This window comes from Acidimicrobiales bacterium, from assembly GCA_035533595.1.
Lineage (GTDB): Bacteria > Actinomycetota > Acidimicrobiia > Acidimicrobiales > Bog-793 > DATLTN01.
In genome coordinates this window covers 1-57,671 of the sequence record DATLTN010000032.1, presented here as the reverse complement: position 1 = coordinate 57,671, position 57,671 = coordinate 1, and the positions used below count along the sequence as shown (strand labels likewise).

40 protein-coding genes, 2 tRNA genes and 1 pseudogene (1 of these 43 running past the window's edge) are annotated in these 57,671 nt (G+C 71.3%); 32 read left to right on the top strand and 11 right to left on the bottom strand.

Features of this window, described 5'->3' with window-relative positions:
* Positions 1-591, top strand: the 3' end of a protein-coding gene (locus tag VNF07_06715; GenBank protein HVB05918.1) for an FAD-dependent monooxygenase. It extends 993 nt beyond the left edge of the window; only the last 591 of its 1,584 coding nucleotides appear in the window; the start codon falls outside the window, past its left edge; its stop codon occupies positions 589-591.
* A 211-nt stretch (positions 592-802) separates the two neighbouring features.
* On the opposite strand, the gene VNF07_06710 is transcribed toward VNF07_06715, so the two are convergent.
* A complete protein-coding gene (locus tag VNF07_06710; GenBank protein HVB05917.1) occupies positions 803-1,675 on the bottom strand; it encodes a hypothetical protein in 873 nt (290 codons plus the stop codon).
* 160 nt (positions 1,676-1,835) lie between these two features.
* Positions 1,836-2,765 carry an amidohydrolase family protein gene (locus VNF07_06705; GenBank protein ID HVB05916.1) on the bottom strand — a complete coding sequence of 310 codons (930 nt, stop codon included), beginning with the start codon at positions 2,763-2,765 and terminating at the stop codon, positions 1,836-1,838.
* Positions 2,766-2,938: 173 nt separating this feature from the next.
* Between VNF07_06705 and VNF07_06700 the strand changes: the two genes are divergently transcribed.
* The 4 genes from VNF07_06700 (at position 2,939) to VNF07_06685 (ending at position 7,620) form a co-directional block, all read left to right on the top strand.
* A complete protein-coding gene (locus tag VNF07_06700) occupies positions 2,939-3,616 on the top strand; it encodes a class II aldolase/adducin family protein (GenBank protein HVB05915.1) in 678 nt (225 codons plus the stop codon).
* Positions 3,617-3,721: 105 nt separating this feature from the next.
* Positions 3,722-4,282, top strand: a complete 561-nt coding sequence (locus VNF07_06695; GenBank protein HVB05914.1) for a redoxin domain-containing protein — start codon at positions 3,722-3,724, stop codon at positions 4,280-4,282.
* Positions 4,283-4,883: 601 nt separating this feature from the next.
* A complete protein-coding gene (locus tag VNF07_06690) occupies positions 4,884-5,480 on the top strand; it encodes a hypothetical protein (protein ID HVB05913.1) in 597 nt (198 codons plus the stop codon).
* 667 nt (positions 5,481-6,147) lie between these two features.
* Positions 6,148-7,620, top strand: a complete 1,473-nt coding sequence (locus tag VNF07_06685) for a DUF4157 domain-containing protein (protein HVB05912.1) — start codon at positions 6,148-6,150, stop codon at positions 7,618-7,620.
* Between the two features lie 1,056 nt (positions 7,621-8,676).
* Here the strand turns inward: VNF07_06685 and VNF07_06680 are convergent.
* On the bottom strand, positions 8,677-9,036 hold the full coding sequence (locus tag VNF07_06680; protein HVB05911.1) for a DUF6788 family protein: 360 nt from the start codon (positions 9,034-9,036) through the stop codon (positions 8,677-8,679).
* A 51-nt stretch (positions 9,037-9,087) separates the two neighbouring features.
* On the opposite strand from VNF07_06680, the gene VNF07_06675 reads away from it, so the two are divergent.
* Together VNF07_06675 and VNF07_06670 are read left to right on the top strand one after the other, a co-directional pair.
* Positions 9,088-9,858, top strand: a complete 771-nt coding sequence (locus tag VNF07_06675; GenBank protein HVB05910.1) for a hypothetical protein — start codon at positions 9,088-9,090, stop codon at positions 9,856-9,858.
* Positions 9,855-11,486: a hypothetical protein gene (locus VNF07_06670; protein ID HVB05909.1), complete on the top strand. Its 1,632-nt coding sequence runs from the start codon at positions 9,855-9,857 to the stop codon at positions 11,484-11,486. The genes VNF07_06675 and VNF07_06670 overlap by 4 nt, the downstream gene beginning before the upstream one ends.
* 161 nt (positions 11,487-11,647) lie before the next feature.
* Here VNF07_06670 and VNF07_06665 read toward each other — a convergent pair.
* A tRNA-Leu gene (locus tag VNF07_06665) sits at positions 11,648-11,730 on the bottom strand.
* A gap of 76 nt (positions 11,731-11,806) precedes the next feature.
* Here VNF07_06665 and menC point away from each other — a divergent pair.
* The 3 genes from menC (at position 11,807) to VNF07_06650 (ending at position 13,920) form a co-directional block, all read left to right on the top strand.
* Positions 11,807-12,922, top strand: a complete 1,116-nt coding sequence (gene menC / locus VNF07_06660) for an o-succinylbenzoate synthase (GenBank protein HVB05908.1) — start codon at positions 11,807-11,809, stop codon at positions 12,920-12,922.
* 9 nt (positions 12,923-12,931) lie between these two features.
* Complete coding sequence (locus VNF07_06655) at positions 12,932-13,231, top strand: hypothetical protein (protein HVB05907.1); 300 nt, start codon at positions 12,932-12,934, stop codon at positions 13,229-13,231.
* Between the two features lie 104 nt (positions 13,232-13,335).
* Positions 13,336-13,920, top strand: a complete 585-nt coding sequence (locus tag VNF07_06650) for a response regulator (GenBank protein ID HVB05906.1) — start codon at positions 13,336-13,338, stop codon at positions 13,918-13,920.
* Between the two features lie 15 nt (positions 13,921-13,935).
* Here VNF07_06650 and VNF07_06645 read toward each other — a convergent pair whose 3' ends face one another.
* Both VNF07_06645 and VNF07_06640 read right to left on the bottom strand, forming a co-directional pair.
* The gene (locus VNF07_06645; protein ID HVB05905.1) at positions 13,936-14,598 is read right to left on the bottom strand and encodes a metal-dependent transcriptional regulator; all 663 of its coding nucleotides are present in this window, start codon (positions 14,596-14,598) and stop codon (positions 13,936-13,938) included.
* A gap of 44 nt (positions 14,599-14,642) precedes the next feature.
* Positions 14,643-15,992: a Rieske 2Fe-2S domain-containing protein gene (locus VNF07_06640; GenBank protein HVB05904.1), complete on the bottom strand. Its 1,350-nt coding sequence runs from the start codon at positions 15,990-15,992 to the stop codon at positions 14,643-14,645.
* A gap of 99 nt (positions 15,993-16,091) precedes the next feature.
* On the opposite strand from VNF07_06640, the gene VNF07_06635 reads away from it, so the two are divergent.
* The 11 genes from VNF07_06635 (at position 16,092) to VNF07_06585 (ending at position 41,036) form a co-directional block, all read left to right on the top strand.
* Complete coding sequence (locus VNF07_06635; GenBank protein HVB05903.1) at positions 16,092-17,063, top strand: hypothetical protein; 972 nt, start codon at positions 16,092-16,094, stop codon at positions 17,061-17,063.
* Between the two features lie 50 nt (positions 17,064-17,113).
* Positions 17,114-19,831 carry a DNA polymerase I gene (polA, locus tag VNF07_06630; protein ID HVB05902.1) on the top strand — a complete coding sequence of 906 codons (2,718 nt, stop codon included), beginning with the start codon at positions 17,114-17,116 and terminating at the stop codon, positions 19,829-19,831.
* 312 nt (positions 19,832-20,143) lie between these two features.
* A complete protein-coding gene (gene rpsA, locus VNF07_06625) occupies positions 20,144-21,769 on the top strand; it encodes a 30S ribosomal protein S1 (protein HVB05901.1) in 1,626 nt (541 codons plus the stop codon).
* Positions 21,770-21,787: 18 nt separating this feature from the next.
* Positions 21,788-22,408: a dephospho-CoA kinase gene (gene coaE / locus VNF07_06620; protein ID HVB05900.1), complete on the top strand. Its 621-nt coding sequence runs from the start codon at positions 21,788-21,790 to the stop codon at positions 22,406-22,408.
* A 13-nt stretch (positions 22,409-22,421) separates the two neighbouring features.
* Positions 22,422-23,150 (top strand): peptidase E, encoded by a 729-nt coding sequence (locus VNF07_06615; GenBank protein HVB05899.1) that lies wholly within the window; start codon positions 22,422-22,424, stop codon positions 23,148-23,150.
* Positions 23,151-23,652: 502 nt separating this feature from the next.
* On the top strand, positions 23,653-32,868 hold the full coding sequence (locus VNF07_06610) for an MBG domain-containing protein (protein ID HVB05898.1): 9,216 nt from the start codon (positions 23,653-23,655) through the stop codon (positions 32,866-32,868).
* 67 nt (positions 32,869-32,935) lie between these two features.
* Positions 32,936-35,008, top strand: coding sequence for an excinuclease ABC subunit UvrB (uvrB, locus tag VNF07_06605; GenBank protein ID HVB05897.1), 2,073 nt, complete (start codon positions 32,936-32,938; stop codon positions 35,006-35,008).
* Positions 35,009-35,075: 67 nt separating this feature from the next.
* The gene (uvrA, locus tag VNF07_06600; protein HVB05896.1) at positions 35,076-37,961 is read left to right on the top strand and encodes an excinuclease ABC subunit UvrA; all 2,886 of its coding nucleotides are present in this window, start codon (positions 35,076-35,078) and stop codon (positions 37,959-37,961) included.
* Positions 37,962-38,042: 81 nt separating this feature from the next.
* Positions 38,043-38,798: an SDR family NAD(P)-dependent oxidoreductase gene (locus tag VNF07_06595; protein ID HVB05895.1), complete on the top strand. Its 756-nt coding sequence runs from the start codon at positions 38,043-38,045 to the stop codon at positions 38,796-38,798.
* A gap of 55 nt (positions 38,799-38,853) precedes the next feature.
* Positions 38,854-40,245 carry an MmgE/PrpD family protein gene (locus VNF07_06590; protein ID HVB05894.1) on the top strand — a complete coding sequence of 464 codons (1,392 nt, stop codon included), beginning with the start codon at positions 38,854-38,856 and terminating at the stop codon, positions 40,243-40,245.
* Complete coding sequence (locus VNF07_06585; GenBank protein ID HVB05893.1) at positions 40,242-41,036, top strand: SDR family NAD(P)-dependent oxidoreductase; 795 nt, start codon at positions 40,242-40,244, stop codon at positions 41,034-41,036. Before VNF07_06590 ends, VNF07_06585 begins: the two co-directional genes overlap by 4 nt.
* A gap of 7 nt (positions 41,037-41,043) precedes the next feature.
* Here the strand turns inward: VNF07_06585 and VNF07_06580 are convergent, their stop codons facing one another.
* Positions 41,044-41,973 carry an aminoglycoside phosphotransferase family protein gene (locus tag VNF07_06580; protein HVB05892.1) on the bottom strand — a complete coding sequence of 310 codons (930 nt, stop codon included), beginning with the start codon at positions 41,971-41,973 and terminating at the stop codon, positions 41,044-41,046.
* A 100-nt stretch (positions 41,974-42,073) separates the two neighbouring features.
* On the opposite strand from VNF07_06580, the gene uvrC reads away from it, so the two are divergent.
* The 9 genes from uvrC (at position 42,074) to VNF07_06535 (ending at position 51,834) form a co-directional block, all read left to right on the top strand.
* A complete protein-coding gene (gene uvrC, locus VNF07_06575) occupies positions 42,074-43,945 on the top strand; it encodes an excinuclease ABC subunit UvrC (GenBank protein ID HVB05891.1) in 1,872 nt (623 codons plus the stop codon).
* Complete coding sequence (locus VNF07_06570) at positions 43,942-44,688, top strand: class I SAM-dependent methyltransferase (protein ID HVB05890.1); 747 nt, start codon at positions 43,942-43,944, stop codon at positions 44,686-44,688. The genes uvrC and VNF07_06570 overlap by 4 nt, the downstream gene beginning before the upstream one ends.
* A gap of 97 nt (positions 44,689-44,785) precedes the next feature.
* Positions 44,786-45,640 carry an RNase adapter RapZ gene (gene rapZ / locus VNF07_06565; protein ID HVB05889.1) on the top strand — a complete coding sequence of 285 codons (855 nt, stop codon included), beginning with the start codon at positions 44,786-44,788 and terminating at the stop codon, positions 45,638-45,640.
* On the top strand, positions 45,637-46,524 hold the full coding sequence (gene yvcK, locus VNF07_06560) for a uridine diphosphate-N-acetylglucosamine-binding protein YvcK (protein HVB05888.1): 888 nt from the start codon (positions 45,637-45,639) through the stop codon (positions 46,522-46,524). Before rapZ ends, yvcK begins: the two co-directional genes overlap by 4 nt.
* Before the next feature lie 111 nt (positions 46,525-46,635).
* Positions 46,636-47,655: a type I glyceraldehyde-3-phosphate dehydrogenase gene (gap, locus tag VNF07_06555; protein HVB05887.1), complete on the top strand. Its 1,020-nt coding sequence runs from the start codon at positions 46,636-46,638 to the stop codon at positions 47,653-47,655.
* A gap of 45 nt (positions 47,656-47,700) precedes the next feature.
* Positions 47,701-48,810 (top strand): phosphoglycerate kinase, encoded by a 1,110-nt coding sequence (locus VNF07_06550; protein ID HVB05886.1) that lies wholly within the window; start codon positions 47,701-47,703, stop codon positions 48,808-48,810.
* Positions 48,811-48,817: 7 nt separating this feature from the next.
* Entirely contained in the window at positions 48,818-49,591 is a 774-nt protein-coding gene (tpiA, locus tag VNF07_06545; protein ID HVB05885.1) for a triose-phosphate isomerase, read from the top strand.
* A gap of 90 nt (positions 49,592-49,681) precedes the next feature.
* Complete coding sequence (secG, locus tag VNF07_06540; protein ID HVB05884.1) at positions 49,682-49,912, top strand: preprotein translocase subunit SecG; 231 nt, start codon at positions 49,682-49,684, stop codon at positions 49,910-49,912.
* Positions 49,903-51,834: an ABC transporter substrate-binding protein gene (locus VNF07_06535; protein ID HVB05883.1), complete on the top strand. Its 1,932-nt coding sequence runs from the start codon at positions 49,903-49,905 to the stop codon at positions 51,832-51,834. Before secG ends, VNF07_06535 begins: the two co-directional genes overlap by 10 nt.
* Positions 51,835-51,869: 35 nt before the next feature.
* Here the strand turns inward: VNF07_06535 and VNF07_06530 are convergent, their stop codons facing one another.
* The 3 genes from VNF07_06530 to VNF07_06520 form a co-directional block, all read right to left on the bottom strand.
* Entirely contained in the window at positions 51,870-52,568 is a 699-nt protein-coding gene (locus tag VNF07_06530) for a class II aldolase/adducin family protein (GenBank protein ID HVB05882.1), read from the bottom strand.
* A gap of 70 nt (positions 52,569-52,638) precedes the next feature.
* Entirely contained in the window at positions 52,639-53,793 is a 1,155-nt protein-coding gene (locus tag VNF07_06525) for an FAD-dependent monooxygenase (GenBank protein HVB05881.1), read from the bottom strand.
* Positions 53,794-53,803: 10 nt separating this feature from the next.
* The gene (locus tag VNF07_06520; GenBank protein HVB05880.1) at positions 53,804-54,514 is read right to left on the bottom strand and encodes a maleylpyruvate isomerase family mycothiol-dependent enzyme; all 711 of its coding nucleotides are present in this window, start codon (positions 54,512-54,514) and stop codon (positions 53,804-53,806) included.
* A 163-nt stretch (positions 54,515-54,677) separates the two neighbouring features.
* Between VNF07_06520 and VNF07_06515 the strand changes: the two genes are divergently transcribed.
* Positions 54,678-54,764 (top strand) — tRNA-Leu (locus VNF07_06515).
* Positions 54,765-54,895: 131 nt separating this feature from the next.
* Entirely contained in the window at positions 54,896-56,035 is a 1,140-nt protein-coding gene (locus VNF07_06510; protein ID HVB05879.1) for a tyrosine-type recombinase/integrase, read from the top strand.
* Positions 56,036-56,267: 232 nt separating this feature from the next.
* Here VNF07_06510 and VNF07_06505 read toward each other — a convergent pair.
* A pseudogene (locus tag VNF07_06505) lies at positions 56,268-57,312 on the bottom strand (IS110 family transposase).
* Between the last annotated feature and the right edge of the window lie 359 nt (positions 57,313-57,671).

Genomic DNA, 57,671 nt, shown 5'->3' with positions numbered 1-57,671 from the left:
GCCCTCGAAGGCTGGGGCGGGGATCAACTTCTCGAGTCCTACAGTCTCGAGCGGCAGCCGGTCTTCAAGGAGACCGGCGAGGAGGTGATCGCGGGCTGGATCGCGACCGAGCGGGACTTCCTCGAGCGCTATTCACCCGAGCGGAATCGCGCCGAGTTCGAGGCCGAGTGGGACAAGCGCACGCAGGGCGACACGGCGGCACCGACCTACGAGCCGAATTATGAGGGCTCGCCGGTCGTCTTCGGCCCCCCGGGTGCCAAGGTGGGCGCCGAGGGTCGACACTCCTTCGAGGCGAGGGCGGGCCACCATCTCGCGCCCGTGGTGCTCTCGTCGGGCCGGAACGTATTCGAAGAGCTCAGCACCGGCTTTACGCTCCTCGATCTTGCCGGCGGCGCGCACGACGCGTTCTCCGAGGACGCGAAGGCGCTCGGCGTGCCGCTCTCCGTGGTGACCGATACCTATGAGGGCTCCCGCGCCGAGCTCGGAGCGCGCCTCGTTCTCATTCGCCCCGACCAGTACGTGGCGTGGTGTGGCGACGAATCTCCGTCCGACCCCGCAGCCGTTCTCCGCCGGGCGGCCGGCCAGGATTGAGACACCAGCCGCTCGGTGCCCACGCCTCCTCGAAGAGCACATCTCGAGCCAGAAGGACTGCGGGCTCTTGCGCTTTCCCTTCGATCGCGAGGCGAACAAGAACTGACGCTTCTGCCTGCTCGCCGCGGCCGACCTCGTGCGGTCGTTGCAGTTCCTCTGTGTCGAGGCGACCTCGAGAGTCGATCAACTGCTCTGTGTCCTCAGCTCGGTCTCATCCCTCGAGCGCGACGAGCTGTTCGGGGAGTACTTCGCCCCCGGCGAGGCCCCAAGAGCGCATCCAGCTGTAGGTCTCGGTGAGCCGCTCGCGCGGATACGGCGTGACGTGGATGTAGTGGAGGAAGTGGCCGGACAGCTCCTCGGGGCGAAGCTCGCCGTTGGTGGGTTCCACCAACAGGTGCGCGTAGTCAGTCGGTGCTGCATTGATCCGATCGACCGCCTCGTTGATCGAATCTAAGTAGGCGCTTCGCGCGTCGGAGGAGAGGTTGGCACCGACGACCTCAGCGCCCCGGTAGAAGGTCGAGGCGATGATGTGCGCCCCGAGCTTGAGGGCCAAACTGATGAACGGCTCCATGAGCGCAACGACTCTGGAGCCCCCCGAGCGGAGCTGCTCCATCCGGTAGTCCGGGCCGCCGACGTGTTCGATGCGGACGCGCTCGCGCGGAAGCGCGCCCTCGAGGAGCTGCAACGTCGTGTAGTGGGATCCGGTGAACTCGTTCACCCCGACGGGAATGTCACCGAGATCGTGCGGCTCGTTCAGCGTCGGGTCAAAGGTGAGCAGCGCCTGCGAGGCGACGGCCGCCCGCAGGATCGCGACCTGCCCCGGTCGGCTGCCACGCTCGAGTCGGTCGATGCTCGCCCATTCGCACACGTTGTAGACGTCAGCGATTCCTGCCTCGAATTGTGATTCCTTCAGGCGGGCAAAGACGTCGCGCTCCGCGAGCGGGCGATCCTCGTAGCGGCCAGAGAGCTCAACACTCAGGCCGCGACTCTCGAAGATCCCCTCCTCGATCCCAACCAGCACCGGGAGGTCAAAGGCCCGACCATTCGGGGCGACCTTCAAATGTCCGTCCACGTTGCTGCTCATGAGGAACCCCATCTCTTGCTGGCATCAGGACAACTGGCGACCATACGTGGGCGTCGGTGTCAGATACACCTCGACTCATCATCGCGGACGCACGGCCATCGCCGACGAAATCTGATGCCGGCCGTAGGTAGGCAATTGCGCCATTGCTGGCCCAATCGCGTCAGCGTCCCAACAATTCAAGCGCGTTCGCTGAGCTGACTCGCTCCTGGTCGGCTGGGTCGAGACCGGCGGCAGCGAGCGTTGCAGCCACCCGCGCGCGCGTCGCTGCGGTCAGACCGATCGGCCAGTCGCTCCCGACGAGAACGTGATCGCTTCCGAGGAGATCGACGGCGTAGCGCACCGCGCTCGGCTCGAAGCCCATCGTGTCGAAGTAAATATGCCAACGCTCGGCCTCGGGCGTCGTGCGCCTCAGGCGCTCGGCACCTTGCAGGGTTCCCGCTACGACAAGACCGCCGCCACCGAGCCAGGCGAACACGATCCGCAGCCCATGCACCTCGTCCAGCACGCCGGAGTTCACAAGAGCAAGCAAGCTTGCCGCGCTCGAAGTGCCGCGGGCGAGCATCCGTCCCCAGTTCCCCAGCGGTGCAAGTTCCGCGCTGAGCTCAGCCAGGCTGACGGGGTGAGCGAAGACCGGCACCCCAAGATCGGCAGCGGCCTGCAGCGTCGCACGTGCTTCGGGGGCATCGAGAAAGCGGTCACCGTGCGCACAGTCGACCACGATTCCCGAAAGGCCGAGCTCGCGGCTCGCCCGCTCAACCTCAAGGGCTGCATCATCGCCCTGAAACGCATCGATCGTGGCGAGCCCTGCAAGGTGGTCGCGATGGTCGAGGACCTCGGCGAGATGGTCGTTCATCGCCCGCATGACAGGAATCCCAAGACGCTCGCCATCCGGTGTGACAAGCGCTGGGGGTGCACTCAGCACTCGGAGGTCCATCCCGACTTCTGCTTGCTCGCGGAGCAGGCCATCAAGGTCAGCAATGCGCTGCGCGAGTCCCATCCAGCGCGCAACATGCTCCGGGAGGGAGTTGACAGGTGGCAAGGCTGGCCACTCGGGGCCCGCGTAGTGACAGTGGAAGTCGACGATGGTCATCACGGCTGCCTCAGTCATGGGTGCCCTCCTCCCGGTTGGCGCGACGCTATTCGATTCCGGGGAGGTGACCAGGGTCGAGGCGGGCGATCAGCATGAGTCCGACAGGCTCACCACGACCTCCGAACTACGCTCGGCCTCTCGCCACTCCGAGTGAGCGCCGGAAGGAGAAGGCGATGACCACGACCTCACATGGCCCGTCTCACCTCGACGAGCGGATTGCTGTCGTCAACGCATCGTCAGGATTCTTTCGGGCTGGCATCATGTCGCACTCAGGCCACGCCAACTTCTCGGCGCGGGTCAATTCTGAGGAGATAGTCCTCACGTCAACCGGTCAGGTGCGGGAGCTCACGGTCGAAGACTTCGCGGTGGTCCGCCTCGATGGAGGCCTCGTCGAAGGCGATCTCGCTCCGACCAATGCCGAGATCATCACCATGCACACCAAGGTCTACCTCGCACGCCCTGAGGTCGGTGCCGTCGTCCACACCCACTCGCCGAACCTCCTTGCCTTCGCGATGGCGAACCTTCCTGTTCCCGCCCGCTACGAGGCGCTGCTCCGCTTCGGGCAAGCAGAGGAGGTGCCAGTCGCTGCGTGGGCGCCGCGCGGATCGGAGCGTTCCGTCGAGGCGATCGTCGAACTTGTCCGGGAACGCCCTGGCACAAACGCCGTCCTCCTCGGCAATCACGGCGTGCTCGTGTTCGGAGCAAGCGTGGAAGCGACCGCGGCACTGCTCACTGTCCTCGAGGAAGCAGCCGAGGCGGAATTGGGGGCGATGGCCCTCGGTGGCGCGAAAAGTCTGCCTGACGGCGCACTTGAGGCCGTTCGCGTCTCGATGGCGAGGGTCGCGCCGTAGCCACGTAACGACGTTGCGCGTGCCCCATCGGTGCCAGGCGACTCGTCGGCAGCCAGACTCGTGGCACGACGGAGTTGTCTGGTCGAAGAGTTACGACTACCGAAGGTGCAGGTACCCCGACGGTCGTCAATCGACGAGAGCGCGTTTCACGAGATACTTGGTCGCGCGTTCGCCACAGAGGGAGTGGACAAGATGGAAGGTCTCAACAACGGCGACGCTTTCCCGAAATTCGAGCTTCCGGTCGTCGGCGGCGGAAGGCTCGTATTGCCAGACGATCTCGCTGGTTCGTATGCCGCGGTGCTCGCGTACCGCGGGTCGTGGTGCGGCTTCTGCAATGCGCACCTGGCGAGCTTCCAGGAGGCGATGCCGCGTCTTACCGAGGCGGGGATTGCGGTCGTGGCCTTCTCGGTCGACGACGGGGCGCACGCGAAGGAGACGGTGGACCGGCACGGCCTCACCTTCCCGATCGGTTACGGCGTCGATCTCGAGGAGATGGCCATGCTGCTCAGGGGTTACATAAACCGTGACCGCGGGGTGCTCGAGGCGTCGAACTTCCTCCTGACACCTGACGGACGAATCGAGGTCGCGGTGTACTCGTCGAAGACGATCGGACGCCTCGTCCCCGACGACGTAATCACCTACGTCAACCGTCAACGTTCTCGCTGACGGAGGATAAGGAGCGGACCCGGGGGCCACTTGCTCCCGGGTCCGCTCGCGACAACATTCAGCTCTTCTCGACGTAGCCGCGGCATCGGGTCATGGCCGGATCGCACTTCGGCGGGGCACCAGCGAAGGCGAATGCCACATCACTGGGGATAGGCACGGTTGGTTGGAATGCTTAGGTAGGCGTGTTCCTGCGAAGCGCGGATTGACAGGCGCCCGCGACTATCAGCAGGGCCGCAACCATCGCAATGTCACCGTTCTCGAACCGAGCCCGGATCGCAGCTCGTCGTTCGCGGCGTCCGCCGAGGATCTCTCCTCGAACGGGCGGGGGTGCGGGGGGCGGAGCCCCGGTGCTCTTCTTCGTGGCTCTCTCGGACCAGGCGTAGCGGGACGACACATGCGGCGAGATCTGATCTGCGCTGCCGTCTCTTGACACTCGACTGTCATTCGGGCGTGCAATCTGTGTTCGCGACCGGCACGAGCGGGGCACCCTTCGGTCTCCCACAACGCCTCTTCACGGACGGTCGTCCGTCCAAGAGCGTTGCTTGACACGAGGTTGGATCAAGACAAGGGTCCGCTTGTGCGTCCCATCAGGATCATCGGAGTGGCGGTCGTGCTCGCGCTGTCGGCGGCGGGTACTGCCGCGGCTACCACGACACCGTTATCGCTCAGCGCTCGCCTGATCGAATCGAGTGAGTTTCCCGGTTTCGTGTCCGTGTCTGGACAGTCGACGACACTGGACAAGACTTCTCAGCAGTGGGAGAGCGGCTCGGGCGATACCGCGGCTCAATCTGCGACAGATATCGCCCGACTTCGCAAGGAGGGCTTCGTTGCCGTGGTCATCCGCCAGCTCGGCACGCCCATACAAGAGCCCTGGAGCGGACTTTCGTGGGTCATGCAGTTGGGCGCGCCGAAGGATGCCCTAAGTGAGCTCGCCGCCGACGTCCAGAAGGAGAAGTCGACGACCAAGTCGCCAGACACCTACCAGTCGTTCCGAGTCAGCGGAATACCCAACGCTCGTGGCTACCGACTGAGCGGAAGTTCAGGTACTGGCTACAACGTCGTCTTTGCAGACGGGGCATTCCTGTACCTGCTTGGGTTTGGGTGGTCCGGCAATCCCAAGAAGCCGCCTACTCAGGCACAGCTCATCGCCGCCGCGACAAAGCAGTACAAGCGAGTACACGGACACCCTGCCACGTAGGGCATTGCTTCGGAGATGCCGCATCGTCGTCCCAACCGGATCGGCAGTCAGTTAGCCCTTAACGCGTGCCGGGAGCTGGGTTGAGACCTGTGTCAGCTACCACCGGGTAGGGCGCGCACAGATCAGCGCCCGGAGGCCGGTCCAGCGCGAGCGCCGAATCGGCCTCGCGCCCGCAACCCCCACCAGGGTCCGGCAGAACTCGAACGTCCCTGGCTCGGTCCGAGCTGCGCCTCGCAGCTCCTCGTTCGTGGCGTCCGCCCCGAGGGCTCTCCCTGAAAGGGCCGGGGGGCGGGGGGCGGAGCCCCGGTGCTCTTCTTCGTGGCTCTCTCGGACCAGGGGCAGCGGGACGACAGATGCGGCGCGAACCGTGGATCGGGTCGGCTATTGCCGCGGCGTCGAGCGTCGTTCGGTACGAAGTTCTGTTCCCGCACACCCTCAAGGCGCATCAGGGACGGACCAACACGTGGTCAGCCCGCTACCACCGCGTATGCCCTGGTGGGGAGGTCGAGACCGATTTCGGAGGCGATGAACGTCTGACTTCCAACTCCACGGCGGACGGAACAACTCTCCTTACCGCTGACCGACCTTCCGCGATACCATCCGCGTCAGTGCGGTGCCCTGTGCCGCGCTGAACATTTTTTAGACTCATGCGCCGAGGTGGGAGACGTTGGGCGTCTTGCGGCAGCAGCGGTGGATGGCGAATCGACGTGACAATGCTCCGACGAGCGCGCGACGTTTCCCGGCCGCGGGCCCGCTCGACCAGATCGCTTCAGGCGAGCGGTCCGTGCTCATGCTCCAACGAACTGTCGGCAACCGCGCCGTTACCGCGCTACTCCAGAATCGACACGATCCCGGATCATCCAACATCCTCGTCGGGGACGCTGGCAGCGACCATGAGCGCAACGCAGATGATGTTGCACGTGCTGTCGTCGCCGATCTCGAGGGCCCAAGAGCGCGGGGTGCAAGCAGTTCCGGCCGGCCGGGCGTCATGCACAGGGGGGAGGAAACTACCGTCCGGCGCGCAACGACCGAGGCGACCCCCGCCCTGAGGCTCAGCGGAGGCGAGTCTGGCGCTCCGTTGCCGGTCCAGCTTGAGCGTCGCTTGCACTCCGCAATCAGGGGCGGGCGCTCCCTGGACGGTGGAATCCGTCCCGCGGTGGAGCGGGCGACGGGAGCCGATCTCTCTGATGTCCGGGTGCACGACGGTACCGATTCGCACGAACTGAGCGGCAAACTCGGTGCCCGGGCGTTTACATATGGAAATAACGTCTTCTTTGGTAGCGGCGAGTTTGACCTGTCGTCTCCCAGGGGTAAGGAGCTCGTCGCGCACGAGCTCACCCACGTCGCACAGGGGAGCAGCACAATCGGACGGACGGTCATTCACCGCGCTGTCCAGACGAGCGGTGGCGACTGGCAGACGAACAACTACGGCCCGGTCAAAGACGGCGCAGAGATCGAGCTCGAGTTCATCCCGAACAGCAAAGTCAATGCGACGAAGATCGGACTGATCCAGAAAGCGAAGAAGATCGAGAGGGGCACCAACTACGACATCAGTGCCCGGAAGGATTACGAATCCGGTAGTACAACCCAGATGCCTGCACAGAAGCGCAAAGCGCAACGCTCCGAAGGGGAGAGCCATATCGACCGGGATATTAAGATGAACAACCCGATTTACGGGGCTCCCAACCTCGGCGACAAGCAAGGCATCACCGCAACGCCTATGAGCAAGCTCGACATGAGCCCAGAGGCCCAGAAACAGGGCACGGCGAGCAACTATCAGCTTGGCTACCGCTACAAGAAGGGCCTCATCTTCAAGAAGACCGCCGAAAGGAGCGCGAAGCTCTACGACAAGCCCAACATGCCCGGTGCGACAAACGCGGCGGGCGACAAAAAGAACCCCCAGAAGTCCGAGATGACCTTCGAGACCACCGCACACGCGATCGACGGTGTCCAAAAGGGCCAGTACTACGGCTCGGTCTCCTGGGGATTCAAGATCGACGACGGCAACGGCGCGGTACTGGAACCACTCGCCGTCGCCTCAGCGGGCAATACGACGGCTGCGATGAAACAGGTGATGACCAACTGGAACCAGGGTGAGTTCGACACCGGGAAGAAGAACCCGCAGATCCCGATCTGGTAGCGACAAGTACGCCAGGACTCGCTGGCTCGCTCCGACGTAACAATGCTGCTTCGGGCCAGCGTGCAGACACCTGGGCGACCCAGCGAACTTGGCTCCCATGCTCAGGAGCCGGACGTGAGTACTGGGCACCACACGATCTGCAAGGGTCGCACGGAGCGCCAGAGCATCGGCCAGATCGCACAGCCGAGCACCGAGACGGTGACAAATATTCGGCAGGCGCCCACAACCCTCCGCCAGGGTCCGGCAGAACTCGAACGTCCCCGCTCGGCCCGAGTTGCGCGGCGCAGCTCGTCGTTCGCGGCGTCCGCCCCGATGACCTGAGCGGGGCGTCGCCGTTCCGGGGAGCACGCCGCCCGACGATCAGGAGATGACGGATCTCCCGAGACAGGCGGCGAGCCGCCCGATGGCCAGAGCGTCGCCAGGTTCATCGGGCAAGCAAAAGTCATAGACAGGATCCAAGCAGCGACACACCATGGAAATCGGCCATCGTGAGGGGATTCACGGGGGTCCGAAGGTGATCTAGGTCGTCCCCTTTCGAGGGCATCTCGCGCGGCACGTCAGCGAGGCCCTGTGGGACACGACGTCGGCGCAGCTCGCCGACCCGCGCGCTCGTTGAGTGCGGGTCGATCAGTGCGCAGCTCGACGGCGAGCGCCGGCCGTTCGGAAGAACGGATCGCTCAGGTGAAGCTTCCGAACCACGCCTCCGCACGTTCTGGCTCCGGTCGCACTGGTCCCAATGCCCGGCTGTTGCTTGGGCGCGGACTCTCGAGGCCGCACGATGCGCCGGTTTCGTGCCAGCGACCAAGCGCCCCGCGACGCGCCCGGTGCGAACGCGTCGACGCGGCCGAGCAGCCCGTCGCGTCTCGGCGCTCGACAAGTGCGCCCGCGAGGACCGCGGCGGCCACCTCGAGCGGATGTTCCCCTGCCCGGCGTGCTCCGACCACGAAGCGGACCGGAGGCCCGTCGCTGTCGGTCCTCGCCAGCGCGGGTCGTGCGGAGCGCGCACCAGAGAGGGTCAGCGACGAAAGTCTCTGGCCAGGCAATCTGATGGCCTGCTCAACGCTTCGCCCCGGCTTCCTCGGGCTGTGACCCCACGACGACTCGGCGGTTACGCGCGACGGTCTCGTCTGCGCCGAGGGTCTCGAGCTGGTGGAGAAGCTCATGCAGGCGGCGGTCCGCGGCGATGAGCGGGCGAAGTCGCTCGGCCTCCTCGGCGGAGACGTTCGTCGTGACCTGGCGGCCCCCGCGTCGATGGGACCACGTCCAGTAGGGGCCGTGCAGTTCGGGCGGATCGGCGTTGCAGTGACAACCGGGGTTCTGGCAGCGGGTCATACGCGCGACGAGCGATCCCGGCACGACCGGGCCGATCTCGGCGATCTCGGCGAGGATCGCCCCCCGGCGGTCAAGTTCTTCCACCCACCCAGCATCCATCATCTTCTAGCTTGATATTACTAACGTGCAAGCGAGATGGAGACGCGGGCCGGACTGACCGAGCGCTTCTTCGGCTTCGCCCTCGCGCACGGGCTCGAGACGGCGCTCAGCGACCCCGACGTCGTCGAGTCCTTCGTCGTGCGCGGCCTCCCCGGCCGGGCGGCGTCCACGCGGGGCACCTATCGCAGCGTGCTCCTGTCCTCGCCCGGCCGCAGCCGTCGGCGTCGCGTCGGCACGCCCTTTCCCAGCTCAGGTGCCGTCACCCCCTACACGAGCGCGGAGCGCGCGGAGCTCCTCAGCATCGCCTCGTCCCAGCGCCATGTCGCGAAGGCCAATAGCGCACTGGCGATCATCTGCTTCGGGATCGGGGCGGGGCTGCGCCCCGGCGAGCTCGTCGCGCTGAGAGGAGGTGACGTCGCCGCCAACGCAAGGTTCGTCACCGTCACCGTCGCCGGTCGCCGGGTGCCCGTCGGCGCGCCCTGGCAGAAGAGGGCCGTCGATCTCGCGAGCGCAGCAGGGGGTGGCTTTCTCTTCCGTCCCGGCGGCGCAGACCGAACCCAGAAGAACTTCGTCACCGATCTGTGCGACCGGATCGTCGCTGATCCAACAGCCCCAAGGCTGTCGGCGGGTCGCTGCCGATCGAGCTTTGTCTGTGACCACCTCGCGGCGGGGACCGCACTCGCGGAGCTGGTCCGTCTCGCGGGGATCGACGAGGTGGGCTCCCTCTTGCGCTACGCACGCCACGTCCCTGCTGCACCGCAGTCCAAGGCGGCCCTTCGCGAGCGGCTCGCGCTGGGGAGCCGATGAGCGAGATCCCCGGCCTCACCGGTCGGCTCGACCCCGGGCTCGTCACCTTCGCACTCGAGATCGTCGCGAGCTCCGGGGTCTGCTCGGCGATCGAAGCCGAGCTCGAAACGGCGACCGGGCGGCCGAGGACGCTTTCGAGCGAGGCGCTGCTCGTCGCCCTCGTGCTCCTCGCACTCGAGGAGCGGCCGCTGCACCTCTCCTTGGCGACCGAGCTGTTGTGGCGCCGACTCCCACCGGCCGTCCGCACTCGGCTCGGGATCTCCGGCGAGGCCGCGACCCGGCGGGCCTTCCTCGCCCGCTACCGCACCGTGCGCTACCTCTTCGGCCGCATCTGCTCGGCCCTTGACCCCGAAGGACTTCCGAAGAACCGCCGGCTCCCAGTCGATGTGGCGAAGGCGAGGACAAAGAGCGTCGCGCCCGCCGAGCACCTGCGACGCCGGGGGGCGCTCGAGGGGATCGTCGCCGGCCTGCTCGGCGCGACCCTCGCCCTGCAAGAAGGCCACGAGCGGGCCCTCTTTGACGGCGCCGTCGGCCTCGACGCCACCCCCGTCCCCCTCTACAGCCGGGGGCCGTCACGGAGAAGCGGGCTCTGTGCATCTGATCCCGACGGCGGTTGGTATGTGCGCGAGGGCGACCACCGAGGGGTCGAGGACCACAAGGGGCGCGTCCGCGGAAAGGTGGCCTGGGCGCTCGAGGCGACGATCGTGGTGATGGCGACGCCGCCGGGGCGCCCGGTGGCTCATCCGAGCCTCGTCGTCGGCCTCTGTCTCTCGCGTCCCGGCGTCGATCCCGGAGGGACCGGCGCAAGGATGCTCGCGGCGGCGCAGTCCCATGGTCATCGCAGCGGCTTCCTCGGGGCGGACCGCGCCTACTCCTCGGCGCGGGCCGACGTGTTCCACCTGCCGGTCCGCGCCCTTGGCTACACCCCGGTCTTCGACTACCGGGGAGACGAGCTCGGCGTCCAGGCGAACAGCCAGGGGGCGCTCCTGGTCGAAGGCGCCTGGTGCTGTCCGGCGATCCCGGCGGTCCTCGTCCAGGCCACCGCGGACCACCGAGGCAAGCGCATCGGCGACGAGGAGTACGCCACGCGCATCGCGGCCCGGGCCGAGTGGCGACTGCGCGTGAAGTCCGGTCCCGACGTGGACGGCTACGAGCGCTTCTCCTGCCCGGCCGTCGGAACCACGCCGCACCTCTCCTGTCCGCTACGGCCCGCCTCGCGCACTCGCCGCGATGGAACAACAAAGGTGCTCTTTCCGCCGGAGATCGCACCTCGATGCTGTCAGCAGGCCTCGATCACGATCGCGCCCGACATCGGGGCCCGTCATCGCCAACGCCTCGCCTTCGGCACCGAGGAGTGGCGGTCCCGCTACGCGACCTGTCGCAACACCATCGAGGGTGTGAACGGGTTCCTGAAAGACGGAGCGCACGAGGCCCTCGGCGACCCGTCACGGCGACGCGTCCGCGGCGTCGTCGCGCAGTCGCTGTTCTGCGCGCTGTTGGTGATGGCCGCGAACATCCGCAAGCTGCGCGCCTTCCGGGAGATCGAGACCGAGGGAGACGTCGAGGCGGTCACCGAGCGAGCCCGCCGGCGACGAACGAGCCTCGCCGACCACCGCCCGGGAGCTTGAGGCCCCCCGGCAGAGCAGTTCCACCTCGCCGCGTCTGTGATCGCGGCACAAGCCCTGACGCGATCCTGCCGATGGACTGAGACAGCCCATCGGCAGAATGTGGGTACCTCAGCGACGAGTTCTGTCGCCGCGGGTGGGTCACTTATGTCTGTGACCCGCGGTGCCCGGAGCGGGAGTCGAACCCGCACGCCCTTTCGGACAGCGGCTTTTGAGGCCGCCGCGTCTACCATTCCGCCATCCGGGCCGATCGGGCCCTGCCGCGGCGAAGGTTATCCGGGGGCCGCCTCCCCGCCGCTGGATGGCGGCGAAAGGGAGGGCGCGTGCAGCTGCAGGCGATCGAGCTGCTCCGCCTCGATCTGACGCTCCGCCACAGCCTCGCGACGAGCGCGGGCGCCCACTCCGCCCGCCCGGTGCTGCTCGTCGTGGCGCACGCCGGCGAGGCCACCGGGTACGGGGAGTGCGAGGCACTCGCCGAGCCGACCTACACCGAGGAGTACGCCGACGGCGCCGAGGCGGTGCTCGCCACCCACCTCGTGCCGCGCTTGCTCGCGAAGGGCGAGCTCGAGTCGACCGCGGCGGCGATGGAGGGCCTCGCCGCGGTGCGGGGGCACCGCATGGCCAAGGCCGGCCTCGAGATGGCCCTACTCGACGCCGAGCTGCGCCTCGCCGGCCGCTCCCTCGCCGAGCACCTCGGGGCGACGGCGACGGCGGTCCCCGCCGGCGCGAACGTGAGCCTCGGTGAGGCGGCCTCGGTCGTCGCCGAGGTCGCCGAGGCGGTCGCCGCCGGCTACCGGCGGGTGAAGTGCAAGATCGCGCCGGGGCGCGATCTCGAGAGCCTGCGCGCGGTGCGCTCCACCTTCCCCGACCTCGTCCTCTCCGCCGACGCGAACGGGGCCTACGACCTCGGCGACGCCGGGCACGTGCAGCGCCTGCGGGCGATCGACGACGTCGGCCTCGCCGCCCTCGAGCAGCCGCTGCGCGCCGACGACCTCCTCGGCCACGCCCGCCTGGCGGCCGAGATGGTGACGCCGGTGATGCTCGACGAGTCGGTGGAGAGCCTCGGCGGCCTCGAGGTCGCGCTCAGCCTCTCGGCCTGCGACGCGGTCTCGGTGAAGGCGGCGCGCCTCGGTGGCCTCCTGCAGGGCCGCGCCGTGCACGACCGTTGCCGTGAGGCCGGCGTGCACCTCGCGATCGGCGGGATGCTCGAGAGCGGCCTCGGGCGCGCCGCGGCGATCGCCCTCGGCGCCCTCCCCGGCTTCGACCTCCCCGGAGACCTCGGCGCGAGCGAGCGCTACTTCGCACCGGACCTCACGCTCGCCCACGACCTCGTCGACGGGGCGCTCGCCGTCCCCACCGGCCCGGGCCTCGGCCGCACGCCCCTCCCCGAGGTGCTCGCCGCAGCCCTCGTGAGGAGCACCCTCCTCGAAGGGTCCTAGAATCGCGCCATGGGAGCCGGCCTCACCGATCGCACGGTTGTCGAGCAGCGCCTCTTCGACGTGCACGCGCGCCTCGAGCGGGCCCGCAACGAGCTCGCCCTCGCCGAGGAGCGGGCGCTCCTCGCGGGTGCGGCGGCCGAGGAGGCGCGCAACCGGATGGCGGTCTCCGAGACGCCGCTCGCGCACCGGGAGTGGTGCGAGGCACGCCGCCGGCGCACCCAGCTGCTCGACCACGCGGCGGCCGCGGGGGCGCTCGTGAGCGAGCTCGAGGAGAGCCGCGACGAGCTCCTCGGCAAGCTCGTAGGCTGAGCGCCCCGCCACTAGCAGCCGGCCGCACCCGGAGAGAGCGCTCCGGAAGCACCCCGCTCGACAGCCGGTCGAGCACCCAGCCCGCGGAGACAAGGAGAGCCGAGTTGGCACGCACCGTCGTCATCGCCGAGGACGAGGCCATCGTTCGTCTCGACCTGCGCGAGATCCTCCAGGAGGAGGGCTACCAGGTGGTCGGCGAGGCGGGGCGCGGCGACGAGGCGGTGGCGCTCGTCGAGCAGCACTCGCCCGACCTCGTGATCCTCGACATCAAGATGCCGGGGATGAACGGCCTGGAGGCTGCCGCCGCGATCTCCGGGCGCGGCGAGACCGCGGTGCTCATCCTCACCGCCTTCAGCCAGCGCGACCTCGTCGAGCAGGCCCGCGACGCTGGCGCCCTCGCCTATCTCGTGAAGCCCTTCCAGCGCGAGGAGCTCGTCCCGGCGATCGAGGTCGCCGTCGGCCGCCACGAGGAGATGCGCGCCCTTGCGGCGGAGAATGCGACGCTCTCCGAGCAGCTCGAGACGCGCCGCTGGGTCGATCGCGCGAAGGGCAAGCTGATGGACGACCACGAGCTGCGCGAGTCGCAGGCCTTCTCCTTCATCCAGCACGAGGCGATGAACGGGCGGACGACGATGCGCGAGATCGCCCGCCGCGTCGTCGAGGAAGGCCTTACCCCGCCGAAGGGCTGAAGCCGGGCCGCCCGCTCAGCTGTTGACGAAGATCTGGCGGCTCATCGCCGCGCCGACGGCGACGGTCTTGCCGTCCTCGGCGAGGGTGAGCACGATCGTCCCGTCGGGTGCCCGCTCGCTGATCACCGCGTCGCGCCCGGGGATGATCCCGTGCTCGGAGAGGTAGACGAGCGAGGCGGGGTCGGTCTCGATCTGCTCGGTGATGCGCGCCAGGTGGACGTGGCTCCCCTGGCGGGCCTCGGCCATCGGGATCTGCGGCGTCGTCACCTGCGGGCCGCCGGGGATGGGGCTCCCGTGCGGGCAGGTGGAGGGGTTGCCGAGCAGCTCGATGAAGCGGGCCTCGACGTCGTCGGAGATCACGTGCTCCCAGCGCCCGGCCTCCATGTGCGCCTTGTGCCAGGGGAGGCCGACGATGTCGACGAGGAAGCGCTCGGCGAGGCGGTGGCGGCGGACGACGCTGCGCGCCTGGCTGATGCCCTGCTCGGTGAACGAGACGCCGCGCCCCGCCTTGGTGAGGAAGCCGTCGTCGATCAGGCGGCGGACCATCTCCGAGACGGCCTGGGGCGAGTAGCCGAGGCGCTCGACGAGCCGCGCCTGGATGACCGGGATCCCCTCCTCGGTGAGCCCGTACATCGCCTCCAGGTACTCCTCTACCGAAGCGTGCACGATCTCCGACATAACCGCGAGCGTACTGGGGGGCGGGCCGGGGCGTACCCGGGGGCTCAGCCCCCGACGCGCGCGGCGGCGAGCGCCTCCGCCTGGCGCATCAGCTCGATCATCTCGGGGAGCACCGGCCCGTAGCGGTCGTGGTCGTCGAGGTAGTAGCCCTCGTGGTAGCGGTCGCGAAAGGCGCCGGACTTGTTGATCTCGAGCACCTGGTCGAGCGCCTTGCCGATGTGCGGCTCGAGCTCGAGCATCTCGCCCCGGTAGCGCCCGGAGCGGAAGACGTTCATCGGCTCGCCCCCCGCCTCGACGAGGGCGATCTGCTCCTCGAGGAGGTCGCGGAAGCGGCGGACCGCCTCGTCGGTCCCGGCGAGGGTCTCCACGCTGCGGTCGGCGACCTCGCCCTGCGAGGCCCACATCACCATGTCCTGGCCGAGCACGAAGTCGAGGATCGGCTCGCCCTTCGCGTCGGCGATCGGCACCTCGTAGTAGGGCACCTCCTCCTGGTGTGGGGCCGTCAGCCCCTCCGGGGCGGCGTAGATGTCGTACATCACGTGGTAGGTGTGGGTGTCGTCGACTGGTACGCGGATCTGCAGCTCGTGGCGCAGGCCGCTGCCGCCGCCGACGCGGGTGTAGTTGGGGAAGACCATGTAGGGGAACCAGCGGATCGCGTCGGCGGCCGCCCCCCGCTCGCGGCTGTAGGCGATCCCCTTTTGGATGCCGAACTCGCCGCGCTCGCTCACCACGTGGTCAAAGCCGACGCCCGAGGCGAGGCTCGTCCAGGCGCGGTGCGTCTCGCGGTTCCCGGCGCGCTCCTCGAGGAGGCCCATCTTCTCCAGCTGGTAGGCGAAGAACGGGCCGTGCAGGTAGATGTTGTGCGCCGGGTCGGCGGCGTTCTCCTGGCACTGCAGCCAGTTGCAGGGGATCACCGTCGTGCCCACCTGACGCAGCGCGTTCGGCCAGGCGAGCACGTCCCAGCGGGGGAGCTCGGGGGCAGGGAGGGGGCCGAGGTAGGCCCAGAGGAGCCCCGCGAACTCCTGCACGGGGTAGGCCGGCAGGCGCACCGAGTCCTTGAGGCGCGAGTTCGGCGACTCGAGCGGCGTCTCCAGGCAGCGGCCGTCGGCCCCGTAGAGCCAGCCGTGGTAAGGGCAGCGCAGCCCCTCGGCCTCGGGGATGCCGAACTGCATGCCGACGAGGCGGTGCGCGCAGCGGTCCCCGACCAGGCCGAAGTCGCCGCTGCGGTCCGCGAAGGCGACGAGGTCCTCGCCGAGGAGGCGGACCTTGCGCACCTGCTCGGCGCGCAGCTGCGCGGTCGGCACAAAGGGGTGCCAATAGCGGCGCAGGAGCTCGCCCCCGGGGGTCCCGGGGCCGACCTCGGTCAGGCGGTGGTTCTGTTTGGTGGTGAGCACGCCCCCATTCTGCTCGGCGCCAGCGCGCCTCGGCGCGGCCGGACCGCCGGCGGAGCCGGGCAGCGGGTACCGTTCGGGCGGGCGGTCGGAGGAGGGGGCATGGCACAGCTCGCGGGGGTCATCTATACGAGCCACGCCTGGGTCGACCGGCCGTGGCCGGAGTGGAAGGTCGAGCGGGAGATCCGCCACCTGCGCCCCGACGTGCCGCGCGACAGCGACGAGGAGATGGCGGCGAAGTCGCTCCGCATGCGGGAGGCCTCGGCGGCCCTCGGCGACAAGCTCGCCGAGCTCGCGCCCGACCTCCTGCTCATCTTCGGCGACGACCAGTACGAGTACTTCCACTTCGACAACTTCCCGGCGATCTCGGTCTACCTCGGCGAGGAGTTCACCGGCCGCGGCGGCAGCGAGGCGCGCCGGGGGAAGGGTCACCCGAAATTCGCGACCGCGCTCCTCACCGGGCTGATGGAGCGCGGCTTCGACCCCGCCTTCTCGATGGCGCCGCCCCGCAACGGGCGGGGCATGCCGCACGCGGTGATGAACCCGCTGCACTACTACGACGCGTGGTCGATCCCGACGGTGCCGCTGCTCACCAACGCCTACTACGCGCCGCAGCTCTCGGCCCGCCGCCACCTCGAGGTCGGGCGTGCGGCGCGGGGGGTGATCGAGGACTACCCCGACGACCTGCGCGTCGTGGCGATCGGCTCGGGCGGCCTCTGGCACACGCCGCGGCGCGACGGTGCCTACCTCGACGAGGACTTCGACCGTCGCGGCCTCGAGCACCTGCACACGGGGGAGATCGCCGCCTGGGCCGAGCACTTCGACTCCTACGCGGTCCCGGCCGGCGACGCGAGCCAGGACCTCGACCGCGACGTCCCCGAGGAGGAGATGCGCGGTGGCGACCACGTCACCCACCTGCCGAGCCGGGGAGGGCCGCAGGCCGGGACGCGTGAGACCTGCAACTGGATCGCCGCTGCAGGGACGACCGACGGCCACGGGGCGGTGATCGTCGACTACGTCCCGCTGTACGCTGCTCCGATCGGCGTCGGCTTCGCCTACTGCGACGACTTCTGAGCCCGCCTCGGCGGGCGCGCCCGCCGGCGCCAGCTCGTAGGCTGGACTCGTTGCCCAACTACCTCCTCCTCGACGGGCACTCGCTCGCCTACCGCGCCTGGTTCGCGCTGCAGGACGCCGGCCTCGCGACGGCCTCCGGTCAGCAGACCCAGGCGATCTTCGGCTTCGTCTCGATGCTCACCAAGCTCCTCGACGACAGCCGCCCCGACGGGATCGCGGTCGCCTTCGACCGCAGCGGTCCGACCTTCCGCGACGCGATCGTCTCGGACTACAAGGCCGGCCGGCCGCCCACCCCTGAGCCGCTCCGCGAGCAGATCGGCCTCATCCGCCAGCTCGTCGAGGCGCTCGGCGTGCCGCTCCTCGACGCCGAGGGCTTCGAGGCCGACGACGTGATCGGCACCCTCGCCACCGAGCTCGCGGCGCAGGGCAACTCGGTGACGGTCGTGACCGGCGACCGCGACGCCTACCAGCTCGTCGAGGACCCCTTCGTGAAGGTCCTCTACAACCGGCGCGGCGTGTCGGACTACGCCCTCTACGACGAGGCAGGGATCCGGGAGCGCACCGGGGTCTCGCCCGTCGACTACCCGCTCCTCGCGGCGCTGCGCGGCGACCCCTCCGACAACCTGCCGGGCGTGCCGGGGGTGGGGGAGAAGACCGCGGCGCGCCTCGTGAACGACTACCACGACATCGACGGGATCTTCTCCAACCTCGACAAGCTGACCCCCAAGCTCCGCGAATCGCTCGCCGCCTCAGAGGAGCAGGTGCGGCGCAACCTGCAGATGACGCCGATCGTGCGCGACGTCCCCCTCGAGTACCGCACCGAGGAGCTCGCCCTTGACCGCGTCGACCGTGAGCGCGTCGAGCAGCTCCTCGTCTTTCTGGAGATGAAGCGCCCCTGCGAGCGGCTGATGGCCGTCCTCGGATCGCTCGCCGGCGCCGCCCCGGCGGCCGCGGCCGGGGCCCTCAAGGCGCGCCCGTTGCACCACCTCGACGAGCTCGACGAAGCGGTGAAGTGGTGCACGGAGCTGGCCGCGGAGACCGCGACCGCGGGAAGCGTGGCGATCGAGGCGGCGTGGGCGGGGACCCCCGGCCGCAGCGCCGTCGAGGGGCTGGCGATCGCCGCCGCCGACGGCGCCGAGGTCGCCTATCTCCCCGGTGCGCTCCTCGCCGAGCCCGCGCTCGTGGCGGCGCTCAACGCCCTGTTCGCCGCCCGCCCGGGCGACGACCCGGGGCGGGTCGTCGCCCACCGCGCGAAGGAGCTGATGCGCGCCGTCCTCCCCGCGGGGATCGACCTCACCGGCCTCGCCGCCGACTCCGCGGTCCTCGCCTACCTCGTCGACCCCTCCCTCGGCCAGGAGGAGCTCGAGGAGGTCGCCCGTCGCCGCGGCGTCGAGCTCGCAGCAACCCCCGCCCCCTCCTCCGGCCAGCTCGGCTTCGCCCTCGAGGAGCACGGCGGGGACGACCTGCCGACGGCGACCGCGCGCCGCGCCGAGGTCGTCGACGTGATCGGCCGGCGCCTCCTCGCCGAGCTCGCGGAGCTCGGCGGCGCCTCGTTGTGGGAGACGATCGAGCGGCCGCTCGTGCGGGTGCTGGCGAAGATGGAAGTCGCCGGGATCGCCGTCGACGCCGAGCTGCTCACCGAGATCAACGCCGAGCTCACCGAGGAGGCGGCGCGCCTCGAGGCCGAGATCCACGAGATCGCCGGCGAGCCCTTCAACCTGAACTCGCCACCCCAGCTGCGCATCGTGCTCTACGAGAAGCTCGGCCTGCGCCCGCAGCGCAAGACCAAGACCGGCTACTCGACTGACGCGCAGACCCTCGAGAAGCTGCGCGACGAGCATCCGATCATCGAGGTGCTGCTGCACTACCGCGAGGTCGAGAAGCTCCGCTCGACCTACGGGACGGGCCTCCTCGCCGAGGTCGCCCCCGACGGCCGCATCCACGCGAGCTTCAACCAGACCGTGGCGCGCACCGGCCGACTCTCCTCGGACGCGCCGAACCTGCACAACATCCCGGTCCGCACCGACGGCGGGCGCCGCTTCCGGGAGGCCTTCGTCGCCCCGCCCGGCCATGCCCTCCTCGTCGCCGACTACAACCAGATCGAGCTCCGGGTGATCGCCCACCTCTCGGGGGACACCGGCCTCGTCGCCGCTTTCGAGGAGGGCCGCGACATCCACAATGCGACGGCCGCCGCGATCTACGGCGTCGCCCCCGAGGGCGTGACCGCGCAGATGCGCGCGAAGGCGAAGATGGTCTCTTACGGCCTCGCCTATGGGATGGAGGCCTACGGCCTCTCGCAGCGCCTCTCGATCCCCGTCGAGGAGGCCGCAGAGATCCTCAACCAGTACTTCGTCGTCTTCCCGAACGTCCGCGCCTACATGGACGCCACGGTCGCCGAGGCGCGCGCCCGCGGCTACACCGAGACCGAGTACGGCCGTCGCCGCTACCTCCCCGAGCTCGCCTCGGACAACTTCCGGGTCCGCCAGGCCGCCGAACGACAGGCGATGAACGCTGGGATCCAGGGCCTCGCCGCCGACATCTTCAAGCTCGCCCTCGTCCGCCTCGACGCGGCGATCGAGCAGGCCGGCCTCTCCTCACGGATCGTCCTGCAGGTCCACGACGAGATCCTCGTTGAGGTCCCCGAGGACGAGCAGGAGGAGGCGCACCGCCTCACGCTCTCGGCGATGACCGACGCCTATGCGCTGAACGTCCCGCTCGACGTCCACGTCGCCTGGGGGAAGACCTGGTCCGACGCGAAGCCGGCCTGATCGGCTGCAGCGCCGACTGAACGCTCCGCCGGTCGGCGTCCGTTACGCCCCATGCACCTCCAGGGCGGGCTCGACGCTCGCCTGCTCCTCGTCCTTGGAGTGCGGGCACCCGGTGTTCGGGGTCGCGCACCACCGCACACCGCTCGGCCCCGTCGGCCTCCCGCCGGACACCGCCGCCAGGACGGCTCCGCCGGGCGCCGGTGTACCATTGAGCTGCGGGAAGGCGCCCCCATCAACGGCGCCACACCGCAATCCATCAACCGTCGGCCACGCGGCGCTGCATGCCGTCCCGCCCCTCCGAAAGACCTCCACATGTCCGAGACCTCCACGACCGAATCCCCCGTAGCTGCCGCGCCCCTCGGCACCCTGGACCCCGAGGGGGTGTACACGCCGGCGCAGGTGGTCGAGGACGACCTCGGCAGCCTCTCCTTCGACGACGCGATCAACGCGACGATCGTCGAGTTCGACGACGGCGACATCGTCACCGGCACGGTGGTGAAGGTCGATCGTGACGAGGTCCTCCTCGACATCGGCTTCAAGTCCGAGGGCGTGATCCCCTCGCGTGAGCTCTCCATCCGCCACGACGTCGATGCGCACGAGATCGTCTCGATCGGTGACGAGATCGAGGCGCTCGTCCTCCAGAAAGAGGACAAAGAGGGGCGCCTCGTCCTCTCCAAGAAGCGCGCCCAGTACGAGCGCGCATGGGGGACGATCGAGCAGATCCGCGAGCAGAACGGCGTCGTGCGCGGTCCGGTCATCGAGGTCGTGAAGGGTGGCCTGATCCTCGACATCGGCCTCCGCGGCTTCCTCCCGGCCTCGCTCGTGGAGCTGCGCCGGGTGCGTGACCTCCAGCCCTACGTCGGCCGCACGCTCGAGGCGAAGATCATTGAGCTCGACAAGAACCGCAACAACGTCGTCCTCTCGCGGCGGGCGTGGCTCGAGGAGACCCAGAAGGAGCAGCGCGGCGAGTTCCTCGTCAACCTGAAGCCCGGCGAGGTCCGCAAGGGCGTCGTCTCCTCCGTGGTGAACTTCGGTGCCTTCGTCGACCTCGGTGGGATGGACGGTCTCGTCCACGTCTCCGAGCTCTCCTGGAAGCACGTCGACCACCCCTCTTCGGTCGTCTCCGTCGGCGACGAGGTCACCGTGCAGGTGCTCGACGTCGACCTCGAGAAGGAGCGCATCAGCCTCTCGCTGAAGGCGACGCAGTCCGACCCCTGGCAGGAGTTCGCCAACGCCCACCGCGTCGGCGAGCTCGTCTACGGGCGGATCACCAAGCTCGTCCCCTTCGGGGCCTTTGTGCAGGTCGGCGACGGCATCGAGGGACTCGTGCACATCTCGGAGATGGCCGCCCACCACGTCGAGCTCCCCGAGCAGGTCGTCACGGCCGGCGAGGAGCTGTGGGTGAAGATCATCGATATCGACCTCGACCGTCGTCGCATCAGCCTCTCGATCAAGCAGGCCGCGGAGGGCGGCGAGGTCGCCGAGGAGTACCGCGAGGCCTTCGGCGAGCACAACTACGACGCCGAGGGGAACTACATCGGCGAGTACGACTTCTCCGCCGCGGAGTTCACCCCCGAGACCGAGGCGCAGGCGGCATGGGCCGACTTCGCCGAGCAGGCAGGCCACGCCCCGGCGACCGACGCCAGCGGCGAGCCCGCCGAAGGCGCGGCCGAGGCTGCGCCCGGCGAAGCCGTCGCTGACGAGACTGCCGCGGCTGAGTCCGTCGCAGTCGAGCCGGAGCCGGTTGCGGCCGAGGCCGAGGTGGCCACGGAGCCCGAGGAGGTCGCGGCCCCCGCCAAGGCCGCAGCGGCAGCTCCCGCGCCCGCAGCGCCAGCGGAGGCGGCAGCTCCCGCAGAGCCCGCGGTTGCCGAGGCTCCTGCGGAGCCCGAGACGCCTGCCGCGGCCGAGCCCGAGACCGAGGACAGCCCCGAGGCCTGACGGCCCAGGGCCGGGCGCATGGTGCGCATCGGTTGCACCGGCGCGATCGGCGCCGGCAAGTCCACGGTCGCGGCGATGCTGAGCGCGCGCGGTGCCCACATCGTCGACGCCGACGTGCTGGCGCGCCGCGCGGTCGCGCCAGGGACTGCCGGCCTCGTGGCGGTCGCGGCGCGTTTCGGCGACGGAGTGCTTCGGGCGGGCGGCGAGCTCGACCGTGCCGCACTCGCGGCGATCGTCTTCGCCGACCCCGTCGCCCGGCGCGACCTCGAGTCCATCGTCCATCCCGCCGTGCAGGAAGCGATCGACGCCGAGCTCGCCACGCTCGACGACGACAGGGTCGCGGTGCTCGACGTCGCCCTCCTCGTCGAGACCGACGGCCGTTCGTGTTACGGCCTCGACGGCGTGCTCGTCGTCGACGCCCCCGAAGAGCTCTGCATCGAGCGCCTCGTCGAGGGACGGGGGATGTCCGAGGGCGACGCGCGCGCTCGGCTCGCGGCGCAGATCGACCGCGGCGAGCGGCTGCGGGCCGCCGACTTCGTGATCATCAACCTCGGCACGCTCGAGGAGCTCGAGGAGATGGTGGACCGAGCCTGGGCGTGGATCGTCGCCGTCGCCGCCGAGCGCCGGGCAGACAGCTGAGAGGGGAGCACCGATGACTGCCGATGCACCGACGATCCTCGCCACCTCCGGAGGGGTCCAGCGCGGCGAGCGCAGCACGTGGGGCTTCGCACCGCTGATCGACTTCGCGATCGAGCTCTCCGGCGCGACCGGACGTCCCCGCCTCTGCTACATCGGGACGGCCGGCGGCGACCAGCGCTATCAGGCCGCCTGGATGAGCGAGGCGGGTGCCGCGGCTGGCGTGAGCGTCAGCTATCTCCCGCTCTTTCCGATGCCCCCCACTGCCGACCTCGCGGGCTTCCTCCTCGAGCACGACGCGGTCTGGGTCGGCGGCGGGAGCGTCGCGAACCTCCTCGCGCTCTGGCGGCTGCACGGCCTCGACGGCGCGATCGAGGCAGCGTGGCGGGCCGGGGTCGTGCTCGCGGGGGTTTCCGCGGGCTCGATCTGCTGGCACCTCGGCGGCACGACGGACTCCTTCGGGCCCGACCTCGTCACCGTGCACAACGGTCTCGGCTTCCTCCCCTACGCGAACGGGGTCCACTACGACTCCGAGCCGCAGCGGCGCCCGCTCTTCCAGCGGCTCGTCGCCGAAGGCTCACTCCCGGAGGGGTACGCCACCGACGACGGCGTCGGCCTGCTCTACCGCGGGACGACGCTCGTCGAGGCGGTCACCGAGATCCGCGGCAAGGGCGCCTACCACGTGCGCGCCGAGGACGGCTCGGCCGTCGAGGAGCGGATCGAGCCCAGATTGCTGCGCGCCTGATCTTCGGCATCGCGGCCCGCTCTCGACGGTCACCCCTTCCCCTCTAACCGACAATCGCTCCCTATTCCGGGTACCGAGCGTGGTGAATCACATGCACTGACGTGCTTCAGGAACGTCCTATAACGGCACCGCGACCCCTACATTATTCATACAATGCGTGTGCAATTTGTGCGGGGTGCCGGTTTGTCGGCTGGCATCGCCTCTTCGCCAGAAGCCCCATTTCATGGGGAGAATGGCGAACCTCACGTCGCGATTGCGCGCAGAGGGTAACGGGCCACCCACGCTCCGTGGCCGAATCCAATACAGATGGTTCAGTACCGTCGCGAGGGCAGGGTATTTCTCGATAAATGCGCGCCGAGGCCGGTACTATTCGGCGCTCCCATGTATCCTCAACACCAGATGCCGAAGCCCTGATGATCCAGTCGATAGCGGGCGATTTCGGTCGCACTTTCCACAATGAGCCGTGCCGTGGACTCCGGCGCGCCCGCGCTCGGGTCGTTCGTTGACCCGCGCCCACCCCGCGGCGGGTCGTCGGGGCCGCCGGCACGCGCGGCGGCGCGGCGCGTTCCGGGCCGCCGCCGGTGCCTTCCTCTCGATGTCGCTCGTCTGCGGGGTGCTCTCGCTCGTCTTCGACGGTGCTGCGTTCGCCGGCGGGGGCCCGTGGGCAACGGCGACGACCGGTACCGTCCCTTCCCCGAGCGCTGCCGACCCGGTCGAGACACTGCAGGCGGTCGCGTGCGGCACGTCGGGCAACTGCATCGCCTTCGGCAAGTACACGGACAGCTCGTCAGACGTCCAGGGCGTCGTCGAGACCGAGCAGAACGGGTTGCTCGCCTTCGGCCAGGCGGCGACGCTTCCGAGCGACGCGGGATCGAACCCGTCGGTGTCCTTCTCCGCCGCGGCGTGCCCCTCCTCGAGCGTGTGCCTCGCCGTCGGGAACTACACGAACTCGAGCGGCGCGGTCATGCCGCTCGTCGAGACCGACAGCTCAGGCTCGCTCAGCGCGACGGCGCCGTCACTTCCCTCCGGAGCCGCGTCGAACCCCTACGCCACTGTGAAGAGCATCTCCTGCCCGGCGCTCGGCACCTGCTCCGCGGTCGGGAACTACTACAACGGCTCGACCAACCTCGGGCTGCTGATGAGCCTGTCGTCGGGTTCATGGTCCTCCACCACCCTCACCGCGCCGTCGAACGCCAGTCAGACTCCGGGCATCACCCTCAGCGGGGTCTCGTGCGGCTCGACGGCGAAGTGCTCGGCGGTCGGCGGCTACCAGGACGGCTCGAACGACACCCTCGGGTTCACCGTCGACGAGACCTCGATCTCGGCCAACACGTGGTCGTCGGCGACCGAGGCAACGCTTCCATCGGGCACGGCCAACGACCCCTTCGCCCAGCTGCGCCAGATCTCATGCTCGTCGGCGCTCGTCTGCGCGGCGGTCGGCTCGTACAACGACCCCTCGAACCACGCGCAGGGCGTGCTGCTCAACCGCACCGCTGCGGGATGGGCCTCGGGCATCGAGGCCAGCGCACCGGCGAACTCGAACCGGACGGTCGACCAGATCGAGTCGGTGTCCTGCCCCGCTGACGGCGGGTGCACGGCGGTCGGCTTCTACGAGGACTCCGCCGGGAGCTTCCAGGGCTTCGGGCTGGCCGAGACCTCGACGACCTCCTGGGGGACCGAGAGCGAGCTCGCGGCCCCGTCGAACGCCGGGGGCAACGGCTATCCCATCACGCCGAGCCTCGTCTCGTGCCCCTCGGTCGGAAACTGCGGCCTGTTCGGCACGTACTACGACACGAACACCCACGTCCAAGGCCTCGTCGACCTCGAGTCCGGGGGCAGCTGGTCCCAGCTGACCGGGGTTGCACTCGCCTCGCCGGCGAGCGATCCCGCGGTCGCGGCTTCGGCGATCGCGTGCCCTTCGGTGGGGACGTGCTCGGCGGTCGGGCGCTTCACCGAGAGCACCACGCACCGCGAGGGCTTCCTGGTCACCGCGTCCTTCACGGCGCAGAGCATCACCTTCACCTCCTCGATCCCCGGGAGCGACCCCGTCGCGAGCCAGTACACGCCGACCGCGACCGGGGGAGCCTCGGGCAACCCCGTGACCTTCTCGATCGACGCCAGTTCGGCCTCGGTCTGCTCGATCAGCGGCGGGGTCGTCACCTACAACGCCGTCGGGACCTGCACGGTCGACGCCAACCAGACGGGCAGCTCCTCCTACGGTGCCGCTCCCCAGGTCCAGCAGGCGATCTCGGTCACCCAGGGCATCCAGACGGTGTCGTTCACGTCGACCGCGCCGACCGCCGCCACGGTCGGCGGCAGCTACGCCGCCAGCGCCTCGGGCGGCGGCTCCGGCGACCCGGTCACCTTCTCCCTCGACGCCTCCTCGACGAGCGGCGCCTGCACGATCTCCGGCTCGACGGTCACCTTCGTCTCGCTCGGGGAATGCGTCCTTGACGCCAATCAGGCCGGGAACACGAACTACGCCGCGGCGACCCAGGTACAGCAGAGCTTCACCACCCGCCCGGCGGACGGCAGCGTCTTGTTCGACGACCAGTCGAGCGGCCTCTATCTGCAGGCACCAGGGGGGAGCCCGCTGCAGGTCGGCTACTTCGGCCGCGGCGTCGCCGCCGACGCGAGCGGCGACCTGTGGGGCGGCACCGCAAGCACGACCGTCGACTACTGGCCGGCCGGCGCCGCCGCGGCCGGGACGATCCACGTCGGGACCTCCTCGGCCAAGGGCCCCTCGGTCGACAACGCGGGCGACCTCGTCGTTCCCGACGCCGCCGCGGCGACGGTCTACAAGGTGCCCCACGGTGGCAGCGCCTCCGTGCTCGTCGCGCCCTCAGCGGGCCTCGGGAGCTCGGTCCGCTTCTCCGCGATCACCAAGGACGGGAGCACCGTCTACCTCGCAGACTCGAGCAACAACCGCGTCGAGGAGATCCCCTTCGCCGGCGGGGCGATGCGGACGGTGTCCACGGGCGGCCTGGGGCTGAACAGCCCGAACGGCCTCGCCGTCGATGGGGCGGGTGACCTGTTCATCTCCGACACCAACAACAACCGCATCATCGAGGTGCCGGTGAGCGGCAGCCCCTCGGTGGTGAGCACCGGCTCGAAAACGCTGAACGCCCCCCTCGGCCTCGCCACCGACGTGGCGGGCGACCTCTACGTCGACGACTCGGGCTCGGGCAACGTCTACAAGATCCCCGCCGGCGGCGGAACTCCGACGACGCCCTACAGCGCGAGCGGGCACTTCGTCTACGGCGTCGCCGTGGCGAGCGAGCCCCCCACGTGGAGCGCCGACACGCCCCCGACCTCAGCGACGGCGAACACCGCCTACGCCGGCTACACCTTCACGGCGAGCGACCCGAACGGCGTGAGCGCCCACTACGAGGTGGCGCCGGGGGGCTCGCTCCCCGGCGGCCTCTCGCTCAACTCTGCGAGCGGTGCCCTCGGCGGGACACCGACCGCCTCGGGCAGCTCGACCTTCACCGTCGCCGCCTATGACGGGGCGAACCTCGTCGACAGCGCATCGACGACGATCACCGTCGCCGCCCACGCACAGAGCGTGAGCTTCACCTCTGCGGCCCCGGTGGCGGCCACCGTCGGCGACACCTACGCCGTCACCGCCTCGGCCAGTTCGGGCCTCAGCCCGACGATCACCGTCGCCGCCTCGACGACCAGCAGCGCCTGCAGCTTCTCCGCCGGGAGCGTGACCTTCGACCACGCCGGCAGCTGCGTCCTCGCCGCCGACCAGGCCGGCAACAGCGCCTACTCGGCGGCGGCCGAGGCGCAGCAGACGATCACCGTCCACCAGCTGGCCCCCTCGCTCAGCTGGGCGATCCCCGGGGCGACGACCGTGAGCGCCGAATCGGATGCCTTTCCCGGGGCCTCGACGGGGGTCAACCTCACCGCCGGCCAGTCGGTCTTCGTGACCGCGAGCGGCCTCTGGTCGCCGGGCGGGGGCCTCCCCCTCGCGGACGCGAACGGCGAGGTCGGCACGAGCTTCGGCGGCTGCGAGCTCGCTCCCTCCGGCTGGGCGGGAGAGCTCGTGGGCTCGCTCGACGGCGGCAGCAGCTGGTTCACCCTCGGTGACGGGCCGAGCACGGTCGCCGGGCCGGGCGACTTGCTGCTCGCGAGCAACGACTGCCCCCCGGCGGGCGACTTCTCGGACAACTTCGGCACGCTCGCGGTGACCCTCACGCCGGTGATCACCTACGGTGCGGCGCTCCCGGCGACGGACCTCGACGCCTCGGCGTCGGTGGCCGGAAGCTACGCGTACAGCTCGTCGGCGGGGACGGTGCTCGGCGCGGGGCTGCACAACCTCTCGGTGACCTTCACACCGACCGACAGCGCCGATTACAGCACGGTCTCCACCACCGGGGGCCTCGACGTCGTGCCGGCGCAGCTCAGCATCACTGCCTCCTCGGGGAGCATCCTCCACGGCGGCGCGCCGCCATCGATCACCCCCCTCTACTCGGGCTTCGTGAACAGTGAGGGCGTCGCCGCGCTGACGACCGCGCCGAGCTGCTCGACCACCGCCACCGCCTCGTCGCCCGTCGGCCTCTACCCGACGAGCTGCTCGGGCGCCGTCGACGCGAACTACGCGATCACCTACGCGCCGGGCCAGGTCACCGTCGGACAGGCGACACCGCTGGTCACCTGGCCGACGCCCGCGCCGATCACCTACGGGGCGGTGCTCTCGGCGAGCGAGCTCGACGCCAGTGCGTCGGTGCCGGGGACCCTCAGCTACACCCCGCCCCTCGGCAGCCTGCCCGACGCCGGGAGCCAGACGCTGCAGGTCGCCTTCACACCAACCGACTCGGTCGACTACACCGCGGCCTCGGCGAGCGTGAGCCTCACCGTCGCCAAGGCGCAACAGCACATCACCTACGCCTTCTCGCCGAACGCCAACGCCTCCCTGCAGACGACCGTCGCCACCCCGGCGGGGGCCGTCGGCACGGCCGTCAGCCCTGACGGCGCCAGCGCCTACGTGGTCAACCAGTCGACCGGCACGCTGTCGGTGCTGAACACGGCCAGCGACGCCGTGACCGCTTCCGTCGCCGTCGGAAGCCAGCCCTCCGCCCTCGCCCTCGCGCCCGACGGTCACACCGCCTACGTCACCAACCGGGGCGGCGCGACGGTCAGCGTGGTCGACCTCCTCACCGACACCGTCGCCGCCACCGTGAACGTCGGCAGCCAGCCGGAGGGGATCGCCCTCTCGCCCGACGGCTCGCGCGCCTACGTCGCGAACACGGGCTCGGGAAGCGTGAGCGTGATCGACACCGCTTCGCACGCGGTCGTCTCAACGCTGGCGGTCACGCCGGGAGCGATGGGGGTGGCCGTCTCGGCCGACGGCTCGACCCTGTACGTCACCGAGCCCTCCTTCGCCAAGGTGGCGGTCGTCGACCTCGACTCGGGCGCGCTCGCCGCGACCACTGGCCTCGGCGGCTCGCCCTCCGGGGTCGCCCTCTCGACTGACGGCTCGACGCTCTACGTCGCCAACGGCGCGCTGAACAGCGTGCAGGTCCTCGCCACCTCCTCTGACGCGGTGACCGCCACGGTGAGCGGCCTCGCCGGCGCCTCCTCGGTGGCGGTGGCCCCTGACGGCTCGACGGTCTATGTGGCCGAGGGCTCATCGGCGCAGGTGTCGACCTTCTCGACCACCACCGATGCCCTCGACAGCTCCGTCGCCCTCGGGGGCAGCCCCGCCGCCGTCGCCGTCTCTCCCGACGGCCTCCACGCGTACGTCGCCAACTCGAGCGGCGGCCTTGACGTGCTCGCGGCGGGGGGCGTGACCGTCGCCGGCACCTTCGAGGTGAGCCCGAGCGGCGGCCCCTCGGGCAACACCCTCCGCCTCTCGATCGCCGCGGCGACGACCAACGGCGCCTGCACGATCTCGGCCAACCTGGTGAGCTTCGCCCACGTCGGCCTCTGCGTCGTCGAGGCCGACCAGCTGGGTGGCACGGACTACACCGCGAGCCAGGTCGACGAGGAGGTCGCGGTCGGCCAGGGGACGCCGGCGGTCACCTGGTCGCCGCCGACGCCGGTCACCTTCGGCACCGCCCTCTCGGCGACCCAGCTCGACGCCACCGCCTCGGTGCCGGGCACCTTGTCCTACACGCCGGCGCTCGGCAGCGTCCCCGCGGTCGGCACCGCGAACCTCTCGGCGACCTTCACCCCCACCGACGGCGCCGACTACCGCACGGTCACGGCCTCGGTGAGCCTGCAGGTCACCCAGGGCTCGTCGGCGGTGGCCTTCACCTCGAGCCCGCCCGCCGCGGTCTACGGGGGGAGCTACACGCTGACGGCGACGGTGAGCCCGGCGCGCGTCGCGGTGGCGGCCTTCAGCATCGACCCCGCTTCGGGGGTCGGCGTCTGCACGCTCTCGGGCGGCACGGTCGAGTTCACCGGCACCGGCGCCTGCGTGATCGACGCCACCGCGGCGGCCACGACGAGCTTCCTGCAGGCCTCGGCGAGCCAGCGCTTCACCGTCGCCGGTGCACCGCTCACCGTGACGGCCTCCTCGGCGGCCTTCAGCTACGGGAGCGCCGCGCCGGCGGTCACCGCGAACTACGCCGGCTTCGTCCGGGGCGACGACGCCGGCACGCTCGCCACCGAGCCGACCTGCAGCACCTCCGCCAGCGCCAGCTCATCGGTCGGCAGCTACGCGACCACCTGCAGCGGCGGCAGCTCCTCGCGCTACACCTTCAGCTACGTCGCCGGCACGGCGAAGGTGACGCAGGTGACGCCGTCGGTGGACTGGCCGACCCCCGCCGGGATCACCTTCGGCGCGACGCTCTCCTCGGGCCAGCTCGACGCCGACTCGCCCACGCCTGGGTCGTTCTCGTACACCCCCGCCCTCGGCTCTTCCCCCGCCGCGGGGAGCGACACGCTGTCGGTCACCTTCACCCCCACCGACTCGACCGACTACGCCACGGTGACCAAGAGCGTGATCCTCACCGTCGCCAAGGCGGCCCCGACGGTGACCTGGACGGCGCCGGGGCCCCTCACCTACGGCACCGCCCTCTCGGCGACCCAGCTCGACGCCACCTCCGCGGTGAACGGCAGCTTCTCCTACCAGCCCTCCTCGGGCTCGGTCCCCGCGGCGGGGAGCGACACGCTGTCGGTCACCTTCACCCCCGCTGACCCCCAGGACTACACCGCGGCGACCAAGAGCGTGACCCTCTCCGTCGGCAAGGCAATCCCGGTGGTGACCTGGACGACGCCCGCCGCGGTCACCTACGGCACGACCCTCTCGCCGACCCAGCTCGACGCCGCGAGCGCGGTGCCGGGGACCTTCGCCTACCAGCCCGCGGCGGGCGGCACCCCGGCGGGCGGCAGCGACACCCTGACGGTGGCCTTCACGCCGGCGAACACCGCCAACTACACCCCCGCCAGGGCGAGCACGACGCTGCTGGTCAACCCGGCGACCCCGACCATCACCTGGCCGACGCCGGCGGCGATCACCGAGGGGACCGTGCTGTCGGCGACCCAGCTCGACGCCAGCGCCCCGGTGCCGGGGAGCTTCAGCTACCAGCCCGCAGCGGGGAGCACCCCTTCCGCGGGGAACGTCACCCTCTCGGCGAGCTTCACCCCCACCGACGCCACTGACTACGCGACCGCGACCTCCTCGGTGAGCCTGCAGGTCGGCCCGGCCGCGCCGGCCACCACCACCACGACGACGACCACGACCATCCCGACGACCACCACGACCACGACGCTCGCCCCCGGCCCGGGAAGCGGCTCGACGAGCACGACGCTGGCGCCGGCGCCCTCCGGTGACGTGGCGATCGACATCGTCGGCCAGCCCGGGATCTCGATCACCCACGGCCACGTGCACGTCCACGGGAAGGGCTTCAGGCCCCGCTCCAGTGTCTCGATCGTCGCCCACTCGACGCCGACCGAGCTCGGCACGTCGCGCGTCGCGGGCAACGGGACCTTCGACGCGAACGTCGGCCTCCCGAGCAACCTCGCGACCGGTGCCCACCACATCGTCGTGAGCGGCACGCTGAAGAACGGCTCGATCGTCGCCCAGACCGAGGCCTTCACGGTCGCGACCGGCGCGCTCCTCGGCAGCGTCGGCACCGTGCCGCCCGGCCCGCTCGCGAACGACGTCGCCTTCGTCCCGTCCGCGCACAAGGCGAGCGTCCTCGCGACGACCGCCGGCACCACTGCGGCCCTCGGCGCGGTCAGCTCGGCGCTCGGTGGGGGGAGTGGTGGCGGCTCCGGCGGCGGCTCGAAGGGCGGCGGCTCGGACGGCGGCGGCTACCTCGAGGACGTCGAGCTCGAGCGGACGCGGCTGAAGCTCAAGGGCGGCCCGCGCGGCGACCGCTCCCGGAGCTGGCGCTGGCCGCTCACCGACAAGCTCGACCACTTCTCCAAGCACTCCCCGGTGCGGATCGCGGCGATCTCGCCGGTCGCCGGGCGCGTCTTTGTCGACGGCGACTACCTGCGGGCGATGTTCGGCGGCGCCTGGCTGCTGTTCTGCGCCGCGGCGCTCGCCGTCGGGCTCTACGCCTCGGCGAGCACCGGCTGGTACGCCGTGCCGCCCTCGCTCGGACTGTTCCTCGCCGTGCTCGGGTTCAGCCTCTTCGACTCGACCCTCGGCTACCTCGCCGGGATCGCCTTCTTCGCGGCGGCTCTGTTCGCCGGCCACATCACTTCGACCAATGAGATCCGCGACGGTGCCGGGATCGTCCTGTTGTGGTTCGCGGTGCCGCTTGCCGCGGCCGCGCTGCGGCCGCTGCGCCGCAACCTGCACCGGAGCCTCGGTGGCCTGTGGGACCGCGGCGCCGACCTGGTGATCGGTGGCCTCTTCGCGGCGTGGGCGGCCGAGAAGATGACGGGCGCCCTCGCCGGACTCGCCGGCGTCGACCTGCCGATCGAGAAGGACATCAACGTCATCGCCTTCTCGGTCCTCGGCTTCCTCGCGGCGCGCCTGGTCCTCGAAACGATCGCCGCCCACCACTATCCGAGGCGCCTCGAGAGAGTGACCCACGACGGCGTGCTCGAGTCCGAGAACCTGCAGGTCGGGCTGTCGCTCGTCGTGCAGGTCGTCCTCTTCCTCTTCATCTCGATCTCCTACACCGGCTCGAGCTGGCCGTTGTACGTCGGCGCGGCGGTCTTCTTCGCCCCGCTCGTCCCCTGGCTCTTCGCGGAGAAGATCCCGAAGAGCAAGTTCGTCACGAAGTGGAAGCCCGCGGGCCTCGTCAACTGGTTCCTCATCATCACGACGGGCGTGCTGCTCTCGCGCCTGCTCGGCCACCTCGTTCACGACGCCAAGCTCGCCGAGGCGCTCGGCTTCATCCTCCTCCCGCTGCCGGTCCTCGTCTCGTGGTCCCTCGAGCTCTTCGAGACCGACGAAGAAGACGAGGACGAGGACGAGGAAGCGGGAGAGGGCGAAGAGGGCGAAGGCGATGGGTACCAGGGGGAGGGGGGCGAGGAGCAGGAAGGCGTCGAGCGCGAGGCCGAGCTGGTCCTCGTCGGCGCCGCCTCCGGGGGCGAGCACGGCCACCCTGTCGCCGACGAGGCCTTCGGTTACCTCGAGCACGAGAGCGCCCGTACGCAGTTCCGGGCGGCCGAGGCTGAGCGCGGGATGACCAGGGCCGAACGAGCGGCGGCGCTCCCGGCCTCGCGGGAATGGGCGCGCCGGCTGGCGGGGGTGCCCCTCGTGGTCGTCAGCGTCTACCTCGTCGTGACCCATATCGCGGGCGGCTGAGCAGCCCGTTCGCGAGCCCCCGCGCCGGCCGGCAGGAGTGATATAGCCCCCCGGTATCCTGCGCCGGATGCCCCCTTTCCACGTCGTCTCGGAGTTCTCGCCGGCCGGAGACCAGCCGCGGGCGATCGCGGAGCTCTCCGCGGGGCTGGGGGAGGGGGAGCGCTTCCAGACCCTCCTCGGCATCACCGGGAGCGGGAAGAGCGCGACCATCGCCTGGACGATCGAGCAGGCGCAGAAGCCGACTCTCGTACTCGCGCCGAACAAGTCCCTCGCGGCGCAGCTCGCGGGCGAGTTCCGGGAGTTCTTCCCCGAGAACCGGGTGGAGTACTTCGTCTCCTATTACGACTACTACCAGCCCGAGGCCTATCTCCCGACGACCGACACCTACATCGAGAAGGACTCGTCGATCAACGACGAGATCGACCGCCTCCGCCACTCGACGACCTCGTCGCTGCTCACCCGCCGGGACGTGATCGTCGTCGCGTCGGTGAGCTGCATCTACGGCCTCGGCTCGCCCGAGGAGTACCGGGACAAGATCCTCTTCCTGCACCCCGGCGACACGATCGACCAGCGGGCGACGCTGCGCCGCCTGGTCGACATGTACTACGAGCGCAACGACCAGAACCTCGTGCGCGGCCGCTTCCGGGTGCGCGGGGACACGATCGAGATCCACCCCGCCTACGAGGAGACGGCGGTGCGCGTCGAGCTCTTCGGCGACCAGGTCGAGCGCATCACCCGCTTCGACGCACTCACCGGCGAGCTGCTCGGCGAGCTCGAGGAGCTCGTCGTCTTCCCCGCCAGCCACTACGTCGCCGGCGACGAGCGGATGCGCAAGGCGATCGCCGGCATCGAGGTGGAGCTCGGCGAGCGACTCCGCGAGCTCGAAGGCAACGACAAGCTGCTCGAGGCGCAGCGGCTGCGGATGCGCACCGAGCACGACCTGGAGATGCTCGCCGAGGTCGGGACGTGCGCCGGGATCGAGAACTACAGCCGCCATCTCGACGGCCGCAGCGCCGGCCAGCCGCCGTACACCCTCCTCGACTACTTCCCCGACGACTGGCTGCTCGTCGTCGACGAGAGCCACGTGAGCGTGCCGCAGCTGCACGGCCAGTTCTTCGGCGACCGCTCCCGCAAGGAGGTCCTCGTCGAGCACGGCTTCCGCCTGCCCTCCGCGATGGACAACCGGCCGCTGCGCTTCGAGGAGCTCGAAGGCCGCATCAACCAGTGCATCTTCATGTCGGCGACGCCGTCGGCATACGAGCTCGGCATCTCCGGGCGCGTCGCCGAGCAGATCGTCCGCCCGACCGGCCTCATCGACCCCGAGGTCACGGTGAAGCCCACCAAGCGCCAGATCGACGATCTCATCGCGGAGATCGAGAAGGTGAACGAGCGGGGCGAGCGCACCCTGGTGACGACGCTCACCAAGAAGATGGCGGAGGACCTCTCGGACTACCTCCTCGAGTCGGGGCTGCGCGTCCGCTACCTGCACTCCAACGTCGAGACGCTGGAGCGCATCGAGACGCTGCGCGACCTGCGCCTCGGCGAGTTCGATGTGCTCGTCGGGATCAACTTGCTCCGCGAGGGCCTCGACCTCCCCGAGGTCTCACTCGTCGCGATCCTCGACGCCGACAAGGAGGGCTTCCTCCGCTCCTCGACCTCGCTCATCCAGACGATGGGGCGGGCGGCGCGCAACTCGGCGGGGCGCGTGATCCTCTACGCGGACGTGATCACCGACTCGATGCGCAACGCGATGTCCGAGGTGGAGCGGCGCCGCGCCCGCCAGATCGCCTACAACACCGAGCACGGCATCGACCCGCAGACGATCCGCAAGGCCGTGACCGACCTGGTCGCGCAGTTCCGGATGGCCTCCGGTGTCGGGGCGATGCTCGCTGACGACGGGGCGCCGGTGCCGGGACGGCGCTCGGACCGCTCGCGCCGCGCCGGCCGGCGCGCGGCCGCGCACGCCGGCGCTCCCCTCCCCGAGCACCCCGGCGAGCTCCCCTCCGAGGAGCTCAACCGCCTCGTCGACACCCTCGAGGCCGAGATGCGCCAGGCCGCCACCGAGCTCCGCTTCGAGTACGCGGCGCGCCTTCGCGACGAAGTCCGCTCACTGCGAAGGGAGCTGCGCGAGGTCGGTTGAACGGCCGAGCGAGCCCCCGGGAGCCCTCCCGGTGGGCGGCGGCGCACCGATAGTCTCGCCCCTGGACATGGCAGAAACCCTCCTCATTCGCGGCGCGCGTGAGCACAACCTGAAGAACGTCTCCCTCGAGTTGCCGCGCGACAAGCTCATCGTCTTCACCGGCCTCTCCGGCTCGGGGAAGTCCTCGCTCGCCTTCGACACGATCTACGCCGAGGGGCAGCGCCGCTACGTCGAGTCGCTCTCCTCCTACGCCCGGCAGTTCCTCGGGCAGATGGACAAGCCGGACGTCGACTTCATCGAGGGCCTCTCGCCGGCGATCTCGATCGACCAGAAGAGCTCCTCGCGCAACCCCCGCTCGACGGTCGGCACGGTCACCGAGATCTACGACTACCTGCGCCTGCTCTACGCCCGCATCGGCCAGCCGCACTGCCCGAACTGCGGCCGCCCCGTCACCCGCCAGAGCCCGCAGCAGATCGTCGACCAGGTGATGGAGCTCCCCGAGGGGAGCCGCTTCCACGTCCTCGCGCCGATGGTCCGTGGGCGGCGCGGCGAGTACGAGGCGCTCCTCGAGGACCTCTCCCGCCAGGGCTTTGCGCGCGTGCGTATCGACGGCGAGGTGCGCGAGCTCTCCGAGCGGAGCGAGATCGACCTCGCCCGCTACGAGCAGCACACGATCGCCGTCGTCGTCGACCGGCTGATCCGCCGCGGCGAGATCGAGCACCGCCTCACCGAGTCGATCGAGACCGCGCTACGCCTCGGCGAGGGGGTCGCGGAGATCGACCTCCTCGACTCGGGGGAGACCCTCACCTTCTCCCAGCACCTCGCCTGCACCGACTGCGGGATCTCCTTCGGTGAGCTCGAGCCACGGAGCTTCTCGTTCAACTCGCCCTACGGCGCCTGCCCGACCTGCGCCGGCCTCGGGACGCGCTTCGAGGTCGACCCGGAGCTCGTCGTGCCGAACCCGGACCTCACGCTCGCGCAGGGCGCGATCGCCCCCTGGGCGGGGGCGCGCACCGAGTACTTCTCCCGCGTCCTGAAGGCCGCCGCGGAGTCCTTCGGCTTCTCGGTGGACAGCCGCTGGTCCAAGCTCACCAAAGCCCAGCAGAAGGTGATCCTCCACGGCGCCGGGCCGAAGCGCGTGCAGATTAGCTACCGCAACCGCTACGGCCACCAGCGCAACTACCAGACCTCCTACGAGGGGGTCATCCCCTGGCTCAACCGCCGCCACAACGAGGCCGAGAGCGAGTTCCAGCGCGAGCAGGCCGAGGGCTACATGCGCGAGGTCCCCTGCGGCGTCTGCGGCGGGACCCGCCTGCGCCCCGAGACCCTCGCGGTGACGATCGACGGCGTGAACATCGCCGAGCTCGCCGGGCGGGCGATCGGCGACGGCCTCGAGCTGCTCACCAAGCTCGAGCTCACCCCGCGCGAGGAGCTGATCGCCGAGCGGGTGCTGAAGGAGATCCGCGCCCGCCTGCAGTTCCTCGTCGACGTCGGCCTCCACTACCTCACCCTCGACCGCTCGGCGACGACGCTCGCCGGCGGCGAGGCGCAGCGCATCCGCCTCGCGAGCCAGATCGGGAGCGGCCTCGTCGGCGTGCTCTACGTCCTCGACGAGCCCTCGATCGGCCTCCACCAGCGGGACAACCGCAAGCTCATCGAGACCCTGCTGCGCCTGCGCGACCTCGGCAACACGGTGATCGTCGTCGAGCACGACGAGGAGACGATCCGCGTCGCCGACCACGTCGTCGACATCGGCCCGGGGGCGGGCGAGCACGGCGGGAGGATCGTCTACGAGGGCGACGTCGAGGGCCTGCTCGAGAGCGGCGAGTCGCTCACCGGCCGCTTCCTCTCCGGCGAGGAGCAGATCGCCGTGCCTGCGGCGCGCCGTCCGCGCGACAAGGGCGAGCTCGTCATCCACGGCGCACACGAGCACAACCTGAAGAACCTCGACGTCGCCTTCCCCCTCGGCTGTTTGACGGTCGTCACGGGGGTCTCGGGGTCGGGGAAGTCGACCCTCGTGAACGACATCCTCCACCGCTCGCTCGCGCAGTCGACGTACTCGAGCCGCGTCGTGCCCGGCCGCCACCGCTCGATCGAGGGCCGCGAGCAGGTCGACAAGGTGATCGACATCGACCAGTCGCCGATCGGCCGCACGCCGCGCTCCAACCCCGCCACCTACACCGGGGTCTTCGACCGCATCCGCACGCTGTTCAGCCAGTCCCAGGAGGCGCGGGTGCGCGGCTACGGCCCCGGCCGCTTCTCCTTCAACGTCGCCGGCGGCCGCTGCGAGGCCTGCAGCGGCGACGGCACGATCAAGATCGAGATGCACTTCCTCCCCGACATCTACGTGCCCTGCGAGGTCTGCAAGGGCGCCCGCTACAACCGCGACACCCTCGAGATCCTCTGGCGGGGGCGCAGCATCGCCGACGTGCTCGCACTCTCCTGCGAGGAAGCGCTCGAGGTCTTCGCCGCGCAGCCGCCGATCGCCCGCCACATGCAGACGCTCGTCGACGTCGGCCTCGGCTACGTCCGCCTCGGCCAGCCGGCGCCGACCCTCTCGGGCGGCGAGGCGCAGCGGGTGAAGCTCTCCTCCGAGCTCTCCAAGCGCTCCACGGGGCGCACCTTCTACATCCACGACGAGCCGACGACGGGGCTGCACTTCGAGGATGTCCGCAAGCTGCTCGGCGTCCTGCAGCGCCTCGTCGACCAGGGCAACACGGTGCTCGTCATCGAGCACAACCTCGACGTCATCAAATCCGCCGACTGGCTCATCGACCTCGGCCCCGAGGGCGGGTCGGGGGGCGGGTTACTCGTCGCCGAGGGGACGCCGGAGGAGCTCGTGAAGGTGAAGGAGAGCTACACCGGCCAGTTCCTGAAGCCCCTGCTGCGCCCCGCGGGGCGCGCCGCCGGGCGTCCCCGCCGCCGGGCCGCGGCGCTCGAGAGCGCCAGCTGACCCCGGCGGGCGCGCCGCCCGGGCGCCGGGGCGGGCGCGCCCTATAGCTTCTCGACAGGTCGTGAGCTGAGGAGGAGACCGATGGATCTCGGACTGGAAGCAAAGCGCGCCCTCGTCACCGGCGGCAGCAGGGGGATCGGCAAGGCCGTCGCCCGCCAGCTCGCCCTCGAGGGGGCGGACGTCGCGATCGCAGCACGTGACCAGGGGCGCCTCGACGCGGCCGCCAAGGAGCTCGCCGAGCTCACCGGGCGCCGCATCGTCCCCTTCACCGTCGACACCTCCTCCAACGATTCGGTGACCCAGATGGTGGCCGCGGCCGCCGAGGCCCTCGGCGGGATCGACATCCTCGTGAACGCCGCCGCGCGCCCCGGCGGCCAAGCGCCCCCCCCCAAGTACGACGAGCTCACCGAGGAGGAGTTCTTCGACCACATGAACGTGAAGGTGATGGGCTACCTGCGCGTCGTACAGCAGGTGGCGCCGCACATGAAGTCGAACGGCTGGGGGCGGATCGTGAACATCAGCGGCATGGCGGCCCGCCAGACCGGGACGATCATCGGCTCGATGCGCAACGTCGCGGTGGTGGCGATGACGAAGAACCTCGCCGACGCGCTCGGCCCCTTCGGGATCAACGTCACCGTCGTGCACCCCGGCACCACCCGCACCGAGGCGACGGCCCCCGACGACGGGACGCCCTTCACCGGCAACATCATCGGCCACATGGTCGACGCCACCGAGGTCGCCGACGTCGTCTGCTTCCTCGCCTCGCCCCGCGGCGTGGCGATCAGCGGCGACCTGATCGCGGCCGGCGGGGGCTCGCCCCGCGCGATCTACTACTGACCCAACTATTCACCAGGGTGAGCCGGCGGCACTGCCGCCGGCGGGAGGGGGAGCGATGGACGACGCCGTCCACGAAGAGGCCGTCCCTGACGAGGTGAGTCCCGAGACGTTCGCCTTGGCCCGCCACATCGCGAGCGCCCCCGGGCGCGAGCTGCCGGCCGAGGTCGCCGAGCGGGGGCGGATGCACCTCCTCGACTCGCTCGCCTCCGCCGTCTCGGGGCGGTCCCTCGAGGCCGGCCAGCGCGGGCTCGCCTGGCTGGAGGCGACCGCCCCCGCCGTGGGGCCGGCGACGGTGCTCGGCACCTCGCGCCGCGCCGCGCCGTTCGCCGCGGCGCTCGCCAACGGGATGGCCGCGCACGCCGACGAGACCGACGACAGCCACCAGGCCTCGCTCACCCACCCCGGCTGCTCGGTGCTCCCCGCCGCGCTCGCCGCCGCGGAGGCGGCGGGGGCCTCGGGGGCGACGCTGCTGCGGGCGGTCGTCGTCGGCTACGACGTCGCGGCGCGCGTCGGGGCGACGGTGCGCTCGGCCGAGCAGCACCGCGACGCCGGCCGCTGGGCGAGCCACCCGGTGATCGGCACCTTCGCCGCCACCGCCGCCGCCGCCGCCGCGGCGGGCCTCGACGAGACCCAGGTCCGCCACCTCCTCTCCTACGCCGCCGACCTCGCCTCGGGGGTGACGACCTGGGTGCGCGACACCCACCACGTCGAGAAGGCCTTCGTCTTTGCGGGGATGCCCGCCTCCAATGCCCTGTTGGCGACGAGCCTCGTCGCCGCGGGCTGCGACGGCGTCGAGGACGTCTTCTCCTCCTCGCCGAACTGGCTGGAGGCCGCGCACCCCGGCGCCGAGCGCGGCGGCCTCGTCGCCGGCCTCGGGAGCGACTTCGGGGTGATGGGGGCGACGGTGAAGAAGTACGCCGTCGGCTCGCCCTCCCAGGCCGCCGTGGAGGCGATGGTCACCCTGATCGGCCGGGGGCTGACGGCCGAGGAGACCGAGGAGGTCGCCGTGCACCTCGCCCCCGAGGGGCTGGTCGTCGTGAACGACCGCAAGATGCCGAACGTCAACGCCCAGTACCTGCTGGCGGGCACGCTCGTCGACGGCGCCTTCTCGATGCGCATGGCGCACGACGCGGAGCGCCTCGCATCGCCCGAGATACGCGCCGTGATGGCGCGCATCACGCTCGTCCCCGACGAGTCGCTGCGCGGCACGCGCGCCGCGCTGCTGAGGGTGCGGCGCCGCGACGGCAGCACCCTCAAAGAGGACGTGCGGGCGGTGCGCGGTACCCCCGCCGACCCGATGTCCTTCGAGGAGGTGGCGGTGAAGGCCGCCGACCTGCTCTCGGGGGCGCTCGGCGCCCCCGCGGCGCGCCACGTCGTCGAGCTCTGCTCGGGGATCGAGACGCTGCGGGACCTCGCGCCGCTGCAGGGCGCGCTGGTGGGCCGGTGAGCGCCGTCCAGCCGGCGGGGATCTCGGGGAAGGTGGTCCTCGTCACCGGCGCGCAGCGCAACATCGGCCGCGCCACCGCGGTCGCCTTCGCGCGCGCGGGGGCGAGCCTCGCCCTCACCTCGCGGCGGGGAGCCGAGGCACTCGAGGAGACGAGCGCGGCGGTGCGCGAGGCCGGTGGCGACGCGGACGGCTTCGCCCTCGACCTCGCCGACCCCGAGGGCCCGGAGCGCCTCGGGGCGGAGCTGCTCGCCCGCTACGGCCGGGTCGACGTGGTGGTGCACAACGCCGCGATCCGCCCGCAGACCCCCGTCGGCGGGACGGCCGCCGCGACCTGGGACGAGGTCTTCGCGGTGAACGTGCGCGGCGCCTTCCTCCTCAGCCAGGCGCTGCTGCCGGCGATGGTCGAGGCGGGGTGGGGGAGGCTCGTCTTCATCGGCGGGATCAGCTCCTACATCGGCCAGCGCGAGCGCGTCGCGGTGCTCTCGAGCAAGCTCGCGGTCGTCGGCTTGGCGCGCGCGCTCGCCTTCGAGTTCGCCGCCGCGGGGGTCACCGCGAACGTCGTCGTCCCCGGCTTCATCGACACCGTGCGCGGCGAGGTGGCGCTCTACGGCCCCGCCCTCGACGTCGGCGGGCGGACCCGCAACGTCCCGATGGGGCGCCTCGGCGGCACCGCCGAGGTCGCCAATGCCTGCCTCTTCCTCGCCTCCGAGCTCGCCGCCTTCACCACCGGCCAGGAGCTCTTCGTCTCCGGCGGCGCGCACCCGATCACCCGCGAGGGCGTCGGCGGCTGAGCGGCCCTCAGAGCAGCGCGGCGAAGGCGCGCGCCGCCGCCGCCGCCTGCCCGGAGCCCGCGGGGTCGCCGCGCTCAGCGAGGAAGAGCGCCCAGTCGACGCTGCGGGCGACGCCCCAGGCGGCGACGCGCGCCGGTTCGAGGGCGAGTGGCCCGCTGACGGCGCGCACCCGACGGGCGATCTCCGGCCCCTCGGCGGTGCCCCCCGCCTCGAGGACGAGGGGGACGGGCTCGTAGGCGGGGTCGCCGAGGAGGGGCTTCGGGTCGATCACGAGCCACGGCTCGCGCGCCGCGGCGAGGATGTTGCGGGGCTGCAGGTCGCCGTGCAGGAGCAGCTCGCCGCCGCTTTGCGGGAGCTCGCGCCAGAGCGCGATGCCCTCGTCGACGAGGGTCGCGTCCATCGCCCTCGGGAGGCGCTCGCGGCGCTCCTCGGCCTCGCCGGCGCGCCGGCCGGCGAGCGCCTCGAGGCGCAGGTAGGGGCCGTTCCCCGGGCCGCGGCGCCAGAGGCGGCGCAGCAGGCGGGCGCCGATCGCGAGCACCGAGTCGGCTGCCTCGCCTGCCGACAGGTGGGTGCCCGGGAGGCAGCGCTCGACGAGGAGCGCCCGCTCCCCCTCGTCGTGCTCGAGGAGGCGCACCGAGCCCTCGCCCCCCCAGGCCGAGAGGGCGGCGGCCTCGCCGGCGGGGTGCTGCTCGGGGAAGGCGACGCGCAGCACCGCGCTCGTGCCGTCGGGGCGGCGGCAGGGGGCGACGAAGGCGGTGCGCGCCCCGGTGAGCGGCTCGCCGAGCTCGAGGGACCAGCGGTCGGCGAGGGCGGTGACGCGGGCGGGGAGCGCCTCGGAGAAGGCGCGCCCCTCGTCCCCGAAGTAGCGGGCGAGGGCGGCGTCGAGGTCGTCGGGGACTTCCGGCAGGGCCCCGCGACCACCGTGCGCGCTGGCCATCACCTCACGCTACCGACACGCCGCCGAAAGGGCCCCTCCGGGCTGGCGGTGAGCCCGCCGGCGCCCCCGGGTGAGGGCGCCGCGCCCTATCGTCGGGGGGATGCTCAGCCGCCCCGAGCACATCCCCGACAGCCCCGGCTCCTACCAGTTCAAGGACGCGGACGGGCGCGTGATCTACGTCGGCAAGGCGCGCTCGCTGCGCAGCCGCCTCTCCAACTACTTCGTCAACCCCGCCCAGCTGCACCCCCGGACGGCACAGATGGTGGCGAGCGCTGCCTCGGTCGAGTGGATCCAGGTCCGCTCCGACGTCGAGGCGATCATGCTCGAGTACAACCTCATCAAGGCGCACCGGCCGCGCTTCAACATCCGCCTCGTCGACGACAAGAGCTACCCCTACCTGGCGGTCACCGTGGACGAGCGCTTCCCGCGCGCGATGGTGATGCGCGGCGCGAAGCGCAAGGGCAACCGCTACTTCGGCCCCTACGCGCACGCCTACGCGATCCGCGAGACCCTCGACCAGCTGCTGCGCTCGTTCCCCATCCGGACCTGCACGAACGCGAAATTCGGCCGCCACGAGCGCCTCGGCCGCCCCTGCCTGCTGTTCCACATCGAGCGCTGCTCGGGGCCCTGCGTCGGCGCCGTCGCGGACGAGGTCTACCGGGGCCTCGTCGAGGACCTGATGGCCTTTCTCGAGGGCGAGACCAAGCCGCTCATCGACCGCCTCGAGGTCGAGATGCAGGCCGCCGCGGAGGCCCTCGAGTTCGAGCAGGCCGCCCACCTGCGCGACCAGCTGGAGTCCGTGCGCCTCGCCTCGGAGCGCCAGGAGATGGTCGTCGACGCCGGGGAGGACCTCGACGTCGTCGGCGTCACCGAGGAGGAGCTGGAGGCGGCGGTGCAGGTGCTGCACGTCCGCCGCGGCCGGGTCGTCGGGCGCGACGGCTTCATCCTCGAGAAGGTCGAGCCGGTCGCCACCCCCGAGCTCGTCGGGCGGATCCTCGAGACCCACTACGCGGAGACGCCGCTCAGCCTCCCCCGCCAGGTGCTCGTCCCCGAGCTCCCCGAGGAGGCGGCGACCTACGAGGAGTGGCTCGCCGAGCGGCGCGGGCAGAAGGTGACGATCGCCGTGCCGCAGCGGGGGCGCAAGCGCGCCCTTCTCGAGGTGGCGACGCGCAACGCCACCGAGCAGCTCGCCCGCCACCGCCTGCGGCGGGCGACGGACCTCTCCTCGAGGGCGCGCGCCCTCGACGAGCTGCAGAGCTACCTCGGCCTCCCCGACGCCCCGCTGCGCATCGAGTGCTACGACATGAGCCACCTGCAGGGGAGCGACTACGTCGGCTCGATGGTGGTGATGGAGGACGGCCTCCCCAAGCGCAGCGACTACCGCCGCTTCAAGGTCACGAGCGTCGCCGGAAACGACGACTACGGGGCGATGCACGAGGTGCTCTCGCGGCGGCTGAAGCGCCTCGACGAGGCGCCGCGCGCCACCGACGGCCGGCCGACCCGTTTCGCCTACCCCCCGAACCTGCTGCTCATCGACGGCGGCAAGGGCCAGCTCGGGGTGGGGGAGGAGGTCGTCGCCGAGCTCGGCCTCGAGGGGCGCTTCTCGCTCGCCTCGCTCGCCAAGCAGTTCGAGGAGGTCTTCGTCCCCGGTCGCCCCGAGCCGATCCGCATCCCCCGCGACTCCGAGGCGATCTACCTGCTGCAGCAGATCCGCGACGAGGCGCACCGCTTCGCGATCACCTTCCACCGCGAGCTGCGCGGCAAGCGCATGACGACCGGCGCCCTCGACGGCGTCCCCGGCCTCGGCCCGAAGCGCCGCGAGCGCCTCGTGCGCGAGCTCGGCGGGGTGCGCAAGGTGCGCGCCGCGGCGCTCGAGGAGCTGCTCGCCCTCGAGTGGCTCCCCGAGCCCGTCGCCCGCGCCCTCTACGCACGGTTGCACGGCCGCGAGCTCGCCCCGATCGGCGCGGCGTGAGCGAGCGCCCGCCGCCATCCGGGGCGGCGCTGTGGGACGAGCACGCCGGCTGGTGGAAGAAGACCTTCACCCACGGCGCCGACATCGAGTACGAGCGGGAGATCCTCCCCCTCGTCACCGCCGAGCTCGGCGGCCTCGGGCTGGTGCTCGACCTCGGCTGTGGGGAGGGGCAGGTGGCGCGCGCGCTCGCCGCCGCCGGGCCGGCGGTCGTCGGCCTCGACCCCTCGCGCGCGCAGCTCGACAACGCCCGCGCCGAGGGGGGCGGGCCGCGCCTCGTCTGCGGGGCGGGCGAGGCCCTCCCCTTCGCCGGCGGCAGCCTCGGCGGCGTCGTCTGCTGCCTGGCGATCGAGCACAGCGACGACCCCGACGCCCTGCTCGGCGAGGTCGCCCGCGTCCTCGTGCCCGGCGGCACGCTGCTGCTGCTCGTCAACCACCCGATGTACCAGGGGCCCGGCAGCGGCTTCGTCGACGACCAGATCCTCGACGAGCACTACTGGCGGGTGGGCCCCTACCTCTCCGAGCAGGTCACCGTGGAGCAGGTGGACGCCGGCGTGGCGATCCCCTTCGCCCACCGCCCCCTCTCGCGCTACCTCAACCCCCTTGCCGCCCTCGACCTGCTGCTCGTCGAGATGCACGAGCCGCCGCCGCTCCCGGAGTTCCTCGCCGGCTCGGTCGACCCCGCCCTCGAGGGGGCGATCCCGCGGCTGTTGGCGATGCGCTTCGAGCACCGCCCCCGCCGCTGAGCGGCGCGCGCGGGCGCCCTCGCCGCGCCCGCTGCGGCCGGCGCGCCGCTGGCGTGGCAGCCTTGAGCGCAGCGGCTCTCGAGGGGAGGACGACGGTGTGGCCGAGTACCTGATCGTGACGGGCCTCTCCGGCGCGGGGCGCTCGACGGCGGCGGCCACCCTCGAGGACCTCGGCTGGTTCGTCATCGACGGCCTCCCGCCGGCGCTCCTCGGGCGCGTCGCGGAGATCGCGGTGCACGGCGACTCCGAGCTCGAGCGCTTCTGCTTCGTCGCCGGCCGCGGCGGTGCCGAGTCGGTGAGCGAGCTCGTCCCCGCGGTCGAGGCGTTGCGGGCGACGGGGGCGCGCGTCCGGCTGCTCTTCCTCGACGCCTCCGACGAGGTGCTCGTCCGCCGCTTCGAGGGGACGCGCCGCCGCCATCCCGTGGAGGGCCAGGGGGTCCTCGACGCGATCCGCGCCGAGCGGGAGCTCTTTTCCGAGCTGCGCCAGGGGGCCGACGTCACCCTCGACACGAGCGACCTCAACACCAACGAGCTGCGCGCCCGCCTCGTCGAGCTCTTCAGCGGGAGCGAGGCGGCGGGGGCGATGGAGACGACGGTCGTCTCCTTTGGCTACAAGCACGGCCTCCCCCTCGACGTCGACCTCGTCCTCGACTGCCGCTTCCTCCCCAACCCCTACTGGATCGAGGAGCTGCGGCCGAAGAGCGGCCTCGACGAGGAGGTCCGCCGCTACGTCCTCGACCAGCCGGAGGCGGTCGAGTTCCTGCAACGCATCGGCGGGCTGCTCACCTTCCTCCTCCCGAACTACGCGAAGGAGGGGAAGTCCTACCTCTCGATCGCGATCGGCTGCACCGGTGGCCGCCACCGCTCGGTCGCCGTCGCCGAGGCCCTCGCCGAGACGATCGCCGGCGAGGGTTACCACCCGACGGTGCACCACCGGGACATCGACCGTTGAGCGGCCGGCTCGTCGCCGGCGGGCCCCGCGTCGTGGCGATCGGCGGCGGCCACGGCCTGGCGCGCAGCCTCGGGGCGGCGCGCCGCTACGCGGGGGAGATCTCGGCGATCGTCTCGGTCGCTGACGACGGCGGCAGCTCGGGGCGGCTGCGCGAAGCGCTCGGGATCCCCGCGCCGGGCGACGTCCGCCGCTGCATCACGGCGCTCCTCCCGGGCCCCTCGCCGCTCGGCGAGAGCCTCGAGCACCGCTTCCACGGCGGCGAGCTCGAGGGGCACGCCTTCGGCAACCTCCTGCTCGCCGCGCTCAGCGCGGCGAGCGGCGGCTTCGTCGGCGGGATCGCCGAGACCTGCGCGCTGCTCGGCACGGTGGGGCGGGTGCTCCCCGCCACCGAGGAGCCGGTGACCCTCGTCGCGCAGGCCGCCGAGGGCGAGCTCGCCGGGCAGGTGCGGATCATGGGCACCCCCGGGATCCGCCGCGTCTCGCTCGACCCGCCGGCGATCGCCGCCGCACCCGAGGCGCTCGCGGCGATCGCCCGCGCCGACCAGCTCGTGCTCGGCCCCGGCTCGCTCTACACGAGCATCCTCGCCGCCCTCGCCCCCGCGGGGATGACGGAGGCGATCGCCGCCTCGCCGGCGCGTGTCGTCTACGTCGGTAACCTCGCCGAGCAGACCGAGACGACCGGCTACGACGTCGCCGCCCACGTCGCCGCGCTGGCGGCGCACGGGGTCGTCCCCGACGTGGTGCTCGCGGACACGAGCCGCCTCGCGCTCGGCGCGCTCGGCGGCCGCAGCTGCGTCGTCGAAGCCCCCCTCGCCGCCGCCTCGGGGGCGGTGCACGACGAGGCGCTCCTCGCCGCGGCGCTCGCCGCCCTCGTGACGGGCTGACACACCTCGTGGCATCAATGGTTGCGTTCCGGCGCCGCGGCGAGTCAGATTGTCACGCCGGCAACGGAGCCGGAGCGGGCCAGAGGGCCGACTGATCGGGCGGTGACGAAGATGACCGTGCGTGTCGCAGTCAACGGATTCGGGCGGATCGGCCGCAACTTCCTGAGGGCGCTGCACGAGGGGAAGGGCGACGTCGAGATCGTCGCCATCAACGACCTCGTCGATGCGGCCTCGAACGCGCACCTGCTGCGCTACGACTCGACGCACGGCCGCTTCGGCGGCAAGGTCGTCGTCCACGACAAGGCCCTCGTCGTCGACGGCCACGAGATCGCCGTCTTCGCCGAGCGCGACCCCTCGGCGCTGCCCTGGGGGGACCTCGCGATCGACGTCGTCGTCGAGTCGACGGGGCGCTTCACCAAGCGCGCCCAGGCGCACGCGCACATCGACGCCGGCGCGGCGCGCGTCGTCATCTCGGCGCCCGCCGACGACGCCGACGCGACCTTCGTCGTCGGCGTGAACGACGACACCTTCGACCCCGCCCGCCACCTCGTCGTCTCCAACGCCTCCTGCACGACCAACTGCTTCGTGCCGATGGTGAAGGTCCTCGACGACGCCTTCGAGCTGCGCCAGGCGCTGATGACGACGGTGCACGCCTATACCAACGACCAGGAGCTGCTCGACCTCGCCCGCGACAACCTCCGCCGGGCGCGCGCCGCGGCCGTGAACATCGTCCCGACGGCGACCGGCGCCGCGAAGGCCACGGACCTCGTGCTCAGCGCGATGAAGGGGCGCCTCGACGGCGTCTCGCTGCGCGTCCCGGTGCAGGACGGCTCGATCACCGACGTCACCGCGGTCCTCGGCGCGCAGGTGGACGCGGACGAGGTGAACCGGGCCTTCGCCAACGCCGCGGGGACGGGGCGGCTCGCGCGCGTCCTCGACTACACCGACGACCCGATCGTCTCGAGCGACATCGTCGGCTCCCCGGCGAGCTGCACCTTCGACGCCGACCTCACCCGCGTCATCCCCCTCGACGGCGGGCAGACGCTCGTCAAGGCCTTCGGCTGGTACGACAACGAGTGGGGCTACTCCAACCGCCTCGCCGACCTCGTCGAGATCGTCGGGAGCAAGTGAGCCCGCTCACCCGAGCGGCCCGGCGCCGGCCGACCGCCACCTGAGATGCAGCCCCTCCCTCGGCTCGAGGACCTCCCGCACCTCGAGGGCGCCTCGGTGCTCGTGCGCGTCGACTTCAACGTCCCTCTCGCCGAGCGCGACGGGCGGCGCGTCGTCGCCGACGACTTCCGCATCCACGCAGCGCTCCCGACCCTCGCGTACCTGATCGACAAGGGCGCGTCGGTCACGGCCTGCACCCACCTCGGCCGTCCCGAGGGAAAGGTCGACGAGCGCTACCGGGTGGCGCCCGTCGCCGAGCGCCTTGCCGTGCTGGCGCCCGGGGTCACCCTCCTCGAGAACCTCCGCTTCGACCCGGGCGAGGAGGCGGACGACCCCGCCTTCGTCGCACGCCTCGTCGCCGGCCACGACTGCTACGTGAACGACGCCTTCGGCGTGAGCCACCGCGCGCATGCCTCGGTGGTCGGCCCCCCCGCCCTCCTCCCCTCCGCCGCCGGCTACCTGCTGGCGCGCGAGGTCGAGGTCCTCGGCGGCCTGCTCAACGAGCCGCGCCGCCCCTTCGTCGCCGTCGTCGGCGGGGCGAAGATCGCCGACAAGCTCGCGGTGCTGCGGGCGCTCGCCGAGAAGGTCGACACTCTCGTCGTCGGCGGCGGGATGGCCTACACCTTCCTCGCCGCCATCGGCCACACCGTCGGCTCCTCGCTCCTCGACCCGGCGCGCGTGGAGGACTGCAGGGCGCTCCTCGCCTCGGGGATCGAGGTCCTCCTCCCCTCCGACACCCTCGCCCTCGGCCCCGACGACGCCGTCTCCTCCTTCGGCAGCGACCTCCCCGACGGCTGGTCGGGGCGCGACATCGGCCCCGAGAGCGCGGCCCACTTCGCCGCCGCGGTGGCGGGTGCCGAGACGGTGCTGTGGAACGGCCCGATGGGCGTCTTCGAGGACGAGCGCTTCGCCGCGGGGACGCGCGCCGTCGCGGAGGCGGTCGCCGCCGCGCCCGGCTTCACCGTCGTCGGCGGCGGCGACTCGGTGGCGGCGATCGACGAGTACGGCCTCGCCGAGAGGATCGACTTCGTCTCGACGGGCGGCGGCGCCTCCCTCGAGTTCATCGAGCAGGGCGACCTCCCGGGCCTCGCCGCGTTGCGCGCCGGACGGGGCTGAGGCCGTGGTGGGGGAGCGCCCCGTCCTCGTCTCGGGCAACTGGAAGATGCACGAGAACCACTTCGAGGCGCTGAAGCTGATCCAGGAGCTCGCCGCGCTGCTGCGCGCCAAGCCTGCGCCCCAGGGGGTCGAGGTGAGCCTGCACCCGCCCTTCACCTCGCTGCGTAGCGTGCAGACCGCCGTCGAGACCGACCACCTCCCGGTCGCGCTCGGCGCGCAGAACTGCCACTTCGAGGAGCGGGGGGCCTACACCGGCGAGGTGAGCCCCGAGATGCTCGCCAAGCTCAACGTCGCCTACGTGATCGCCGGCCACTCCGAGCGCCGCCAGTACTTCGGGGAGAGCGACGAGATCGTCTGCATGAAGCTCGACGCGATCCTGAAAGCGGGGATGGTGCCGATCCTCTGCGTCGGCGAGAGCGGCGAGGAGCGCGCCGAGGGCATGGCCCTCGCCAAGGTCGCCGGGCAGCTCGAGGCCGCCCTCGGCCGCCGCAAGGGCGAGGAGATCGCCCGCGTCGTCGTCGCCTACGAGCCGATCTGGGCGATCGGCACCGGCGTGGTCGCGACCCCCGACGACGCCGAGGAGATGTGCGGGACGATCCGCGACGAGCTCACCCGCCTCGGCGGCGCGGTCGCCGCCACGGCGCGCGTCCAGTACGGGGGGTCGGTGACGCCGGAGAACGCAGCCGACCTGCTCGCCTGCGCGAACGTCGACGGCGCCCTCGTCGGCGGCGCCAGCCTCGACGCCGCGAAGTTCCACGCCATCGTCTCCGCCGCCGGCTGAGGCTGCAGCCGCGGCGCGCGCCGGGGGCCGCGGCCGCATCCGCGGCTAACCTGCGCTTTCCGGTAACCGGCTCGGAAAGGGACGGAGCACGTGCTCACTGATGTCGTGGTCGGGGTCGAGGTCTTGGCCTCCCTCGCCCTCATCCTGCTGATCCTCCTCCACTCCGGGCGCGGCAGCGGCCTCTCGGACATGTTCGGCTCGAGCGTCGGATCGGCCGCCGCAGGCTCGACCGTCGCCGAGAAGAACCTCGACCGGATCACGATCGCGGTGGCGGTGATCTTCGCCTTCGCGACGATCGTCATCGACCTTCGTTGGGGCTGAGGCTCGGCCGGCCGCTACTCCTCCTCCTCGCGGGGATCGCGCTCCTCGGCTGCACCGCCGCCGCCGGCCCGGCGCCTTCGAGCACGACCACCACCATCTCGGGGGTCGTCACCTACAGGACGAGCGGCACCGTGACCGTCGCCGTCCCCCGCCTGCCCCGCGAGTTCAACCCCCTTACCCCGCAGGGCGCGAACTCGGTCACCGCGATGGTGATGGCCGAGGTCTGGCCGCAGACCTACGTCACCGGCAACCGCCTCCCCCCGACGACCTGCCCGACCGGCGGCCCCGCCTGTGACTCGCTGCTCTCCACCGTCGGCGCCGAGGTGCAGAGCGTGCAGCCCTTCGTCGTGAGGTACACGATCGACCCGGGAGCCAAGTGGTCGGACGGCGCGCCGATCACCTCCTCGGACTTCATCTACGAGTGGCAGCAGGAGCTGACGGTCGGCCCCACCCTGCCGGCGACCAACCCCACCCTCGGCTACCAGGAGATCAGCTCGATCTCGCCACCAGCGGCGACGACCTTCGAGGTCACCTTCTCCGCCCGCGACGCCGACTGGCCGGCGCTCTTCTCACCCCTCGTGCCGGCGCACGTCGCCGCCGTGCACGGCTGGACGGCGGCCTTCGCGACCTCGCCGCCGCGGGCCACCAAGCAGCGCGGCACGGTCACCCGCCCCGTGCCGGCGACCCTCGTCTCGGGCGGCCCCTACGAGATCGCGCGCGAGACCTACCGCGGCTCGAGGCCGGTCGCGCTCGCCCTCGTGCGCAACCCGCACTACTGGGGTCCGCCGGCGCGCCTCGGGCGCATCACCTTCCTCGTCGAGCCCTCCGTCGGCGCCACCCTCGACGCGCTGGCGCGGGGGAGGGTGCAGGTCGCCGAGGTCCCGCCGAGCCCGGCGATCGACTCGCTCGTCGAGACGAGCACCGACCTCACCGAGCAGCCCGCCCTCTCGCCGACCCTCGAGCAGCTCGTCTTCAACCTCGACGACCCGCAGCTCGTGCCCGCAGTCCGCCAGGCGATCGCGGAGTCGATCGACCGCCACCAGCTCTTCACCAACACGATCGGTCTCTCGACCGCCGAGGGCGGGGTGAACGGCAACCGCCTCTACCTCTCGGGCGCGCCCGGGAGCACGGCGAACGACGGCACCTACCAGTCGGTCGACCTCGACGCCGCCGACTCGCTGCTCACGTCGGTGGGCTACCAGGTCGATGCCGACGGGGTGGTGCGCGGCCCGACCGGGACGCCGCTCACCCTCACCCTCTCGGGGCCGACCGGCGACGCCGTCGCCGCCTCGGTCGAGCAGCAGCTGCAGGCCGAGCTCCTGCAGGCCGGGATCCACCTCGCGATCCGCAACGTGAGCGAGGAGGAGCTGCTCGGCACAGTGCTGCCGCGCGGCCGCTATCAGATGGCGATCGCGCCCTACCTGCTCTCCCCCTACCCCTCGACGGCCGCCGCGCTCTACACCCAGCCCGTCGGCCCGACCCCCTCTGCATTGCAGGCGGCGGGCGGGGTGACCGGCGCCGCCGGCCCGACCGTCGGTGCGACCGGGGCCACGGGGGCGACGGCCGCGGTCCCGGTCTTCACCGTGCGGGCGGACGGCGGCGAGCCCGCCTCGGTCGTCTCCGGCTCGGTGACCCGCGATGTGCTCGGCTACCGCGACCCCGAGATCGCGGCGCTCTTCGCCGAGGCCTCCGGGGAGCTCAACCAGAGCGCCGGCTCCGGCCTCTACAACGAGATCGACACCGCGCTGTGGGCGGCGCTGCCGACAGTGCCGCTGTTCGAGGTGCCGCTCACCCTCGTCACCGCGAGCGACCTCGTCGGGGTGAGCGCCGCGCCGAGCCCAGCGGGGCCGATGTGGGATGCCCAGAACTGGGCGATCCAGACCAACCCGCCGCCGACGACGACCACGATGCCGGCGAGCTGAGCGCCCTCTCACGAGCCCCAGGGACGTCCTCCCCCTCAGCGGTGGGCTTCGGCCTGGCGGGTGAGGAAGTTCCAGCCGAGGTCGAGGCCGTCGTCGGACCAGACGCTGGCGCGCTTCGCGAGCGCCTCGTCGTCGGGCGACCAGTGCCGCACCTCGCCCGCGAGCAGCTGCGTGCGGCAGGCGCGGTCGAGCAGCACCGCCCCCATGATCGCGTGCGGCACGCTGGCGCCGGCGACCGCGATGCCGTGGTTCGGGATCAGCAGCGCGTTGCGGTCGCCGATCGCCGCCGCGAGGTGCTCGCCGAGCTCGCGCGTCGAGATGAGGTCCCCGGTCTCGGTGAAGCGGGCGAGCGCGGGAGGCACGAAGTAGCAGGCGTCGTGGGAGATCGGCCGCAGATCGTCGCCGGTCGCGGCGAAGGCGACCGCGCCGACGGAGTGGGTGTGCACGACACAGCGCACGTCGGGGCGTGCCCTCATGATCTCGGTGTGGATCGGGTACTCGATGTGCCGCCGGCCCTCGCCCTCGAGCACCTCGCCGTCGAAGGAGACGAGGAGGACCTTGTCCTCGTCGATCTCGTTGAAGCCGAAGGCGTGTGCCTTCATCCACACGCCACGGCCCTGCTCGTCGCGTAGCGACACGTGGCCCCAGACCATGTCCCCCTGGCCGATGTCGCCGAGCACGTGGCAGGCGCGCGCGACAGCGGCGCGGGGGTCGGTGGGTAGGTCGGCGGCCATCGCGTCGCTCCTCGTTCGTCGGCGGCAGGTGCCGACAGCCAAGCACGGGGCGAAGGTGGGCGCTCCGCCGCTAGGAGCCGTAGAGCCAGCTGACGCGGCTGTGGTCGGCCGGGTCACGCGCCCGCAGCAGCGCGTCGCGGGCGGTCTTGTCGGCCCCGCCGACGTGCCAGAACTCTCCCCAGGCGCGGGCGTTGCGCTGCACACGGGCGGTGCGCGGCGCCCGCTCGGCCTCGTACGCGGCGAGGGCGGCGGCGGGCCCGTCGTGGCGCCCGAGTGCGCCCACGAGGCAGGCGGCGTCCTCGATCGCCTGGCAGGCGCCCTGCGCGAGGTACTGCAGCATGGGGTGGGCGGCGTCGCCGAGGAGGGCGAATCTTCCCTCGGCGAAGCGTCCGATCGGGAGGCGGTCGTGCATCGGCCAGCGCAGCTCGCGCCCGAGCAGCTGGGTCGCCTCGCGGAGGTGGCCGTGCACAGGGGAGAAGGCCGAGTCGAGCTCCTCGGGGGTGCCCCACTCGGCGCTCCCGGCGGCGAAGGCAGGGCTGCGGAAGACCGCCACCTGGTTGTAGAGCTCACCGGCGCGCAGCGGGTACTGCACGAGGTGCAGGCCGGGGCCGATCCAGGCGACCACGTCTCCGAGGTCCGCCCGCCGCTCGATGTGCGCGGTCGGCACCGTCCCCCGGTAGGCGACGAAGCCGGAGGCGATCGGCTCGTCGTCGCTGAAGCGCGAGCGCAGCGTCGAGTGCAGGCCGTCAGCGGCGACGAGCACCCCGCCGGACCAGCGGCGGCCGTCGGCGGCGGTAGCGGCGACCCGCCGGCCGTCGTCCTCGACGTCGACGACCCGCGCCCCCGTCTCGAGGGCGCCGCCCGCCGCGCGGCAGGCCTCGAGGAGCAGGTCGAGGAGGTCGCGGCGGTGCAGCACGACGTAGGGGGCGCCGTAGCGCTCGCGGAAGTCGCCGAGGGGGAGATGGGTGAGCTCGGTGGCGGTGAGCGCGTCGCCGAGCACGAGGCGGCGCGGGAGGACGCCGACCGCCTCCATCGCCGGCAGCAGGCCGAGTCGGTCGAGGATGCGGGTCGCGTTCGGGGCGAGCTGTATGCCCGCGCCGATCTCACCGTAGGAGGCGGCCTGCTCGAGGACGCGCACCGAGCGGCCGGCGTGCAGTGCGGCGAGCGCGGTCGTGAGGCCGCCGATGCCGCCCCCGACGACGAGGAGCTCGCTGTGGTCGTTCATCCGCCGCCGCTCAGAGCCAGCGGGGCAGCTCGGGGGCGGTCGTGAGTGCAGGCGAGTCCGCTGCGGCGCGGCCGGTGACCCAGGCGAGCAGCTCCGCTGCCGGGGCGCGCAGCACGGGGCTCGCTGCGCCGGGGGTGCCGAGGCTCCACGAGCGCTCGCGGTCGGTCGGCTCGAGGAGGGCGGCGGGGCACTCGTCGCGCGCCCCCAGGCTCGCGGTCACGTCGTCGAGCAGCGCGTCGGTCACTGCGTCGGGGATGTCCCCGAAGTCGAAGTCGAGGCGCAGGTCGACGAGGTGGATGAAGCTCTCGCGCGTCCGCATCCAGGGGATCTCCGAGGCGGGAACGGTCCGCCCCTGCGCGGTGCCGACCTCGGCCTGCCAGCCATCGGGGGGGAGGTCGGCGAGGCGCTCGAGGAGGTTGGCGCTGCTCGAGGAGAGGCGCTCGCGCAGCCAGCCCGGCGACTGGGGCACGTCGGCCTCGATCTGGGCGCCGCGAGCCTCGGTCGAGGGGTACATCGGGGTCACCACACCGGTCGCGGCCCAGTTCACGAGGTTGACGAGGGCGTCCGCGTTGCGGGCGAGATGGGCCACGAGGTGCGCCCGGCTCCACCCCGGCAACGCGCTTGGCTCCCCGAGATCGACGGGCTGCAGCGCGCGCTCGAGCAGCTCCCGCTCCCCCTCCCGGCACCATCCCAGTACTGCGAGGAGGTCATGCTCGGTCATCTCGGCTCCCGTCCGGCGCCCGCCTCGTGGCGGGGGACCAGGATCGCATTTCCGGACTGCCCCTGCCGCCTCGCGCGGGTGCCGCGGAAGGCCTGCTCAACCGCCGGCCGCTAGCTCGCGGGGAGCGAGTAATCTCACTCTGCTCCCCATGGCGGGAGCCCACGTCGGAGTGGCGGAATAGGCAGACGCGCTAGCTTGAGGGGCTAGTGAGAGAAATCTCGTGGGGGTTCAAGTCCCCCCTCCGACACCAGCCAAATCTGCTGGTCAGGGCCATGAAAGTCCGGCCGGGCATCCCGAGCGATAGCTCCCTGATAGGGTGGACACAGATTTGGACACGGAATTCGCTCCGTGTCCAAGTGGACACGACGGAGCGTCGGTGCCATGGCCGAGAACGTGGGCAAGCGTGGGAGCGGGTGGTACTACCGCTTTGACCTTCCGACTGGCCCCGATGGGAAGCGCCGGCAACGTCGGGTGAGCGGGTTCCGCACCGAGCGCGACGCGCGCAATGCCCTCGCCGAGGCGACCGTCGCGGTCTCCCAGCAGCGTCTCCGGTATGCGCCGACGGTCACTTTTGAGGATCTCGCTCGGGAATGGCTGTCCGTGATCGGCTCCGACCGCAAGGCGACGACGATCGCCAACTACGAGATGCTGGTGGATGCCTACCTGATCCCGAGGATCGGCTCGCTCCGCCTGGACCGTTTGACGGCCCCGCGCATCCAGCACCTCTACGTCGAGCTCCGCGCCTCGGGCGGTCGGGACGCCCGGCCGCTCTCGGGCACCCACGTCCGCAACATCCATCGCGTGCTCCACAACGTGCTCGCCTACGCCTGCCGGATGGGCTACCTCGCGCTTAACCCCGCGGACGCCGTCGAGCGGCCACGGGATGACACTGCGGAGCGAACCATCTACAGCCCGGAGCAGACCCGGCGATTCCTCGAGGTGGCGAAGGGTGGCCGCCTCGGTGCCCTGTGGTACCTCGCCATCTCCGCGGGGCTGCGGCGCGCGGAGCTCGCCGGGTTGCAGTGGCAAGACGTCGACTTGGAGGCGACGCCTGCCCAACTTTGGGTCCGCGCCTCCCGTTCCCTTGCTGGTAGCCGCGTCGTCGAGTCCGGGCCGAAGACGAAGGCCGGTCGCCGCATGCTCGTGCTCGACGAAAGAGCCGTCGGTGCCCTGACCGATCATCGAGAGCGGATGGAGGCGGAGGCGGACCTCCGGGCTGACGGTCGCCCGGTGGGCTACGTCTTCGTCGACGAGGTCGGGGAGCCGTTCCATCCGGCGCGGCTGACGCGGATGCTCCACGGGCTGCAGCGCAAGGCGGGACTTCCCGAGATCACGCTTCACGACCTTCGCCATACATCGGCGACCATCGCGCTCCTTGCGGGAGTGCACCCCAAAGTCGTGGCGGAGCGACACGGCCATGCCTCGACCCAGATCACCCTCGACCGCTACAGCCATGTGCTCCAGCCAATGCAGGTGGCCGCGGCAGCCTCGATCGGCGAGTTCCTGAATCCGATCCCCTGATCGCCTGCGCCGCTGACGGCGTGACTCCGAGCCGGCGACGCTCTTATCAGTTGTCAAGGCCTGTGGTCGAAGTGCGGGCAGAACAATGAAGAGCCACTCGCTTCCGAGGGCATGCTCTTATCAAGCCACGCGTTCCGAGGTCTGAGAGTCCGGGTCGTGGGTCGGCGACGTCGCTGGAAAGTCAGCCCGTAGGGCGACAGTTATGGGGAGAGCCAGGCCCACGACCGCGGTGCTAGCCGCGAGGCAGGTAGCGATACACCTCGCGGGCGACGTAGCGCTTCAGGATGGCGGATCGCGTCGCGCTTAGAGAGGCCGTCCTTCACTCGGCGTTCGAAGTAGGCGGTGGTGCGCGGGTCGTGCGCGATGCGGACCATGACGATTCGCCAAAGCGCCGAGTTCGCCTGACGGTCGCCGCCGTTGTCGAGGCGGTGGCGACCGCTCGTCTTGCCGGATGAGGCGGGGATCGGCGCCGCGCCGCAGAGACGTGCCCAGGCGGCCTCTGAGCGGAGGCGCTCGGGATTGTCGCCGGCCGCGACGAGGAGTGACGCGGCAGTGTCGGGGCCGATTCCGAAACGCTCGAGGAGCTCCGGTGCGGTCTCTGCGACGAGGTGCTCGATCATCGTCTCGAGTTCGGCGATCTCCTCGTCTAGGGCCTGCACCCGGTGGGCGGGCGAGGTGAGCGAGGTCTTCGTTGCCTTAGTGACGACGTCGACGGAGCGCCCGGGGCGCATCCCCGATGCCTCGCTGACAAGGGCTTTTGCTGTGAGACCATGCAGGCGCTCGCGGAGCTCGTCAGGAGCGGTGATCCCGAGGTGGCGCATCTGGGTGATCGCCTTCACCCGCGCCTGGCGAGCCGACCGCTTGGCGACGAGCAGCACCCGGAGCGCCTCGACAGCGCCGTCCTTGGACTTCGCGAGACCCTTCGCCCGGCCGCCGAGGGCTGCGCGCGCGGCCTCGGTCGCGTCGAGGGGGTCTGACTTTCCCGACCGCCGGCGCTCAGCGCGGTTCGGCCGGTCGACCTCGATCACCTCGACGCCGCGGCTCCGGAGATAGCGCGCGAGGCCGGTGCCATAGGAGCCCGTGCCCTCGACGCCGACCTTTCGGAGCTCGCCGAAGCCTTCGAGCCAGTCGAGGAGCGCCCGGTAACCGGCGGGAGTCACCTCGAACGAGGCGGTGCCGAGCAGGCCTCCGAGCGAGTCGAGTGCTGCTGCAACGTGAGTGTCGAGGTGGGTGTCGACGCCACCGGTGATCGCGGGCGCGGCTTCTACGATGGTCATGGCCATCCCTTCTTCCTTAAGCGGTGAGGGGTGGCACGGCCGTCCCGGTTCGGAGTGACGGGCGGTTCCGACTTGTTCGTTGCAAGCCGGGCCAGTCACCCTTCCTTCGGAACGGGACGTGCCTATCTCTGCTGGCTTCTCCAGCGATCACCGACGCTATTGAGAAGCCGTGCTCCTGCGGGAAGTGCTCACCGCATTGTCATTGTTGTGGGACACCGGCCCGGCTGTCGCGACCACGCTGCACCAGCACCGTCCAGCGGTTGTGCCATCTTGGATTCATGGCCGGCGTGGAGATCCGGTCGAAGGTGAGCTCCGACGACGCGGATTGTGCCGATCTCGCTCGGTTGGTCTACGAGCAT

Excerpts from the sequence above, each read along its gene's own strand:
- VNF07_06710 (HVB05917.1), bottom strand. The coding sequence starts at position 1,675 with ATGAGCAGCAACGTGGACGGACATTTGAAGGTCGCCCCGAATGGTCGG.
- VNF07_06705 (HVB05916.1), bottom strand. The coding sequence starts at position 2,765 with ATGACCATCGTCGACTTCCACTGTCACTACGCGGGCCCCGAGTGGCCA.
- VNF07_06700 (HVB05915.1), top strand. The coding sequence starts at position 2,939 with ATGACCACGACCTCACATGGCCCGTCTCACCTCGACGAGCGGATTGCT.
- VNF07_06675 (HVB05910.1), top strand. The coding sequence starts at position 9,088 with ATGGAGACGCGGGCCGGACTGACCGAGCGCTTCTTCGGCTTCGCCCTC.
- VNF07_06670 (HVB05909.1), top strand. The coding sequence starts at position 9,855 with ATGAGCGAGATCCCCGGCCTCACCGGTCGGCTCGACCCCGGGCTCGTC.
- VNF07_06655 (HVB05907.1), top strand. The coding sequence starts at position 12,932 with ATGGGAGCCGGCCTCACCGATCGCACGGTTGTCGAGCAGCGCCTCTTC.
- VNF07_06645 (HVB05905.1), bottom strand. The coding sequence starts at position 14,598 with ATGTCGGAGATCGTGCACGCTTCGGTAGAGGAGTACCTGGAGGCGATG.
- VNF07_06635 (HVB05903.1), top strand. The coding sequence starts at position 16,092 with ATGGCACAGCTCGCGGGGGTCATCTATACGAGCCACGCCTGGGTCGAC.
- rpsA (HVB05901.1), top strand. The coding sequence starts at position 20,144 with ATGTCCGAGACCTCCACGACCGAATCCCCCGTAGCTGCCGCGCCCCTC.
- coaE (HVB05900.1), top strand. The coding sequence starts at position 21,788 with ATGGTGCGCATCGGTTGCACCGGCGCGATCGGCGCCGGCAAGTCCACG.
- VNF07_06615 (HVB05899.1), top strand. The coding sequence starts at position 22,422 with ATGACTGCCGATGCACCGACGATCCTCGCCACCTCCGGAGGGGTCCAG.
- uvrB (HVB05897.1), top strand. The coding sequence starts at position 32,936 with ATGCCCCCTTTCCACGTCGTCTCGGAGTTCTCGCCGGCCGGAGACCAG.
- uvrA (HVB05896.1), top strand. The coding sequence starts at position 35,076 with ATGGCAGAAACCCTCCTCATTCGCGGCGCGCGTGAGCACAACCTGAAG.
- VNF07_06595 (HVB05895.1), top strand. The coding sequence starts at position 38,043 with ATGGATCTCGGACTGGAAGCAAAGCGCGCCCTCGTCACCGGCGGCAGC.
- VNF07_06590 (HVB05894.1), top strand. The coding sequence starts at position 38,854 with ATGGACGACGCCGTCCACGAAGAGGCCGTCCCTGACGAGGTGAGTCCC.
- VNF07_06580 (HVB05892.1), bottom strand. The coding sequence starts at position 41,973 with ATGGCCAGCGCGCACGGTGGTCGCGGGGCCCTGCCGGAAGTCCCCGAC.
- uvrC (HVB05891.1), top strand. The coding sequence starts at position 42,074 with ATGCTCAGCCGCCCCGAGCACATCCCCGACAGCCCCGGCTCCTACCAG.
- gap (HVB05887.1), top strand. The coding sequence starts at position 46,636 with ATGACCGTGCGTGTCGCAGTCAACGGATTCGGGCGGATCGGCCGCAAC.
- VNF07_06550 (HVB05886.1), top strand. The coding sequence starts at position 47,701 with ATGCAGCCCCTCCCTCGGCTCGAGGACCTCCCGCACCTCGAGGGCGCC.
- VNF07_06530 (HVB05882.1), bottom strand. The coding sequence starts at position 52,568 with ATGGCCGCCGACCTACCCACCGACCCCCGCGCCGCTGTCGCGCGCGCC.
- VNF07_06525 (HVB05881.1), bottom strand. The coding sequence starts at position 53,793 with ATGAACGACCACAGCGAGCTCCTCGTCGTCGGGGGCGGCATCGGCGGC.
- VNF07_06520 (HVB05880.1), bottom strand. The coding sequence starts at position 54,514 with ATGACCGAGCATGACCTCCTCGCAGTACTGGGATGGTGCCGGGAGGGG.
- VNF07_06510 (HVB05879.1), top strand. The coding sequence starts at position 54,896 with ATGGCCGAGAACGTGGGCAAGCGTGGGAGCGGGTGGTACTACCGCTTT.